At 49.6% G+C, this 57,671-nt stretch carries 53 protein-coding genes (2 of these 53 cut by a window edge); 8 read left to right on the top strand and 45 right to left on the bottom strand.

The genetic code is table 11. From position 1 onward, the window contains the following. Window positions 1-1,758: the 5' portion of a DUF6128 domain-containing protein gene (locus tag I2H39_RS26765; RefSeq protein ID WP_195627955.1), read on the bottom strand. It extends 429 nt beyond the left edge of the window; the window shows 1,758 of its 2,187 coding nt (coding positions 1-1,758); its start codon is at window positions 1,756-1,758; its stop codon lies off the left edge, out of view. Between the two features lie 209 nt (window positions 1,759-1,967). Between I2H39_RS26765 and nagB the strand changes: the two genes are divergently transcribed. Then, window positions 1,968-2,693: a glucosamine-6-phosphate deaminase gene (gene nagB, locus I2H39_RS26760; RefSeq protein ID WP_138310346.1), complete on the top strand. Its 726-nt coding sequence runs from the start codon at window positions 1,968-1,970 to the stop codon at window positions 2,691-2,693. 178 nt (window positions 2,694-2,871) lie between these two features. Here nagB and I2H39_RS26755 read toward each other — a convergent pair whose 3' ends face one another. Together I2H39_RS26755 and I2H39_RS26750 are read right to left on the bottom strand one after the other, a co-directional pair. Continuing rightward, a complete protein-coding gene (locus tag I2H39_RS26755) occupies window positions 2,872-4,173 on the bottom strand; it encodes an MFS transporter (RefSeq protein ID WP_195627954.1) in 1,302 nt (433 codons plus the stop codon). Window positions 4,174-4,221: 48 nt separating this feature from the next. Then, window positions 4,222-5,409 (bottom strand): M20 family metallopeptidase, encoded by a 1,188-nt coding sequence (locus I2H39_RS26750; protein WP_195627953.1) that lies wholly within the window; start codon window positions 5,407-5,409, stop codon window positions 4,222-4,224. Window positions 5,410-5,562: 153 nt separating this feature from the next. Here I2H39_RS26750 and I2H39_RS26745 point away from each other — a divergent pair, with 153 nt between their 5' ends. Further along, complete coding sequence (locus I2H39_RS26745; protein ID WP_138310349.1) at window positions 5,563-6,888, top strand: hypothetical protein; 1,326 nt, start codon at window positions 5,563-5,565, stop codon at window positions 6,886-6,888. A 111-nt stretch (window positions 6,889-6,999) separates the two neighbouring features. On the opposite strand, the gene I2H39_RS26740 is transcribed toward I2H39_RS26745, so the two are convergent. From I2H39_RS26740 to I2H39_RS26645, 20 genes are all read right to left on the bottom strand, one after another. Next, entirely contained in the window at window positions 7,000-7,572 is a 573-nt protein-coding gene (locus I2H39_RS26740) for a hypothetical protein (RefSeq protein ID WP_138310350.1), read from the bottom strand. 28 nt (window positions 7,573-7,600) lie between these two features. Further along, complete coding sequence (locus tag I2H39_RS26735; RefSeq protein WP_007036347.1) at window positions 7,601-8,062, bottom strand: MarR family transcriptional regulator; 462 nt, start codon at window positions 8,060-8,062, stop codon at window positions 7,601-7,603. A gap of 111 nt (window positions 8,063-8,173) precedes the next feature. Further along, window positions 8,174-9,523 carry a UDP-N-acetylmuramoyl-L-alanine--D-glutamate ligase gene (gene murD / locus I2H39_RS26730; protein WP_195627952.1) on the bottom strand — a complete coding sequence of 450 codons (1,350 nt, stop codon included), beginning with the start codon at window positions 9,521-9,523 and terminating at the stop codon, window positions 8,174-8,176. Between the two features lie 11 nt (window positions 9,524-9,534). Further along, a complete protein-coding gene (locus I2H39_RS26725; protein WP_195627951.1) occupies window positions 9,535-10,971 on the bottom strand; it encodes a hypothetical protein in 1,437 nt (478 codons plus the stop codon). Between the two features lie 215 nt (window positions 10,972-11,186). After that, the gene (locus I2H39_RS26720; RefSeq protein WP_138310354.1) at window positions 11,187-11,714 is read right to left on the bottom strand and encodes a nucleoside recognition domain-containing protein; all 528 of its coding nucleotides are present in this window, start codon (window positions 11,712-11,714) and stop codon (window positions 11,187-11,189) included. A gap of 196 nt (window positions 11,715-11,910) precedes the next feature. Continuing rightward, window positions 11,911-18,213 carry a doubled motif LPXTG anchor domain-containing protein gene (locus tag I2H39_RS26715; protein WP_195627950.1) on the bottom strand — a complete coding sequence of 2,101 codons (6,303 nt, stop codon included), beginning with the start codon at window positions 18,211-18,213 and terminating at the stop codon, window positions 11,911-11,913. Between the two features lie 106 nt (window positions 18,214-18,319). Beyond that, window positions 18,320-18,826 (bottom strand): hypothetical protein, encoded by a 507-nt coding sequence (locus I2H39_RS26710; protein ID WP_138310356.1) that lies wholly within the window; start codon window positions 18,824-18,826, stop codon window positions 18,320-18,322. A 280-nt stretch (window positions 18,827-19,106) separates the two neighbouring features. Then, entirely contained in the window at window positions 19,107-19,979 is an 873-nt protein-coding gene (locus I2H39_RS26705; RefSeq protein WP_138310357.1) for a tyrosine-type recombinase/integrase, read from the bottom strand. 205 nt (window positions 19,980-20,184) lie between these two features. Beyond that, the gene (locus I2H39_RS26700; RefSeq protein ID WP_138310358.1) at window positions 20,185-21,276 is read right to left on the bottom strand and encodes a hypothetical protein; all 1,092 of its coding nucleotides are present in this window, start codon (window positions 21,274-21,276) and stop codon (window positions 20,185-20,187) included. A gap of 143 nt (window positions 21,277-21,419) precedes the next feature. Continuing rightward, window positions 21,420-22,382, bottom strand: coding sequence for a D-2-hydroxyacid dehydrogenase (locus I2H39_RS26695; protein ID WP_195627949.1), 963 nt, complete (start codon window positions 22,380-22,382; stop codon window positions 21,420-21,422). 43 nt (window positions 22,383-22,425) lie between these two features. Beyond that, window positions 22,426-23,328 (bottom strand): TIM barrel protein, encoded by a 903-nt coding sequence (locus I2H39_RS26690; protein WP_195627948.1) that lies wholly within the window; start codon window positions 23,326-23,328, stop codon window positions 22,426-22,428. Window positions 23,329-23,344: 16 nt separating this feature from the next. Next, the gene (locus I2H39_RS26685; RefSeq protein WP_138310361.1) at window positions 23,345-24,313 is read right to left on the bottom strand and encodes a transketolase C-terminal domain-containing protein; all 969 of its coding nucleotides are present in this window, start codon (window positions 24,311-24,313) and stop codon (window positions 23,345-23,347) included. Next, a complete protein-coding gene (locus I2H39_RS26680) occupies window positions 24,306-25,139 on the bottom strand; it encodes a transketolase (protein ID WP_138310362.1) in 834 nt (277 codons plus the stop codon). Before I2H39_RS26680 ends, I2H39_RS26685 begins: the two co-directional genes overlap by 8 nt. 37 nt (window positions 25,140-25,176) lie before the next feature. Further along, window positions 25,177-26,184, bottom strand: coding sequence for a nucleoside hydrolase (locus I2H39_RS26675; RefSeq protein ID WP_195627947.1), 1,008 nt, complete (start codon window positions 26,182-26,184; stop codon window positions 25,177-25,179). 42 nt (window positions 26,185-26,226) lie between these two features. Then, a complete protein-coding gene (locus I2H39_RS26670; RefSeq protein ID WP_138310364.1) occupies window positions 26,227-27,501 on the bottom strand; it encodes a TRAP transporter large permease in 1,275 nt (424 codons plus the stop codon). Window positions 27,502-27,504: 3 nt separating this feature from the next. Continuing rightward, on the bottom strand, window positions 27,505-28,020 hold the full coding sequence (locus tag I2H39_RS26665) for a TRAP transporter small permease (protein ID WP_138310365.1): 516 nt from the start codon (window positions 28,018-28,020) through the stop codon (window positions 27,505-27,507). A gap of 53 nt (window positions 28,021-28,073) precedes the next feature. Then, complete coding sequence (locus I2H39_RS26660) at window positions 28,074-29,153, bottom strand: TRAP transporter substrate-binding protein (protein WP_138310366.1); 1,080 nt, start codon at window positions 29,151-29,153, stop codon at window positions 28,074-28,076. A gap of 30 nt (window positions 29,154-29,183) precedes the next feature. Then, complete coding sequence (locus I2H39_RS26655) at window positions 29,184-30,008, bottom strand: sugar phosphate isomerase/epimerase family protein (protein WP_138310367.1); 825 nt, start codon at window positions 30,006-30,008, stop codon at window positions 29,184-29,186. A 9-nt stretch (window positions 30,009-30,017) separates the two neighbouring features. After that, window positions 30,018-30,521 (bottom strand): ribose 5-phosphate isomerase B, encoded by a 504-nt coding sequence (rpiB, locus tag I2H39_RS26650; protein ID WP_138310368.1) that lies wholly within the window; start codon window positions 30,519-30,521, stop codon window positions 30,018-30,020. Window positions 30,522-30,629: 108 nt separating this feature from the next. Then, window positions 30,630-31,637 (bottom strand): LacI family DNA-binding transcriptional regulator, encoded by a 1,008-nt coding sequence (locus tag I2H39_RS26645; RefSeq protein ID WP_138310369.1) that lies wholly within the window; start codon window positions 31,635-31,637, stop codon window positions 30,630-30,632. 330 nt (window positions 31,638-31,967) lie between these two features. Here I2H39_RS26645 and I2H39_RS26640 point away from each other — a divergent pair, with 330 nt between their 5' ends. From I2H39_RS26640 to I2H39_RS26630, 3 genes are all read left to right on the top strand, one after another. Further along, window positions 31,968-32,651: a GntR family transcriptional regulator gene (locus I2H39_RS26640; RefSeq protein WP_138310370.1), complete on the top strand. Its 684-nt coding sequence runs from the start codon at window positions 31,968-31,970 to the stop codon at window positions 32,649-32,651. A 116-nt stretch (window positions 32,652-32,767) separates the two neighbouring features. Next, complete coding sequence (locus tag I2H39_RS26635) at window positions 32,768-33,574, top strand: BtpA/SgcQ family protein (protein WP_138310371.1); 807 nt, start codon at window positions 32,768-32,770, stop codon at window positions 33,572-33,574. After that, entirely contained in the window at window positions 33,574-34,020 is a 447-nt protein-coding gene (locus tag I2H39_RS26630; RefSeq protein WP_178332043.1) for a DUF1097 domain-containing protein, read from the top strand. The genes I2H39_RS26635 and I2H39_RS26630 overlap by 1 nt, the downstream gene beginning before the upstream one ends. 96 nt (window positions 34,021-34,116) lie before the next feature. Here I2H39_RS26630 and I2H39_RS26625 read toward each other — a convergent pair whose 3' ends face one another. The 6 genes from I2H39_RS26625 to I2H39_RS26600 form a co-directional block, all read right to left on the bottom strand. After that, window positions 34,117-35,130, bottom strand: a complete 1,014-nt coding sequence (locus I2H39_RS26625) for a LacI family DNA-binding transcriptional regulator (RefSeq protein ID WP_138310372.1) — start codon at window positions 35,128-35,130, stop codon at window positions 34,117-34,119. Window positions 35,131-35,267: 137 nt separating this feature from the next. Next, entirely contained in the window at window positions 35,268-36,200 is a 933-nt protein-coding gene (gene cysK / locus I2H39_RS26620) for a cysteine synthase A (RefSeq protein ID WP_138310373.1), read from the bottom strand. A 160-nt stretch (window positions 36,201-36,360) separates the two neighbouring features. After that, on the bottom strand, window positions 36,361-37,368 hold the full coding sequence (locus I2H39_RS26615; RefSeq protein ID WP_330640688.1) for a GH25 family lysozyme: 1,008 nt from the start codon (window positions 37,366-37,368) through the stop codon (window positions 36,361-36,363). Between the two features lie 125 nt (window positions 37,369-37,493). After that, window positions 37,494-37,970 carry an SAM-dependent methyltransferase gene (locus I2H39_RS26610; RefSeq protein WP_138310374.1) on the bottom strand — a complete coding sequence of 159 codons (477 nt, stop codon included), beginning with the start codon at window positions 37,968-37,970 and terminating at the stop codon, window positions 37,494-37,496. Between the two features lie 26 nt (window positions 37,971-37,996). Next, the gene (locus I2H39_RS26605) at window positions 37,997-38,848 is read right to left on the bottom strand and encodes a MerR family transcriptional regulator (RefSeq protein ID WP_138310375.1); all 852 of its coding nucleotides are present in this window, start codon (window positions 38,846-38,848) and stop codon (window positions 37,997-37,999) included. Window positions 38,849-38,947: 99 nt separating this feature from the next. After that, a complete protein-coding gene (locus tag I2H39_RS26600) occupies window positions 38,948-39,577 on the bottom strand; it encodes a nucleoside recognition protein (RefSeq protein WP_195627946.1) in 630 nt (209 codons plus the stop codon). 370 nt (window positions 39,578-39,947) lie between these two features. Between I2H39_RS26600 and I2H39_RS26595 the strand changes: the two genes are divergently transcribed. Then, window positions 39,948-41,372, top strand: a complete 1,425-nt coding sequence (locus I2H39_RS26595; RefSeq protein WP_171042689.1) for a cell wall-binding protein — start codon at window positions 39,948-39,950, stop codon at window positions 41,370-41,372. Window positions 41,373-41,538: 166 nt separating this feature from the next. After that, entirely contained in the window at window positions 41,539-42,222 is a 684-nt protein-coding gene (locus I2H39_RS26590; RefSeq protein WP_138310377.1) for a YitT family protein, read from the top strand. Between the two features lie 25 nt (window positions 42,223-42,247). Here I2H39_RS26590 and I2H39_RS26585 read toward each other — a convergent pair whose 3' ends face one another. The 12 genes from I2H39_RS26585 to I2H39_RS26530 all read right to left on the bottom strand — a co-directional run bounded on the left by I2H39_RS26585 (window position 42,248) and on the right by I2H39_RS26530 (window position 53,868). Beyond that, a complete protein-coding gene (locus I2H39_RS26585) occupies window positions 42,248-43,117 on the bottom strand; it encodes a MerR family transcriptional regulator (protein WP_240305244.1) in 870 nt (289 codons plus the stop codon). A gap of 227 nt (window positions 43,118-43,344) precedes the next feature. Beyond that, entirely contained in the window at window positions 43,345-44,478 is a 1,134-nt protein-coding gene (locus I2H39_RS26580; RefSeq protein WP_138310379.1) for a nitronate monooxygenase family protein, read from the bottom strand. Further along, a complete protein-coding gene (locus tag I2H39_RS26575) occupies window positions 44,478-46,202 on the bottom strand; it encodes an acetyl-CoA carboxylase carboxyltransferase subunit alpha (protein WP_138310380.1) in 1,725 nt (574 codons plus the stop codon). The genes I2H39_RS26580 and I2H39_RS26575 overlap by 1 nt, the downstream gene beginning before the upstream one ends. 37 nt (window positions 46,203-46,239) lie before the next feature. Then, on the bottom strand, window positions 46,240-47,592 hold the full coding sequence (locus I2H39_RS26570) for an acetyl-CoA carboxylase biotin carboxylase subunit (RefSeq protein WP_138310381.1): 1,353 nt from the start codon (window positions 47,590-47,592) through the stop codon (window positions 46,240-46,242). A gap of 20 nt (window positions 47,593-47,612) precedes the next feature. Next, window positions 47,613-48,038, bottom strand: a complete 426-nt coding sequence (gene fabZ, locus I2H39_RS26565) for a 3-hydroxyacyl-ACP dehydratase FabZ (RefSeq protein WP_002594172.1) — start codon at window positions 48,036-48,038, stop codon at window positions 47,613-47,615. Window positions 48,039-48,065: 27 nt separating this feature from the next. Further along, window positions 48,066-48,569 (bottom strand): acetyl-CoA carboxylase biotin carboxyl carrier protein, encoded by a 504-nt coding sequence (gene accB, locus I2H39_RS26560; protein ID WP_138310382.1) that lies wholly within the window; start codon window positions 48,567-48,569, stop codon window positions 48,066-48,068. A 16-nt stretch (window positions 48,570-48,585) separates the two neighbouring features. After that, the gene (fabF, locus tag I2H39_RS26555; RefSeq protein ID WP_138310383.1) at window positions 48,586-49,824 is read right to left on the bottom strand and encodes a beta-ketoacyl-ACP synthase II; all 1,239 of its coding nucleotides are present in this window, start codon (window positions 49,822-49,824) and stop codon (window positions 48,586-48,588) included. 52 nt (window positions 49,825-49,876) lie between these two features. Beyond that, the gene (gene fabG, locus I2H39_RS26550; protein ID WP_195627944.1) at window positions 49,877-50,617 is read right to left on the bottom strand and encodes a 3-oxoacyl-[acyl-carrier-protein] reductase; all 741 of its coding nucleotides are present in this window, start codon (window positions 50,615-50,617) and stop codon (window positions 49,877-49,879) included. 17 nt (window positions 50,618-50,634) lie between these two features. Beyond that, window positions 50,635-51,558, bottom strand: coding sequence for an ACP S-malonyltransferase (gene fabD / locus I2H39_RS26545; RefSeq protein WP_195627943.1), 924 nt, complete (start codon window positions 51,556-51,558; stop codon window positions 50,635-50,637). A gap of 38 nt (window positions 51,559-51,596) precedes the next feature. Further along, complete coding sequence (gene fabK / locus I2H39_RS26540) at window positions 51,597-52,523, bottom strand: enoyl-[acyl-carrier-protein] reductase FabK (RefSeq protein ID WP_138310386.1); 927 nt, start codon at window positions 52,521-52,523, stop codon at window positions 51,597-51,599. 98 nt (window positions 52,524-52,621) lie between these two features. Beyond that, window positions 52,622-52,855, bottom strand: coding sequence for an acyl carrier protein (acpP, locus tag I2H39_RS26535; RefSeq protein WP_002584550.1), 234 nt, complete (start codon window positions 52,853-52,855; stop codon window positions 52,622-52,624). Between the two features lie 50 nt (window positions 52,856-52,905). Further along, the gene (locus I2H39_RS26530) at window positions 52,906-53,868 is read right to left on the bottom strand and encodes a beta-ketoacyl-ACP synthase III (RefSeq protein WP_138310387.1); all 963 of its coding nucleotides are present in this window, start codon (window positions 53,866-53,868) and stop codon (window positions 52,906-52,908) included. Between the two features lie 272 nt (window positions 53,869-54,140). On the opposite strand from I2H39_RS26530, the gene I2H39_RS26525 reads away from it, so the two are divergent. Next, window positions 54,141-54,404, top strand: coding sequence for an AbrB/MazE/SpoVT family DNA-binding domain-containing protein (locus tag I2H39_RS26525; RefSeq protein ID WP_002565794.1), 264 nt, complete (start codon window positions 54,141-54,143; stop codon window positions 54,402-54,404). Between the two features lie 123 nt (window positions 54,405-54,527). Here I2H39_RS26525 and rsmI read toward each other — a convergent pair whose 3' ends face one another. From rsmI to holB, 4 genes are all read right to left on the bottom strand, one after another. After that, on the bottom strand, window positions 54,528-55,373 hold the full coding sequence (rsmI, locus tag I2H39_RS26520; RefSeq protein ID WP_138310388.1) for a 16S rRNA (cytidine(1402)-2'-O)-methyltransferase: 846 nt from the start codon (window positions 55,371-55,373) through the stop codon (window positions 54,528-54,530). A 75-nt stretch (window positions 55,374-55,448) separates the two neighbouring features. Continuing rightward, window positions 55,449-56,177: a tRNA1(Val) (adenine(37)-N6)-methyltransferase gene (locus I2H39_RS26515; protein WP_171042693.1), complete on the bottom strand. Its 729-nt coding sequence runs from the start codon at window positions 56,175-56,177 to the stop codon at window positions 55,449-55,451. A 43-nt stretch (window positions 56,178-56,220) separates the two neighbouring features. Continuing rightward, window positions 56,221-57,150, bottom strand: coding sequence for a stage 0 sporulation family protein (locus I2H39_RS26510; RefSeq protein WP_138310389.1), 930 nt, complete (start codon window positions 57,148-57,150; stop codon window positions 56,221-56,223). Between the two features lie 33 nt (window positions 57,151-57,183). Further along, window positions 57,184-57,671: the 3' portion of a DNA polymerase III subunit delta' gene (holB, locus tag I2H39_RS26505; RefSeq protein WP_195627942.1), read on the bottom strand. Its footprint extends 502 nt past the window's final position; the window shows 488 of its 990 coding nt (coding positions 503-990); the start codon falls outside the window, past its right edge; the stop codon is at window positions 57,184-57,186.

Below are 57,671 nucleotides of genomic sequence, written 5' to 3'. Positions count from 1 at the left end.
TCCCAGTATCAGAGTTTCCTCTCCCGTATCAACCACAGGCACCTTTTCTTCCGCCGGTCCCATTGCAGTACTGCTGTCAGCTGCCTCCGGTCCGGCCTCCCCTATAAATGGCTGACTTCCCTGAGATGGCTGCTGGCTGACCGGACGCCGGTTTGGCATTGGGCGTTGGTTTGGTGCGGGCTGCTGGCCTCCTACTGGCGGCTGGCCTCCCATCGGCTGCTGGCCTCCCATTGGCTGCTGCCCCCCCATTGGCTGCTGGCCTCCTACTGGCGGCTGCCCTCCTACTGGCGGCTGGCCTCCCATCGGCTGCCGTTTCATGGAATACTGCTCTGGCATCCGCTCCCGGTCCGATTGTCCCCCGGAGACACCTGTATTCATTGTTCCTGTTGGCATGTGTCTGCGCGGCATCCCAGGTCTGGTCATGATATTTGGCCGGGGAACCGTTCTGTTCACCGGTGTATTATCAGGCTGCAGCGGTATGCCTGTATCAGGAACCATATCATCCGGCCTGGGCGCCCCCATATTCAGCGAATCTTGGGGTGTCTGGAGCCCGCGGGGCATGAATCCGTTCTCCTGAGAAAGCTGTTTCCTGATGGATGTCACATTCTTTTCATTCCAGCTGCGCTGGGTATTCTGCTGCCGCTCTGCAGAATTCCAGTTGTTATTCCAGGTCCCGCGTCCCTGTTCCTGCTCTCTCTCCCTGTTTGCAGGCGTTGCACCATCAGCCTGGTTTAAGTCTTCCACAGGTGCGGTTCCGGCCGCGTCTTTATTCCCTGGCGCTGCCGCCCTCTCTGACTGGCACTCTAAGGGGGAATCCGATGTATCTTCTGATTCCTGTGTTTCCTCCAATCCATCCGGCGCTTTGTCCTCCAGTGATTCCGGCTCCATCTCCATACTGTCTTGTGTATCAGGCAGCCGCACCGGTTCCAGCTCCAACTCCTCCCCGGCCTCCGGATACGCTGAAACATCCATCTGATTTACAACTTCCGCTGTCTCCCCATTGGTTTCCGGTACGCTGTCAGCCTGCTCCTCCTGAGTCTCCGCAGTTTCAGCTGTTTCTGCCCCCGCTGTCCCCAATATCATTTCTTCCTGAGATATTTCTGCCTCCTGTACCGACTCCACAGATTCCCGGCCTTCCTGCATGTTTGCGGAATCATCCTTTATCCCGCTGTCAGGCGCTGGTTTTAAAGAGGATTCCTGAATCCCGTTCTGTTTACCGGCAACGCGCATCTCCCGCGCCCCTGCCGGTGAACTGCTGAGGACAGGGCTGTTCCCGCCTTCTTCTGCCTTTTCCCCTGCCCGCAGCTCCTGATTCAGTTCTTCCACTTTTCTATGTATCTGCGCCTCTGCGTCTCCCACTTTACTGGAGGTCACATCCGCCAGCTCTACCTCGGCCGCATGGGCCACCGCATCCTCCCAGATGGTTGTGTAGGCCCGCCATGAATCACCCTGTTCATGTATGGTCAGGCCATAGCACTGGTCCATGCAGCAGCCGGAATCAGCTGCATTTTCTACATTCACCACAGCGCGGAATTCGCCCCCGCCGCTGCGTATAAAAATACTTCCCAGGAAAATCTCCTTTCCCGGAGCCAGCAGATACACCCCCAGGTCGCTGCTTCCAACGTAAACCTTTTTTACATTTACGCTGAGCTTGCATTGTCCATTCCGGGATTCCAGCTTGGCAAACCCAATATTCTTTCCTTTTACCTCGCCTTCATAGGCGTAGATATAAGATATCAATCTCCGATAATTGGTCATACTTTCACTCCTCGCACCCATAATCTGCAGCTGCCCTGAACACGGCCTATCTGCTTTTATAAATATTTTATGCATTTACCCCTTGAAAGTATGTTAGGAAAATGTTATCCTATATTTAAAGATTAATAAAAATTTTTTCCAAAACAGTGGCCCACTGGAAATCCGGGGCAGCGCAACTACTAATAATGTATGGAAAGGTGGCAATTATTATGAAAATCTACAAAGCAAAAGATTACGATGAATTAAGCCGCAGGGCAGCCAGCATCATCGCTTCCCAGGTACTGATGAAGCCTGACTGTGTTCTTGGCCTGGCAACCGGTTCAACCCCTATCGGCACCTACAAGCAGCTGATTGAGTGGTACAACAAAGGCGATTTGGATTTCTCCAGTGTAAAGAGCGTGAACCTGGATGAATACAGAGGGCTTACCAGGGAGAATGACCAGAGCTACTACTACTTCATGTACAACAACCTGTTCAAACACATCAACATCAGCATGGACAAAACCAATGTTCCCGACGGCACCCAGCCTGACAGCGAAAAGGAATGCTCCCGCTATGAGGACGTGATTAAGAATTTAGGCGGCATTGACCTGCAGCTTCTGGGCCTGGGACACAACGGCCATATCGGATTCAACGAGCCGGACGAAGAGTTTGCCAAGACCACGCACTGCGTGGACCTGACCCAGAGCACCATCGAAGCCAATAAGCGTTTCTTTGCTTCCATTGATGATGTTCCGAAGCAGGCTTATACCATGGGTATCGGAACCATTATGAAGGCTAAGAAAATCCTGCTGGTTGTCAGCGGCGCTGATAAGGCTCAGATTCTCCACGATGTACTCCGCGGCCCTGTAACCCCTCATGTTCCTGCATCCGTACTGCAGCTTCACAACGATGTGATTGTGGTTGCAGACGAGGCTGCCATGGCTAAATTATAGCATCCGGTACGCTTACTACCGGCATACTTAATGCCAGCATACTTACTGCCGGCATACCTAATAATCATATTTAACATCAAGCATATTAATTCCAAAAAACCATGCCTCTCTCCCCGACCGGAAAGAGGCATGGTTTTTTAACTTCACATTCTAGCTTCACATTCTGTATCAGCGCTATTTAAGCCGGCTGTTCCTTGCCCTGCTGTTCCTGCGCCAGTTTTTTCCGGGATAGCTTCATGCATCCCAGGGTGGCTACCAGGGTAAAGGCCATGGATATCACGCAGGCAGGCCAGATGATGCTGTAGTTTTTCGTAATATCATAGAGAAGGGATACCAGAAGCGTACCCACCACGCCGCCGAACCGGTTCACTGAAACTACCATTCCATAGATTGGACCGTAATCCCTGTTTCCGAATATCTTACTGGTAAGAAGGGTTGGCATTATGGAGGTGATGCCGGATGCAAGCCCGTAAGCCACAATCATCATATAAAATGCCACCTGGTTCTTTGCAAATATAAATCCCACAAATGCCAGGATTCCCACGCCGCACACATAAACCGTGGCAGCCTTCTCTCCAAACCGGTCAGTCACATGTCCTAAAATCAGCTTTCCGAAGATTCCCACTGCCATGTAACCGGACACAACCTTTGCAGCCACAGCTGAGCCGTATCCGATATCGGTCAGGTAAACCGGCAGCTGCAGGGCTGCTCCTGTTGCAAAGGTCATACAGAAGATGGCCAGCAGAAATACATAGAGGATAGGGGAACGTCTGGCCTCGGCCGCTGTCATGCCTGTAACCTGCGCCTCCTCCTTCTGGGCGCCCTGCGTCCTGTTACTGGTGTTTGCTCCATTTGCAGCTGCATTTTCAGCTCCGTAAGGCCGCAGGCCCACATCCTTAGGCGTGGACCGGACCACCAGGTAGGTGACAGGCACTACGATGACCAGCATGATTAATCCCATGGCGCGGTCTGAAAAGCGCCAGCCATATGTACTAATAAGCCGTTCCACCACAGGGCTGAAGATAACTCCGCCGATGCTGGTTCCGATTGCAGCCACACTGATGGCAAATCCCCGCTTCTCCTTAAACCAGATGGTAAGCAGAATGGATATGGGCAGAAGTGTGCTTCCGGTAAAGAATACACCCTTGATAAAAGCCAGTACCAGGATTCCCCATATATTGGGCATCAGTGAACGGCCTATGGTACAGAGAGCCGTAACGGCCACACAGCCGGGAAGCAGTTTTCTGGCCCCGTGCTTCTTATACAATTTCCCCCAGTAAGGCGCTGTCAGCACAGCTCCCACCGTAATGCATACACTCTGCAGGGACAGCAGTGACCTTGGAACCTGCAGGTCATTGTACATCGGTACAATGTACAGGGAACTAATCTGCATAACCAGCGCCTGTACAATTACATTGATTAAAATACATACGCCCAGAATATACCACGCATAATGGACCTTTTTCTTCTCATTACCCATAATCTCTTCTCCTTTACCATGAAAACCTGACATATATTTCCCAATTGTTTACGCATGTTCGCGCAGCCACTGCTCTGCCACCTGGGCATATGCAGCTGCCCCCAGGGGCAGGCATGCCTCATTGAATCTTACCTTCGGATGATGCTGGCCATATTCCACATCCTTGCCAACTGCCGCTCCCAGGACAATGAAGGAGGACGGTACCTTATCTGCAATGAATGCAAAATCTTCAGAGCCGGGGAAGGATTTACGCAGCAGTTTCAGCTGCTTTTCCTGGAAAATGCCGCCCAGGGCATTGTATGCAGACAGTGCAACCTCCTGGTCCGCCACCAGAGGTATGGCGTAGTTCTCATCCAGAATCACTTCTGCCTGTGCCCTGAATGCCCTGGCCACTGACTCTGACATCTCTTTCATTCTCTCTATGACTGTTTCCCGTATTTCCTTGGAATAAGTACGGATGGTTCCCTTCATCTCCACCTCATTGGGAATCACATTGAAGGTAGAGCCTCCATGGATGGAGCCAATGGTCAGGACGCCTACCTCCCCTGCCTTGATTTCCCTGGCCTGCAGTTCCTGGAGCGCGATGTGGATATGGGCGGCTGCATTGATGGGGTCCACTCCCTTATTCGGGGTAGAGCCATGGGTTCCGTGACCCTTTACCCGTATGGTAAACAAGTCAGAAGACGCACAGGCCGGTCCCTGGAATATCATAAATGCTCCTGCTGGTACCACGGAATTCACATGGATGCAGAGTGCCGCGTCCACCTTGGGATTCTCCAGGATACCTGCTTCCAGCATGTTCCGGGCTCCCTGCATATCTTCCTCCCCGGGCTGAAACAAAAGCTTTACGGTCCCCTCCAGGGCATCCTCGTTCTCCTTCAGCATCCTGGCTGCTCCCAGCAGCATGGAAGTATGCAGGTCGTGGCCGCAGCAATGGGCTATGCCGGGATTCCCGGATGCGAATTCCAGACCGCTTTCTTCCTGCATGCGAAGGGCATCCATGTCCGCCCGCAGCAGAAACACCTTGCCGCCGTCTTCTCCGGCTCCCTTTCCCACAGTTGCAGTGACCCCATTCTGACCAATGTTCCTGGGGGAGTATCCCATTTCCTCCAGTTTCATTTTAACATATGCCGCGGTCTTTTCCACGTCCATACCGGCCTCCGGATTATGATGGATATGCCTTCTGTTTTCCGTGATTTCAGGTATCAGTTCCTTTGCCCTCTCCAAATAATTCACTGTATCACCCTCCTGTACATTTTTTATACTATTTAATATTTATTATATATTTTATTTATTAAATGTCAATATTTTTATTTAATAAATAGTAAAAAATTTCTTGAATTATTTCCTCTTCATTGTTATAATTTGTTTAAAGGGGGATTTTATCTTATGAATTACAGACTTGCACTTATATCCACAGAAGAACATTGCAGTTATATCCGGGGAATCCTGGATGGAATGGCGTCTGACTGCGATGTTGAATATATATATTACCATTCATTCAGGGAACTTCCTGACCTGTACCGGCGGATTGAACCTGACTACGACGCTTTCTGCATAACAGGGGCCTTTGCCAGGGAAACCATTATTAAGTCCCGGACAGACCAGCAGAAGCCGGTATTTACCATTTCCGAGAAATCCACGGAAATCTACCGGGAACTGCTGACCCTGATTAATGAGAACCGGGATACGGACCTGAGCCGCGTCATGTTTGACTACTCCTTCTGCATTCCCAATATGTACTTTAAATCAGCCAACCGTTATCTGGAAAAGGAAATCCAGCATGAAAAGATGCATGTCTCCATATTAAAGAACATGACCCTGGACGAGCTGCTGGATACAGACAACAAAATCATCGCCAATGCAACAGCTGCCTGGAAGCAGGGACAGTTCGACCTGGTGCTGTGCCGTTTCAGCACCGCCTATCCCAGACTTAAGGAGGCGGGGATTCCCTGTAAGTTCATCTATCCTGCCGCTGATAATGTGACGGACACCATCCTGAGAATCGTGGACAGTCTGGATATGGAACAGCTTAATAACAACCTGCCCGGTATTATCTATCTTTCATCCCCTGACATTAACAGCAACTCCGCCGATGAAATAACGCCTGAAAGCGTGAACCTTCAAAAGTGTCTCCTGGATTTTAACCGGGAACATACCACCGGTTTTCTGTTAAAGAAAACACTGCAGGGATTTGAGATTTATACCACGCAGCAGGTGCTTGAACGGATTACCGAACATTTTACAGTCTGCCAGCTGCGCAGGTATATTGACAGCTGCCTTGGCATGAATGTCCATATCGGTTATGGAATCGGCGTCAATGTAATGCTGGCCCGTTCCCATGCCATTGATGCCTGCAGCATGTCGGCAAAAAGCGGTAAAAGCCATGTGGTCACAAAGGACGGCAGTTATATCGGCCCCCTGGGAGCACAGGAGACGCGGGAGGAAGGGGACCCTGTTTCCCAGAAAGTCCTGCAGATTGCCAAATCCACCGGCCTTTCCATATCCACGCTGCAAAGAATCAGCTCTGCCCTGGAGCTGATTGGCTCCAGGGAAATCACCACCCAGGAGCTGGCCAGCACCCTGCAGGTCACGGTGGCCAACACAAACCGCTTCCTCAACGCCCTGCAGCAGAACGGCTTTGCGCAGATTATAGGTGAAAAAAAGTCCCTGATGAAGGGACGTCCCAGCCGGATTTACCGCCTGGAGCTGTAGGAAAATTAAAATCCGGCAATGCGCGCCGGACCGAAACAAACCGGAAAACAGACAAAGGCGGCTGCCCTGCAGTGGAATCTCCACTTACAGGGCAGCCGCCTTCCTGCTTATTTATTCAACAGACTCATAGTCTGCATTATAGGTGAGATAATCATCATCCCCCTGCTTAATGTCATCGCCTTCATAGTTAGCGCCGTTCACCTTAAGCTTAAGCTTGGACAGCTCAAAGTTTTCCGTGAAGGTATTGCCAATCTCAGTGAGGAACATCTTGTCGGAGCATCCTTCTGCGCTGTCGGCCTGATTTAAATCCAGGGTTCCGACTGCATTTTCCTCCTTGCCCTCAATGTCAAAGCTGAGAACGTTTGTGCCGTCAGTCAGCACGCCGTATTCAATCAGCTTGTCTACCAGAAGCTGCGCATCCAATCCCTCTGTATCAAGGGAATCCATATCCTGCACCAGGCTTCCGCCGCCGCCGTGATATACGGAAATAACAGCTACCGGCATCACGTTGGGGTCCGGAACTTTATCGCTGGCCCCGCCTGTGCTTGGCGGCACCATATCCTCCTGGGATTTAGCTGCAGCTGCAGCAGTGGTTTCTTTTTTCTGTTTTTCAGTGGTAGGTGTACAGGCTGCCAGGGATACTGCCATCAGGACGGTCATAACACCAATCAACCATTTTTTCATAATTGTAAAGCCTCCTTAAATAATCCTCTTAAAAGCTTCTGAACCAGGTATTGAGCTTTGTCAGCGCCTTTACCAGGGCTTCCAGCTCCTCCTCGGTCAGTTCTTTTACCACGCTGTCTATCATCTGTTCATGGAACTTCTTATGATGATAATAAGCCTTAACTCCTTTTTCTGAAAGGGATATGAATACGACCCTGCGGTCCTCACTGCTGCGGTTGCGGACTACATAGCCCTTTTTCACCAGGCTGTTCACGGATATGGTTAATGTTCCCACCGTGACCGACAGTTCCCGGGCAATGGATGACATGTTCTTTGGCCTGTCTATACCGATAGCGTCTATGACATGCATATCGTTATTGGTAATATCACTAAATTCCGAGGTGATAATTGCCTTCTGCTCTATATCATTGACATCGCGGAACAGGCTAACCAAAACTTCATTCAGCGTCTCGTAAGCTCCCACGTTTCTCCCTTTCACTTTCTGCTTCAAAAGCTTCTTACTGATTGTACAGTATTTTAAGTGTTCGCACAACCCCCTAAATCCTTATAAAATTCTTAAAAGGTTGTGATTTTTTTGTTTCATTTACAGTTTTATCCAAATCTACTTCTTAAATACAAGACGCGAAAATGTCTCTCCCCGTTCCTCGAAATTCCGGAAGATACCATAGCTGGCTGCTGCCGGTGACAGCACGCAGCTTGTGCCCGGCCTTGTTATCTGACGGGCCCGCTTGACCCCGTCCTCCAGATGCTCTGCCAGTATGAGTCTGGCCCTGTTCCTGAATTCAGGATAATATTTATGTATCTCCTGGTATATCCTCTTGCCCGTGGCCTCCATCAGGATAATATGGGGCACACTGCATTCCGACAGATACTCAATCAGCTCCCTGTAGTCGATTCCCCTGTCCATGCCTCCTATGAGCACTGTGTCCGTATCCTTCAGGGTCCTCAGAGCCTGGATGGTGGTGTCGCAAATCGTGGAAATGGAGTCATCATAATATTTCACGCCCTCCCGCTCCCCGATATACTGGAGCCGGTGGGGAAGGGGCTCATATGTCCTGAGGCCCCGGGCAAATACCTGGTCGTCCATTCCCAGTATACTGCATACCCCGTAAGCCACGCCTATATCAAAATAATTGTGCTGTCCCAGCAGCCGGATTTCATCTGTGGGAATCCGGAACGCCCTTCCCTGATAATGGACCCAGGTACCGTCCTGCTTCTGAGTCACATCCAGCTCCCCGCCGCTGCCGTCCATGCCAGCCCTTACCAGCCTGGAGGGACAGGCCCCTTCCTCCGGCAGGCATTGTACGTTGCAGATTAAGATATCATCCGGGCGCTGGTTCTTAAAAATATGGCGCTTGGCCTCCACATACTTTTCCATGGTGCCGTAATGGTCCAGATGTTCCTCATGGATGTTCACCAGAATCCCTATATGGGGGGAAACAGTCATATACTCCAGCTGGTGGCAGGACAGTTCAAACACAATCCGTGTGTCCGGCTTCACTTCCTCCATATGGTCCAGGGCAGGTATGCCTATATTGCCCACCAGCAGGGCATCCATTCCCGCCTGTTTTAGCAGGTGATACAGAAGGGTTGTGACCGTACTCTTGCCCTTGGTTCCCGTGATACCAATAATTTGGTCCCGGAAGCACCGGAAAAACACTTCTGTCTGCGACAATATACTGCACCTGTATTCCTTTTCAGGCCGTTCCAGGACAATACCCGGACTTTTAAACACCACATCGTAATCATCCAGGCATTTCTGGTAATCCGGCCCGGTGTGCCACAGTGTACCATCCTCAGGCACGGAAGCAGGCGCCTTTACATCCGCAATATCCAGGGCTTTATAGGTTCCCAGCTGTCTGAGGACATTCCAGGTGGACTGTCCCTCCCTGCCATAGCCCAGAAGCAGGACACGCTTTCCCTTAATCCAGGGCTCTATTTTCTCAATCACGTTTGTTCTCCTTATAAGCCATCCACGCAGTATTTCCTCACCAGCAGCGCCAGGTCATCCGGAACCAGGTGATTGGCGTCATAGTAAGATGCGTACTGGTCCCCCCTGGCCCGGCAGGTCCGGTACTGGTCCGTTGTTTTATAATAGGAAAGAAGACGCGGCAGGGGTTCTCCGGCTTCCTCCAGCCTCCTGATTGTAAGTACGGCTGCTGTGTTTATCTCATCACGGCTGCCCACGCACTCAAAGGGCTTTTCTTCCTTTATGCCAACCAGCTGGTCCAGGGTATCCTTTAGGTCCCAATCCTCCAGCATATTCCGCCCAAAGATATCCATAACCTCCTGCGCCGGAAGAAAAGGCGACAGAATCAGGTACACAAACAGGCACTTGGGACAACGGCCGCACCAGGAATCTGTCTTGCTGCCAGCATTGCAGCTGCGGAAAATACCGTGGTACTGCTTCTGCCCGGCAAAATACCGGGCTATCTGGAATTCACTCAAAGGGCGCAGCATACTGAAGTAATATGCGCTCCCCTTCAGATATGTGGTCTGATAATAATGGAAATCCTCCTCAAACTTAAAGCTCTTGGAATACTGGTGGTTTACCGTGGTGCCCTGGACCGTGCTCTCATTGGCACTGGATTCATTGGACAGCGCCACCATGGAAAGACCGTGCATTCTGGCTGCTATGATGCTGGAGAATGCCACCAGCGCGGAAAACGGCGTATGGCCGTTCAGGTATCCCTGCCGGTTAAGCTCCAGCATGTTGGCATCCAGGGTCCTCCTTACGTTTATGACATGGTCCGCATCCAGTCCGGCCACCTCCGTGGTGTGGATGGTCGCTCCTCTGGGATTGATGATATAGGCGTACACGGTCTTTCCCGCCAGCCACATAAGTTCCAGTGTCACCGCAGAATCCTTTCCCCCGCCAATGGGGACCAGGACGCCGCCTGATACCTGGGAAGCACTGTGTACGGCGCTGACGCCGGGCGCCTCCCCCTCTTTATCCGTTTCCGGGCCGCCCTCTGCGGACAGTCCTGTACGCCGGACGCCGCACCGGATATCCATAAAATGATTGGGGTCAGCTTCCTCTATGCCGTTCACATAGAAAAATTCACCCAATCCATTGAAATACAGGTCTTTCCACCAGTCTGTCTGGTCCTGGTTCAGGTATCCGGCCTCCACTATCACCTCGGGAGGGCAGGCGATTTTCCAGTAGCTCACCAGCTCCACCATTCCCAGGGAAAATATCATATCCTGCATGAGCCTGTCTTCCGACCATCTGCAGCTGTCCCCATCTGCCTTTGGGAACACCCACACCGGCGCAAATTCAGACAGCCCCATGGTTTCAAACCGGTATGTAATCCGCAGCTCACTGCCATTTTCCTCTGTTTCATATCCTCTGTAAGCAAATCGGGGATACTGCTCCCGCAGGCTCAGATACTGTTTCATTCCTTATTCCTCTTCTCTTCACAGCATAAACCCGCTGTATGCCAGGGTATGTCCGGACCGTCCAGCCGGAGTGTCCACTCCCGCTGCCCGCAGGCATACCCAAAAACCCTGCTGTAAACATATACAGGGCGCACATACAACGGATTCCCTTTTTCTATGGCTATTATAGTCAATAACCCTTGATATTGCAATGTTTTTTTGCACTCCGGACTGTTTCATCTCACTGCCCCGGCCAGTACCACGCTGGCCGCCACTCCTGCCGCTGTGGCAATGAGTCCTCCGGCCAGTGTATATCTGGTCCTGGTTATGCCTACACTGCCAAAATACACGCTCAGACAATACAGAACTGTCTCGGTGCTGCTCATAAGTACAGATGCAATGAGTCCCAGTGAGGAGTCTGTGCCATACTCCTTAAATATATCCAGCACCAGACCGGTTGCCGCTGAGTTGGATACCAGGCGCACCAGGACCACTGGTACGATTTGAGGCGGTATGTGCAGCAGGGCCGCAGGCATTGTAAGCAGTTCTCCCAGAAAGTCCAGAAAACCGGAGGCCCGCAGTACACCCACTGACACCATAAGCCCCACCAGGGTGGGCAGGATACCGGCCACTGTCTTCATGCCGTCCTTGGCACCATCTATAAAATCATCCAGCACAGGACGGCCGCACAAAAGGCCGAATCCCACAATATAAAAAATCATCAGAGGGACCATTGCCTCTGACAGGAAAATCAGAAATTTCATGTGTCTGTTCCGAGTCTGTTTGTTTATTACATCTTATTCCATACAGGATTGTTTCATGACGGGAAAAGGATGGCTGCAGCTCCCCTCCCCCATTTGCAAAAACTGCCGTCCTAAAAGGAACGGCAGTTCTGATGGTCTGTTTACGTGTGCACACCCTCACGTTCGTGCAGCCGCGGCATATCCATACCGCACTCCGCTATGATTCCCGCTTTCTCCCATGAAGGGCAATATATAATCCGGTCACCAGGGAGGAAAGTATTGCAATAAGGTAGTAACTGCGGGGGCCTTCTCCTGTCTTTGGCAGGGGCGCCAGAGGCACATCCTCATCCAGAATTGTTACTTTTTCCGGGTTATCCGGCCACTGTGCCATGGGTACCTGCTCCGGCTCAATATTGATAGTCTCTCCAGGGCCTCCGGAAGGATTATATCGGCTGGAGCCTCCGCCGGAACCGCCGGAACCGCCGCCGGAGCCGCCGCCCGATGGCTCTGTCTCACCTCCGGAAGGTTCTGTTTCACCGCCGGAGGGTGTTTCATCCGGCACATGATTGTCGAACACCACCTCTGTCTGCTGCCCGGCTGCAATCATCACCACTTCCGTATTGCCGTCCCTGCCGTTGACACGGACCTGGTAGCTGAAATTCTCCCCATCAATAGGGGTGCCCTGTGCATCCGCCACTTCCGTCACCGTATATTCTCCTGTAGGAAGCAAAATCACCAGGCTGTTATCCCTGCTGTCCGGAACATAGTGAAGCAGGATTACCTGCCGGATTCCGTCCAAGGATTCGCCTTCTTTATTATAATAGCGGTTTCCGTCCCATATGGTAAAGTAAAATCCCTCCTCACCCTGCAGGGCCACTTCCTCTCCTGTCACCTGTTTTGTTATCTTCAGGGCTCCCTGACTTCTGACATTTTCAAATATAAAGGGAATTCCTGTATTTTCTACAACCAGTATCTCATCCGGATATTCCCTGGCATCCTCTTCATCCGGTATAATGAAATACCTTCCTTCCGCCTTTTCATAGCCCTGAGGTACCACGGTTTCTTCCAAATAGTAAAGCTGACCCTTTTCAAGCCTTTCTATCAGGGCGCTGCAGGACCTGCCCTGCTCATCTTTTACCGGTTTATAGGTACCAGCCGGTTCCATATTACTATCGCCCACTTCACCGGCCTTATACAGCGTAAATTCAGCGCCGTCCAGAGGGCGTCCTGACTGGTCCACCTTATAAATCCTGACCGAAAAATCCCCTCCTCCGGTTGCCCATGGCTTTACGATTTTTACTGCTTCCTCCACTGTATCCTCAACAGATTCCTGGCTGCTGTAGTAGAGCTTTGCTGTGTTTTTGGTGCTGATGGTTGAACCCACAGCCCCATTGAGCATGACCTTGTAGACAATTCTGATTGGCGTCTCGTCCGGCAGGTTGGATATCTCAAAACTCCTATCCCCCACACTGATAACCGCTTCCCGGATTGCCTCCGACGTATTGGCATTGCTCACCTGGAAGCTGTCCGGAAGATAAATCATCTTGTCATTTCCCAGGGTATCCTTCACCGCCAGGGTGCCGGCGCTTATATCTGCTCCCGGCTTATTCACCAGGATGGTATATACGGCAGAAGGAGCAGTGGAACCGCTGTATTCCATTCCCTTTTCCAAAAAACCCTTGTCAATGCCAGTGCTGGCCGAAACCTGATAAAGAGGCGTTCCGTCAATGAACATCTGGGCTTTATTTACAAACTCCTTTACGGACGGGTCGGTTATTTTGGTGGTGACATCCAGATTGACATGGTTTCCCAATTTATAACCGCTAAAGTTTTTTTCAACCTGGTTGAGATGAATGGTCACTATCTGGCTGCCGTCAGACATTCTGACTGTATAATCTCCTGCCTCCTGGCTGAGTATATATTTCATATTTTTAAACTTAATGCTTTCCAGGACCATTCCCTTTGGAATTGTCTCCTCAATGTTTACTTCTTCGAATTTACCCAAATCATGGGGGGCGTTTCCTGAGCCGTAGCCTTTATTAATATTCAGGGTCCATACAACCTCACCCTTATTGGCATCTGTCTTGGACACGCTTTTTGACAGATAGTCGTCAACATAGTATGGCTGTGAGGCCCATCTGGTCCAGGTGGAATCTTGAATTGTCAGCTCAGCCGTATTCTTAAAACGAAGATTGTCTGCCCCATTCCTGCTGAAGCCGGCAAATGCCTCCTTTGCCACATAGCTGTTATATGCAATGGTGACAGGTCCCTTTACCGCTTCATTAAATTTCACGGTAAATCCGCGGTTTCCTAAATTCCTGTCAAAGGCCAGGTCATAAATTCCCTGGTCCGGTCCTATGGCATTTCCATTTCCATCTGTCAGTGCAAAGCCGTCCTTAAACTGTTTCAAACTGCCGAATGTGTGCTTATCCAGATACGTTCCCATCTCCCCGGCATTCCATCTGATGACTGTCAGCACATCCCTGTATACGGCATCCCCGGGTATTACTGCTGTGTCTGAATCTGTCACGCCGTTTGAATACGGCGTAAGGATTGATTCCCAGCGGATGGTGCCAAACTCATCGCCCCATCCAATGACACCCGCCCTGTTCTGGGTTACCGGTTCCTGGCTGTTTTCCTTCATGTCACTGCTTAAGTTCTTCTTTGAAAGAGTATAGGTATTATAGAGAAAACCTACCTGGGTACCTCCTCCCACACCCGGGAAACCGCTTCCCTCAGGGGCAATCATCTGAATTTCATTGTTCAGATTGCTGCCCTTGGGCTCATTGACCGTTGTATAATACTTGAAGTCATAGAAGTAATTACCTGGAGCCGGTATCTTCCACTCCCATGTTTTAGCCTTTTGGGATTCCTCCTCCTTATCCGTATCAATGGTCCAGGTATCCATTACCTGACCGCCGTCACCCCTTTTATCATATGCAGTTATTGTTACCTGGCCTAAATACTCCTGACCTTCCTGGTCCTTGTGGTTGAGGTCCAGCGTGTCTTTCACCGTCCAACCGGTAAGATTGATTAAATCAGGGTTCACATAAACGTGGTATTCGATGAAAACCGGTATTACTTCCCCTTCTCCGTCTATCTTCTCGTTATAATGTGTTATGCCGCTTTTTGTGACAATGGATGCAGAGTGGCTGAAGGATGAGTCTGCGCTTGCGGAGGCGCCTTGGCTGCTTGTGACAGTCACCTTGTTATTGAAACTGAGATTCAGGGATGCGCTTACCTTTTTGCCTTCATCCTCGGTCTTGCCGGATTTCCCCCATGCCCCGGGTTCAATGTTCATCCAGTAGCTGAGCACTGCCTTTTCACCGGGTTTCATACTGGCGGGAGCGCCGCTGCGGTCCAGCAGCTTAATAAGCTTCGATGTTCCGTTTCCTCCATCCGGCTCTGCGAACTCAGCCCCGGCTATGCTGCTGCCTTCGGATACAGAATCCACCGCAATACCGGCCTCAGAATCAAATGATATTACATCCTTTTTATTGTCATTGAATTTATCCAAAATCCGGATATCTGTCAAATCCCCAGTGTTATCCTTTCCTGCCTCAATTGCCACATGGAAGCGCACTGCTTCGGGAATCCCCATTTCAGAGTAACGTACATCCCCGTCTTTTTCTGTATCGGTATCAGCCCATTTGTCATTGTTATGTGTCTTCTTCACATTTACAGAATGCTTTTCCACAACAGGCACCGTTTCAAATACCAGCGTCTTATCGATGTCCCCGCAATGAATGACTATCTCCGTTTTATCTTTGTTCTCACCGCTAAAATCTATGCTTCCGCTTACTCCGGCGGTTCCTTTAAATCTCTGCCCTACCTGCGATTTGGTAATGCTTATATTGATTGCGCCGTCTTTCTTTATACCGGCCCTTCCGATTGCACTGCCCGATGTGTCCAGCACATCAAAACTTACCGCATCATACAGTATATTGGCAGGAAACCGGTAGGTAAAGCTGTCCCCGGCCTTTACCAGATAATCCGCAAGACTGGTATCCCCGCTGTTTTCCATGGCATAGGAAATTTCAAACCATGTTTTGATATCCCTGGGAAGGGGTTTCCCATCCTTAAGAGTAATCCGTGTGATTCCATCGTCCCCGGTTGTTTCTGTTACTTCCAGTTCCTGATTGTTCTTGTCACACACAGTAAGCTTCGGATATCCGGCGTCCATCAGTCCCTGGTCCTGAATATCGAACACCCGGCCGGCAGCCTCATCCCCGCTCAGAAATGCCGGAGAAAAGGTTGTGAAGTGGCTGGTGGCACAGCTTAATGTATTAATCACCTGTCCATCCGGAATCTCCTGATGGCTGTCTTCCATGACCTCCACCGTGTCATCCTGTTCCTTAACCCATAAGACCTGGGCCGCCTCTGCTTCCCGGCTCAGTGTTTCCATAAGGCTGCCCGAGAAACTTACCTCCACCTGACCGTTCCGGTTCCATTCCCCGCTGTCAAGCTTTTCATTGCCAAGCCAAAGGTTGATATCGTATGCAGGCGCTGCAATGACTACCTGTCCCTGCTCCGCGCCCTTCTCTTTAATGACATCCTCCACCTGGTCCGTTACTATTTCAGCCGTGGCCGATGTTCCCCAGGGAAGTACCCCCTGTTCAGCGGATATGGTGATGTCCATTCCGTCGCTCATGTGGAATGTCCTTGAAAATTCAGGGGATATTCCCTGCTCATTCAGGGTGATTTCTATTTTCTGGTCCTCTTCAATGTCCTCCAGGACATACCACGCAATGCCACCTTCTATCTGTTCAGCTTCTAAAGCATTACCATTGGCAAATGCCGATTCCACCATGTATCCGTCTTCTGTTTTCACACCAAAGGTTATGCTCTCACCCTCTGCTGCGCTGCGGGGTCCTTTTTGGATATATCCTTCAGATTTAGGTGTAATCTCATATGTTATCTGATAACCTTCCACATCCTCCAGCACCTTTAGTTTACCCAAAGTGGTGATATATGCCTTAGCCGTGCTGCATCCGCCCATTCCCACCAAATCGCCATACCCGATAGAAGGAGTTGTGTGTTCCTGGTTTTCCGGCTCAGAGGGAGTTGCTTTTGATTCCTCCGGCTCGGAAGGGGTTGCCGGCAGTGCGTCCGGGACGGTTGTATTGGGCGTGGTCGTGTCCGATGCGGTTGTCTCCGGCGCGGTTGTTCCCGATGCGGTTGTCTCCGGCGTGGCTGTATCCGATACCGTTGTCTCCGGCGTGGTTGTTCCTGTTACGGTTGTGTCCGGTGTGGCTGTTCCCGATGCGGTTGTCTCCGGCGCGGTTGTTCCCGATGCGGTTGTCTCCGGTGCGGTTGTTCCCGATGCCGTTACCTCCGGCGCGGTTGTTGCCGATGCGGTTGTCTCCGGCGCAGTTGTGTCCGGCACAGTTGCCTCCGGTACGTTTGTTTCCGGCCCAGATGTTTTCGACTCAGATATATCTGTTCCGTCCGTCTCTGGCTTAGATGATTCTGTTTTATCCGCTGTTGTCCGTTTATCTTCGAACATTCTCTCCTGAACAGTGCTGTTCAGGGTTGCGGTATTCTGAACCCCGTCATCCTGTTTCACAGCTACCCTTGGTACTTCATGGGAGGAACGTCCGGCCACAGGCTCTGCAGTCTCTGTATCTGCGTCCTGGGCGTCCTGGGCTTCCTCTGCGGTATCCTCGTCATCCTTTTTTCCTGCCCCGGCAGCATCATCCGCTTCGGTTACCCTGCCCGATTCTTCGCTATCTGCGGATTCCTCTACCCTGTCCGCTTCTGCGCTATCTTCAGTTTCCTCTGCCCCGCCCGCTTCTGCGGCACCTGCAGTTTCCTCTGCCCTGCCTGCTTCCGCGGCATCTCCTGTCTTCCCTTCCCCGTCTTCTGAGGCATCTGTTTCTTCTATCCAGCCTCCATCCGCTGCATCTGTTTCTGCCATCCCGCCTGTTGCGGTATCTTCTGCTTCCTCTGCCTTCCCTGCCTGTTCCGTCTTCCGTCCGCTGTCAGATGGATTTGCAGGTGCGCCAAAATCAATCCGGTTATCCCCAAATGCATCCTCGTAGCCCTTAACATTCACACGCCTGGTTCTCTTTTCACCGCCCTCTGACAAATCAATGACCGTTGAAAATCCCATTGTGCTATCCCCGTTATTGACATAGAGAATTACAATCTCCTCCTGACCGGTAAGCGTATATGCATCATCCACATCCTCCGGCAGACGGATGAACGTGCGGATTTCCGCTTCCATACCCGGACCGTCAAACTCCGGATAAAATTCATACAAGGGCTCCTGGTTCTCAAAAAATATCTGATAATATTTTTCCAGCTTGCCATCCGTAAAATTTAAATCAGCTTCCGTTACCGGCGATGCCCCGTTTCCTATCATCTCTTCTATGGCATCCACAAAGTCTGACCCCTTAATGATAAAGTCCACACGTTCACCGGCGGCAGCATAAGCAATATTTGAACTGTTTCCCACATTCGCAAAAGCCAGTGCTGCTGACAGGCAAAATGCAGTCAATCTCTTCCCAATATTTTTCATATTGACCTCCCTTATAATTTACACATGAGAATATACACCTTTTGGGTTACATTTGAGTTACATTTGTTATTTTTTCGTAAATTCCCATTTTTTCTTGCCGAAGGCCCTATATCTGTATCATTCTCACCATGCGCATCAGCTCCAGCGCACTCCTGAAGCTGACCACCTCCCCCTTTGTAACTCTCCCCCGCACACTTCCCTGCATGCTGGAATTCTGTCTGTATTTTATATAAACCACCAGCACTTCCCTGGCCTTCAGCGCATGCTGAAACGGAATATGGTCTATGCTGTAAACCAGGTTATCTTTGCTGGCCTGGGGATGATGGGCACTGGCTTCCCTGTACTGTTTTTCCATCTCCCTGTTTAAAAACCTGTAATCCGTGGTGGGATGAGGGGCTCCCACCCAGTTGCACATCTCATCCAGCTTCAATATCATGTCTCCGGCCCCGTTGTACGGCACCGGTTCCCTGAGATAACAATTGCAGATTTCTCCATATGGTTCCCCTTCTTTTGTGCCCTGGATACATACCATCATCGTGCTTGCCCTGTCTGATACAATTAATTCCTCAATACGCCTTATGGCCTCTTCATCCTGTACCAATCTGCCGTTCATTTTTATCTCCTCTTTCATTCATGGTTTTTGATTTCCTGCTTACAACAGAATCCCTCTTTTGTTGTAAAACATTATTTTTACTGTCCCCCCTCACCTATCAGAAAAAACCTTTACGGTAAATCAGTACAAATTAAAATACACAAAAACCAGGCCGGTTAGATAGGATTTTAACCAGCCTGGTTTTTGTGCAGCAGAGCCCAAATAAACCAACAGCTTTTTACATTCATATGGCATACACGGAAAATATGTAGTATAATACTTTCAAACAGATGCCTGCTGTTTACAACAAAAGAGGGATTCTGTTGTATCTGTCTATCAGCAGATTCATTTTCTCCAGCTGTCTGAGGTGTTTCTCCCCGCTTTCCATTGTATAGATTCTTGTAGTATTGACACTGCTGTGCCCCAGTATATCTGCCAGCCTTACCAAATCCTTTTCCTGACTGTAATATACCCTTGCAAACAGATGCCTGAGATTATGGGGAAATACCTTGTCCGGGTTAACTCCTGCCTTTTGGCTGATTTGTTTCATTTCCCGCCATATATTGCTCCGGTCCATGGGCTTTCCGCTCCGCGTGACAAATATCATTCCGGATACAATATTCATTTTTCTTGCATATGCCTTAAGAAGCCTGCACAACCCATCGGTCAGGAATACGGTCCGTACCTTTCCCTTGCAGTCCACCTCTGCAATCTGCCTGTCCACTGCATTTACCGTAATGTAATTCAGCTCCGATATACGTATTCCGGTGGAACACACGGTCTGGAGCAGCAGGCACAGCCTCTCGTTTCCTTCGCTGCCGGCAACCTTCACCAGACGTATATACTCCTCCCTGGAAAGCTCCCTCTGCCCGGAACAGAATACCCTCTGTTTTACCTTTATGAACCGTACCGCACAGTCCTCCCAGCCAAGCCATCTCAGGAATCCATTGAGGGCAGCAAGGGCGCTGTTTGCAGTAACGGGAGAAAACCGTTCCCTCAGTCCTTCCTTCCACAAGATTACCATATCCTTGCTAACCGGTCTTCCATTCATATATGACCTGAACAGATTCAGATAATAATAATATTTTTTTATGGTGCCGCTGCTCATCTCGTTCTGATGCATCTGGCGGCAATAATCCTTCATCATACTGTCTGAAATTACTCTCTTAGCCATGTCCGTTCCTCCTTGAGCTGTCTTTGGTCTGTCCCTCATCGGGTAGGTTTCCCATTCCATTGCGGTTTATTCTGCCTTAATGATTAGGTTTTACAGGTAAAATAAACAGGCACCCGAAACCCAAACAGTTCCGGATGCCCATTCATAAGCTTACCATTTCATAATTACACCCTGTAAAGCTGCGCCTAACAGCGTCCTCCAGCTTCTACAGGCCAAGACCTTTGCTCACATTCACCACAAAATCCTGCACATTGGTCACAATGCTCTTGGCAGACAGGCTTCCCCTGTCCCCCAACTTGTTCACAGCAAATTCAGATACATCCACACTGTAAAAATACACCTGGCGGATGGTGCCGTCCGGCATAACGCGGAAAGACGGCGTCATGTTGCCTGTTGCAATGGAGTGAAGCGTGGTGGCCATGCAGATAACTGTGGTAGCCTTTTTCACACAGTCCCTCATGGCATCCTGCCCTTCATATACATTGGCATATACCTCAGGCAGCGGACCGTCATCACGAATGGAGCCCACCAGCACAAACGGCACATTTTTCTTCACACAGCTGTATATAATGCCGTTATCAATTCCCTCTTTTTCAACAAAGTCCGGAATAGAGCCGTGGTATTTTACCCGGTTGATGGTATCGATGTGGTTGTAATGACCGTTTGGCTGACTGTACTGGGTATAGATATTCTGCCCCAATGCAGTGTTTAAGTAAGCGCCCTCCAGGTCATGGGTGGCCAGTGCATTTCCCGCTAATAGAGCATCCACATATCCGTTCATCACCAGTTTTGAAAAGGCTTCCCTGGAATCGGAGTCAAAGGCGCAGGCAGGCCCCATAACCCACACCACATACCCGTGCTCCTTCTCATGGCGAAGCAGTTCATAGATGTTGTCGTAATCCTTGGAAAATGCAGTTTCCCTGGAACGTCTCTGGCGGAAGGCAAATGCCTCGTCATGGCCTCCCTCTCCCTCGTCAAAGCCATTGGGATATACGAAGATTCCGTCCTCACAGTTCTCAGTCCGCCCTGTAAAGACCAGGTCCCCCTGTTTTAAGTTCCTGAACTCCCTGACATAAACCGCTCCATTCTCATACACTGCCACGCAGTCCATACGGCTCTCTTCTGCCAGCAGCCACTGTCCCTTAACCTTAAAATACTCCGGAAAAATAGTGGTGGCATGGTAATTCTCCGGTGCAACCTTATCCTTTGGCGCCGGAGCCAGCACAGCGTCCGGCGCATCCGTAAATTGGCTCTGGCTGAAATCAGGCGCCTTATATTTTACCAGTTCAAATGACATTGAGTTATCCCCCTATACAATTATAATACTATATGATTTCATTCTTAAGTTTAAGCATATCACGATTCGCGGCGCCACGCAATGACGCCAGGCCATGTTTTCAACGGCCTGGCGTTATAATGTTGTATATCGAGTATTACTGCCTAAGGATTCACCACATTCTGCGGTGCTCCGCTGAGAAATGCATGGAGATTTTCCACCGCCAAATCCATCAGTCTCTGCCTGGATTCCTTGGGAGCCCATGCTATATGCGGGGTTATAATGCAGTTGACCGCATCCAAAAGAGGATTATCCATAGAAATAGGCTCCGCAGACACCACATCCACTGCTGCTCCAGCTACCTTTCCACTGTTCAGCGCATCCCTCAAATCCGACTCCACTATGAGCGGCCCTCTGGAATTATTAATAATCATTACTCCATCCTTCATTTTACCAATGGTATCCTTATTGATAATACCCTCTGTTTCCGGAAACAGAGGACAATGAAGGGCTATCACATCAGATGAGGCAAACACCTGATCCAAGGAGGCATATGTACACGTTTCGCTTACCAGCTGCGGATTCTGATATGTATCATATGCCAGTACCTTCATTCCCAAAGCCTGGGCTATGCGGGCCGTTCCCTGGCCGATGCGTCCAAATCCGATGATACCAATGGTCTTGCCGGCCAGTTCAATTAAAGGATGGTTCCAAAAACACCAGTCCTGATTCTTTGTCCAATCACCCCTTTTTACACAGTCCGAATGCTCGCCTATGTGATGGCACAGTTCAAGAAGCAGGGCTATGGCATATTGGGAAACAGCGTCCGTTCCGTAGGTGGGAATATTGGTCACAATGATTCCGGCTTCCTTTGCAGCCTTTACATCTACCACATTGTATCCTGTGGCCAAAAGACCAATGTACTTAAGCCTTGGGCAGGCATCAATGACCTCTCTGGAAACAGGCGTTTTATTGGTCAGTATAATCTCAGCATCTCCAATGCGGGCAGCAATCTGACTGTGGTCCGTGGTACGGTCATACACAGTTAAGTCCCCCATAGCCTCAAACCCCTCCCAGCTTAAATCCCCGGGATTCTCTGTATATCCATCTAATATTACAATCTTCATATATATTTTCATCCTTTCCTTTTACCCAGCGTGCAATACAGCGTTAATCCTCCACCAATGCCCATGCCCGGTTAATCACACGCTTGGTGTTCGCCAGAATGATATCCCCGTCTTCATTACCCCATGGTTTTACTTCCAGAGACAGAACATAGGGCATCAAAGACTGGAAGAAACCTTCCTCCTTTAAGACAGTAAAGAAATCTCTCAACTGTTCCACATCATTCGCACTGTTGGGAAATCCAAACCTGGGGTGCTGGTCGCCGTAGGCCTCACAGCCTTTTCTGACCACCGCATTCCCAATATGGAAATGAGTAATATAGGGACGCAGGGTCTGCACCACAAATCTGGACGTTTCATAAGTGGTTGGAAAATGTGATAAATCCACCATGAGTCCAAAGTTATTATGGGACATCCTCATATCTGCTGCAAACCTGGCCGCATAGGGTGCCGGTCCCATAAGGGCTGATTTATCCATGTCAAAATCAAATACCTCCAGTTCCACCATCATTCCCTTCTTTGCTGCATGGCTGCAGACAGACCTGGTGGTTTTTAAGAGCTGTTCATAGGCAAGATTCCGGGTTGCCTCCTCCCATCTGCCTGCCAGGAACGCAATTCCGCCAGCCCCCAGATATTCGGCCTCATCCACGGCCTTTATAAGTACCTGCTCCGCCTGTTTTCTTCCATCTTCATCTATATTATTGGGGTTAAGTCCGGGCCCCAGCAGGCATGGCTGTGCGCCAAAACATACCTTAAGATGGGATTGTTCCAGAAGATGCTTTACCTTTTTCCTGGTCTCTTCATCTGGAATGCTGGTTATCTCAACTGCCGAGAAATATTCATCTGCTGCAATTGTCTTTATGGAATCCAACAGATTATAGGATACCGGCGGATGGCTCATCCACTGGATGGTTCCCACCTGAAAATATTTCTGAATTGAATCTTTCATGAGCTTCTCCTTCAACTTATCTATTAAAATACCCGTTCTGTTTTATCACTTGCTTCTGCCGGATTACCTCCCTGGCTCTTGCAGCTATATTCCGGGCTCCATACCCATATTTTTCCATTAGCTGGTCAAGGTCACCGGACTCTGCAAATGTCTCGGCTCCCAGGATTGACACGGGTACAGGGCAGGACGCAGATACCGCCTCTGCTACCGCACTTCCCAAACCTCCCCGGATTGAATGTTCTTCCACGGTTAGTATGGCCCCTGTCTTTCCGGCACATTCTTCTATAAGCTCTGCATCAATGGGCTCAACCGTATGCATGTCAACAACTGTGGCGCAGATTCCCTGCTGTTCCAAAAGGTCCGCGGCCTCCAGTACACGGTGAAGTACGGTTCCGGTAGAGATAATAGTAACGTCGCACCCTTTCCTGTGAACGATTCCCTTTCCAATCTCAAATTCCATATTATCCTCATATACCACCGGGTGAGGAGCCCTGGACAGACGAAGATATGCCGGCCCCTTGTAGTCTGCCAGTGCCATGACTGCCTTTTTTGTTTCCACTGCATCTGATACGGATATAACTGTCATACCTGGAATGGACCTCATGGCGGCTAAATCCGTAATGGCCTGATGGCTTGCCCCGTCATAGGAATCCGACAGTCCGCAGTATGTTCCGCACAGACGCACATTCAGGCCGTCATAGGCAATCAGGGACTGGATAGGGTCTAATGCCCTGGATGTCATAAAAACAGCAAATGTATTAACATAGGGAATGAATCCCTCCAGCGACAGCCCTGCCGCCATATTAACCATGTTGAGCTCGCTGATACCCACATTGAAATAACGGTCCGGATACTCTTTTCCAAAGAGGACGGACTTTGTGGACCCCCCCACATCTGCTTCCAGCGCAACCACCTTCCGGTTTAGCCCGCCCAGTGCTTTTAATGCCTGTCCATAGGCATCCCGGATAGCTATCTTATCACTCATGTGCCCTGCCTCCTAACTCCAGTTTTGCCTGCCTGTATTCCTCATCATTGATGGGCTTTCCATGCCAGATATTCTTTCCTTCCATGAAGGAGACTGCCTTTCCTTTTACAGTACGGCAGATAATGATTGAAGGCCTGTCCTTTACTGACTTTGCCTCTGATACCGCATCTGTAATGGCCGCCACATCGTGGCCGCTGCAGCTGATTACATTCCATCCAAATGCATTCCATTTGGCGGCTATGTCTCCCATGGGCATGATTTCTTCCAGTGTACCGTCCAGCTGCACACCATTATAATCCAAAATAGCTATGCAGTTGGCAGTCTTAAATTTCGAGCCAGCCATGGCCGCCTCCCACACAGCTCCCTCCTGTGTCTCACCATCACCCATAACCACATATATATATGCGCTGCTTCCTTTCAGCCGTTCCCCCAGCGCCATGCCGATACCGGCACCCAGGCCCAGGCCCAACGGGCCTGTGGATAGTTCAATCCCCGGTGTCTTATGTACGCAGGGGTGGCCCTGGAGATGGGAACCCAGCTGACGCAGGGTCCTCAGGTCCTCTCTCGGAAAATACCCCATATCTGCCAGAATCAGATACAGCATAGGTGCCGCATGCCCTTTACTTAGTATGAGCCGGTCCCTGCCCTCCATATTTGGATTCCCGGAATCCGTGTTCATGATTTCATAGTACAGAGCGGCCAGAATCTCCGTGCAGGACAGAGAACCACCGGGATGGCCTGTCTGAATGCTGTGCAGCAGGTCAATGAGGCCGCCGCGCAGTTGAAGACATTTATTATCTAATTCCAACTTTCTTTCTTCCGTCATATGCTATCTCCTCTATCAATAATCCTCACCAATGGATTTAATCCGTAAAAGCAGCTGTCATATCTTTAACCCATTGCGCTACAAGAGCCTCCCCATCTACATCATATGCAAAGAAATTGTTGGGCTCACGTCCCCATAATCCCATATAATCAATAATGGTCTCTCCATCGCAAAGTCCCTGGGTTTCAATGTCAATTGTAGTGTGCATGGTACGGAACCACTGCGGATTAATTAAATAACCTGTTGTGGTTAAATCATTAAGGCCAATCTCTCCCTTTTTTCTATTGGCCTGATTTTCTGCCTTTATTTCTCCCACTTTATTTCCATTTTTATCATAAATAGGTTTTGCCGCCTTATTGATACGGAAACTCAGCAGCCTGGTAAGAAAATCCGTTACTCCGGTTCCGGCTTTGGAAATAGTCTCCAAATCCTCCACCCTCTGGGTGACCATATCACATACATCCAGGCCCAACTGCACCACGGGTATTTTAGAGTTGTACACCACCTTAGCCGCCTCCGGGTCCACCATAACATTATAGCTGGCCCTAGGAGCCTGATTGCCGGATACCTTAAAGGTTCCCCCCATAAAAATCACTTCTTTCACATGATTTTCAAAGTCAGGGTCCAGTAAAACAGCTAACGCGATATTGGTCATGGGGCCTAAAACAAGAATTGTAATTGGCTCAACTGCTTCCTTTGCAATGCGTACTAATTCAACCGGAGCATATCCCTTTCCCACCTTTGTACAGGGCATGGGGAACCCCAAATCTCCAAACCCATCTTTACCATGCATCCAGGATGCTTCAATGGAAGGGCGCACCAAGGGGCGGTATGCTCCTTTATACACAGGAATATCCTGCCGTCCGCATACTTCAAGTGTGCGCAGTGCATTGATTGCGCACCAGTCTACTCCCACATTGCCGTTGGTAACAGTAATCGCCTTAACATCAAACTTTCCGCTTGCAAGGACCCATAAAATGGAGGCCGCATCATCATCTCCCGGGTCCATATCAATAATAACCGGTATTTTATCTGTATTTTCCATACATCTCTCCTTAGTTTTAATAATCCGGTAAATCAATGGCAGTTAACTCCCCAACATTAATTCCGGTAAAAATGTTACGATTGCAGGACAATATGTTATAAGGAACAGCGTTAGCACCAACAGTGCAAACATCGGCATGGCTTTCCTGGCAATCCGCATAACAGGAATCTTCGTCACTGTATTTGCCATGAACAATGATAAGCCTAAAGGCGGGGTCAGAAGTCCCAGTGTCGTGTTAAGCGCCATAATGACACCCAGATGGACCGGGTCCACTCCTACCGCCGTAAGTGTTGGAAGTATCATGGGGGCAGTAATTAAAATTGATGAAATACCTTCCATAAAACAACCGATTATCAACAGCGCAATATTAACCAGCAACAGAAGCAGATATTTGTTGTCCGTAAGGCCAATTAATATCTCGGAAATCATTTTGGGTACATTTTCAAACGTAATCATATATGAAAAGCAGGATGCCATTGCAAAAATTGCAGAACAACTTCCCAATGTTTTTCCGGTATTTACAAGAATAGCCGGCATATCCTTCCACTTCAGTTCCTTATAGACAAACATTCCTAACAAAAATGAGACGACACAGGCCACGCCTGCTGCTTCTGTGGGAGTGAAATATCCGGTATAAATCCCGCCTAATACTACAATGGGAATCGACAGGGCTCCGAACCCTTCCGGGAGGGCTTTTATAATTTCCTTGATGGAATAGGCCTCGCTGGTGGGGAAATTATATTTTTTAGCATACCAGCATACCTGTAGCATAAGTACAATTCCCATAAGTATACCCGGAACCAGTCCTGCCATAAGCAGCGCTCCTACGCTTGTGCCAGATACCACCCCGTACATAATCAGAGGCAGGCTCGGAGGAATAATGGGACCTATGGAAGCAGATGCACAGGTCAGGGCAGTGGCATACTCCTTGTCATATCCCTGTTCCGTCATCATCTCTATTTCCATTGGCCCTAATGCAGCCACATCTGCAACAGCAGAGCCTGTTACCCCGGCAAACATCATGGAGGCTACAATATTTATATGTGCCATACCTCCTTTGAATCTTCCCACACACACCTTTGCAAAGTGGATAATTCTACCCAGGCTTCCCCCCTTATCCATAATATTTCCTGCAAGTATGAACAGAGGGATTGCCACCTGTACAAATGTATTCATTCCTGAAAATTGGCGCTGCAGAATGGTCCAGGCAGGAAGGTCATGAGTAGCAAAATAAAACAGACAGGTTCCTCCTAAAACATAGTAAATAGGAATTCCCACTATCATTAAAACTGCAAATATTATAAATACGATTCCCATAAGCTATTTCCTTTCTGCCGCCTTTAATTCGCTAATCTTATTGACTATATTGACAATACCAAAATAAATTGCGAATGCATATCCTATCATAGGTCCTAAGTAAACATAAAACAGCGGAATCCGCAGTTGGGCTGATAAAGTACCCGCATTATACGCATAGGCAATATAGTCTTTTCCTGACCACAATACAACTCCCATAAAAAGACAGCCGAAAATAATCCAGAAAATACTCATACAGCCTTTGACCTTTTCAGAAAAACCGTGGATGAACGCATCTACGTTGGACAGCATTCCATGTCTGCTGGCCACAGCAAACCCAAAAAATGTAGCCCATATACAGCAATACGTACTGACCTCGTCCAGCCATACCACCGGTATATTAATATTACGTCCCAGTACACCTATAAAAACGGACAGTCCCAATATTCCCACAAATATTCCTATAAATATATTCAGGATTTTTTCAAATACCGCTGCTATCTGGTTTAAGCTTTTTATAATGCCCTTCTGTTCCTTCATTTGTTCCTCCTATCCGCCAGCCGGATGCAGTGCATCCGGCTCTTGCCCAGGTGCTACTTTAATTCCATTATCTTTTTTGCAATATCCTGTACCCATGGCTCCATCTGACTTAAATACTTTTCCCGCACAGGGGCAATGGTTTGATGAATGGCATCTACATCAATATCAATCATTTCCACGCCCTGTGTCTTTAAATATTCAATATCATCTTTATTAATCTGATTTGCCACTGTATTTAACTCTGTCAGACAATCTGCCATGCATTCATCCAAAACAGCCTTATACTCATCCGGTAATTTCTCATACAAAGGCTTTGAAATCACTAAATACATAGGAGAGGCGAAAATCTTGGGTTCGGCCATATATTTTACGTGGTCATAAAAATTCATGGTACGCACACTTGTGGGAACATGGTCCAACCCGTCCACTACTCCCAGCTGCAGACCGCTGTACAACTCAGACCAGGCGGTTGTGGTGGAGTTACATCCCAATGCCTGGAAGGTATCAACCAGAACCGGAGAACCCATGACGCGGATTTTCTGACCCTGAAAATCTGCTACGGTCCTGATTGGTTCCTTGGTGAACAGCATGCGGAAATAATCCTGGTAATAGCCAACTGCTATAATATTGTTATCTAATGCCTGCTTCTTAAGCGGCTCCATGATTTCATCATCGTTCATAGCCTCTTTCAGAGCTTCGTCACTGGCAAATATCCCCGGCAGGTTAATCACTTCAAAAGACGGCACAAAGTTAGCTAGAAGGGTAACAGCGGCAAGGTTTCCGGCAATGGTTCCCATCTGCATTCCTTCAATTACTTCCTGTTCAGAGCCAAGTGTACCTGAATGATAGATTTCAATTTTAAACTTTCCATTGGTCTTGTCAGCCACCTCTTTGGCCATATTTTCAGCGGCAATATTCATAAAATTATCCGGCGACTGGGTATGGGATATTTTCCATGTGATTTCAGGGAGGTCCTCCGAAGCCTGACTTCCTGCTTCTGATTGCTGCTCCTGATTTGTGGTCTGTTCTTTTCCGGCAGACGTGCTATTGGAACTTCCCCCGCATCCGGCCATTAACGATGAACCTAACACTACCGACATAATGATACTGACTGCTCTTTTCATCCTCTTCATTTTTCCTTCTCCTTATATAGTTCTCAGCTTTTATCTTTTATTGTACTCTTCGATAAATGGTTTCAAATATTGTACGGATGCCTGGGCCATCTTATCGGGATTTTCTCCCGGAAGTATCTCCACCGATACCCACCCATCATAATCTGCCATCTTCAGAGCGTCAAAAACTCCTTCAAAATTTATGTGTCCCATTCCCGGCGCATACCGGTTGGAATCTGCAAGATGAACATAACGAATCCATTTGCTGTTCCTCATAAGGCTTTTTCCGATATCATCATCCTCAATGTTCATATGGAACACATCCGGCTGTAATCCGCAATTTTTTTTGCCTACCTGTTCCAGGATAGCCGCACCTTCATCAACACTGTTAATAAAGTTTATCTCATATCTGTTAACCGGTTCCAAAATCATTTCCACATTATACTGCCCTGCAATGTCGCATATCTCCCGCATTGTCTCTATGAACCGTTTTTCTGTCATCTGCCGTGATGTGTCTTTTGAAATGAACCCCCTGGCACGTCCGATATTTACCTTTCCCCCAAATTCAGAAGCCAGCTTAATCAAATCAGCAAATACCCCTATTGTCTCTCTGCGTACCCCGGGATTGGGGTGAGTGAAATACATTCCTCTCTCTGCAAATACCTGTCCTGTAGAAATGCAGCTTATCTCCATCCCATACATTTCCAGCCATCGCCTTAATTTGTCCCCGTTAATCTCAGATGCATCCTTAAGTGCCAGTTCCACGCCGTCATAGCCACATTCAGAAGCTTTTCTTATGGATTCCTCAAACCCCCTCCATACAACAAATGCGCTTTCCTTTGCCTCACTTCCCGCCACTGTAACCGCTATTTTCATACCAGCCTCCTATCTGTTTAAATCATGGAATATATCTTCCTGTAATGGAATGATTGGCTGACACAGATGTTCCTCAGCTTCCCCAATCAGTTCCAGGGAAATAGAATGCCGGCCGGCCTCGTACTCAGTATCCAGCCATGCATCCAGAATATCCAATGCTTCCAGCTCACCTATCACCTTCCCCCCAAGGCACAAAACATTTGAATCATTATGGGCTCTTGTCATCTTCGCCATATAGGTATCGGTGCACAACGATGCCCTAACCCCTTTAAACCGGTTGGCTAATATACTCATACCGATTCCGGTCGAACATATAAGTATTCCTCTGTCCGTTTCCCCCCTTGACACTGCGCCGGCAATTTTTGCTGCATAGTACGGATACCTTACTATTTCTTCAGTGCCGCTTCCTATATCTACATACGCAATCTCCCTTTTTTTCAGATGCTCCATGATTGATTGTTTTAATTTATATCCGCCATGGTCATTTCCAATATAAACCGGTTTCTGCAGCATTATAAATACCACCTTTCAACATATAAAATTTTTTCTTCCCCTTCCCTATAGCAGCATCCGCACACACCGGGCGGGGGTGAATCGTTTCATTTTGTACCTAAAAGATAATCATCTTACCATTCCAACACTTTCCCTGATAATAAGATGATTTTCTAATGTAATCCGTTTCGTTGTATCCATGCCTTCACTTCCGTTTATGCATGCATGCAGCATTTTCAAACATTCTGTCCCCATATTATATTTCGGTTGATGGACTGTGGTTAAGGCCGGATTTGACAGGTTGCTCATTTCAATATCATCATATCCAATAATTGAAACATCCTGGGGAATGCGATACCCCATGGTCTGCACTCCCTTCATTGCACCGATTGCCATCATATCATTGGCTGCAAAAATTGCAGTGGGAGGGTCAGGCAGGCTCATCAGCTGTTTCGCCAACCGGCATCCGCTTATCCAGCTGTAATTTCCGCTAACAACATATTCAGGCCTGTAGCGAAGCTTCCGTGATTCCAGGTAACGTTTATATGCATCCAGCCTGCACTGGCTGGAATAGGATTCCATCATGCCTGTAATCATGGCAATCTGCTTGTGCCCGTTCTGTCCCAGAAAATTCATTGCACAGATGACACCTTGCACATCATCTGCATTTACAACATGAAACTCATTTCTGATGTCAATACTGGCATCACCTAATACCAGCGATGTCCTCTCCTTCACATCAAGCAGTTCGCCATACTCCAGACGCGGCTTTAATAAGATAATCCCATCAACGCCTTTGGAAAGCAATGCTTTTATATATGCCCTTTCCTTTTCCGTATCCCTGTCATCGTTACATAGAAATACGGTCAGTCCTTCCCGTCTTGCTGCATCTTCAACACCCCTTGCCAATTCCGGATAATATGGATTGGTTATGCTGGGGATAATCAAGCCAATATTCTTAGTTGTCTTGGTCCTAAGGGCACTGGCGGTCATATTGTAATGAAAACCTACTTCCTTCATTGCATCATAGACCTTGCGTTTGTTGCCCGGCCTTACATTATTCTTGCCATTCAAAACATTGGATACGGTTCCCAGGGAGACTCCTGCAACCCTCGCAACATCTTTTATTGTTGCCATCTTCCTTTACCCCCGCATACTGTAATTTATATTTCCAAAATAAAACGTTTCATTTTATGGTCAAATTATATCAGCGTACACTGCATATGTCAATAATATTTGTGCAATATGTCGATGTGCATAGGTTTGTGAAGATTTTTTTTACTAATATGCACAACTTTTATCGTTTTTTAATGCAAATAAATGAAACGGTTCATTTTTCTCCCGGCGTACATCCTTTATTTCACCCCCTTGACTATATACATTTTAAGACACGCTCTAGTATTAAATGCTTTTATATGTTAGAATGACGAAAGAATATGCTTTACACGGAAAGGAACAGCAGCTGTTATGTCAGAAATCAAAGAACAAATTATTGAGTCAAAACCGTTGCGCGAGCAGGTTGCGGATATTGTCAGAGGTATGATTTTAAGGGGCGATTTAAAAGCAGGAGAGCAAATCAGTGAACGTACCATTGGCCAGATGCTTAATGTCAGCACCACCCCTGTAAAGGAAGCATTTCGTTCCCTGCAGGCTGAGGGCCTTATCTATACGCGCCCGCGCCGCGGCTCATTCGTATCCGAGATATCGATTGATAATATGCTGGAAATTGCTTTTATGAGAAGTTCATTGGAAGGCGTGGCCGCATATTATGCTGCTAAAAATGCCACTGACAGCCATTTAGCTGAAATGGGCAGGATATTGGATATGGTATATCCGTTGCTATCACTTAAAGATGAGAAGTCACTGGAAGAGATTCAGCAGTACAATATTTCTTTTCACTCAGTCATCCGCCAGACATGTAATAATAACTATCTTGTCCATCAGATAGAAACCCTGCGCACCATTGATTATAGTTTCCGCAAAGCAGCCCATATGAAATATATTGAAGAGCCAATCCCCGCCCACCAGGAGCATAAGGCTATACTTGAAGCAATTTCTTCTCACAATTCCTCGTTAAGCGAGAAGCTGATGGTTTCCCATATCCGCCGGGTAGCTCTGTTCGTTGCTGACTGTGCAAAAAAAATTCAATAATTAAAAAAATAATAAAACCTATTGACAAATCCATTTTATCGTGATAGTTTAATATTACACCATCTGATATACCAGATATCAGATATCACAAAACTATATAATATGGAGGTCAACACATGAAACGCAGCGATTTAGTAAACGTATTTGGTACAGAACATCCGGTATTAGGAATGATTCATCTTCCTCCGCTCCCAGGCTCTCCTTGTTACAGCGGTAATATGGATGATGTGATTGCCCATGCACTGCGGGATGCAGAAACTTTGTCCGGCAATGGGGTCACATCCATGATTATTGAGAATCTGGGAGACTATCCCTATTACCCGGAAACGACAGAGCCGGAAACAGTTGCGGCAATGACCAGGGTTGCACTGGAAATCCGCAAGCGTTATGATATGCCGCTGGGCATCAATATCCTGAGAAATTCATGGAAAGCAGCCATGGCTGTTGCCGCTGCTGCCGACTGCCAGTATATCCGGTTAAATGTCCTTACAGATGCCACTGTAACTGACCAGGGCCCAATCGTAGGAAAGGCTCATCTTTTAGCAAGATACCGTAAAAGTATTGATGCTGAAAATGTTATGATTTTCGCTGATATTTACTGCAAACATGGAGCACCCATGACTCCAAGAAGCCTGGATACCGTAGCAAAGGAAATGATTGGACGCGGCATGGCAGACGCTTTGATTGTAGATGGCGCAGACTCTTCCCAGCCCGCTCCAATGGAAAAAATCCAGGCAGTCCGCAACGCAGTTCCTGACACGCCAATATTCCTGGGCAGCGGAATGACAGTCAATACCACTGACTATCTGAAAGTTGCGGACGGCTGTGTGTTTGGATACGGAACAAAACCCAGCGGAGATATGAACGATCCTGTTGACGGACCAACCGTGAAGCAATTCATGGAGCAGGTAAAGCAGCTGTAATGACCTTGGTCCGGCGTTCATTCATACTATCCCTACTCTTTGGTATATGGGCATGGTTTGCTGAAACCACAGGGCTTGTCACTTGGGCAGGCGCAGCTGGCTGTACTACATATTTTGCCTGCTGCGGCTGCGGACAGGATGCACAGAAAGGTATCTGGTCTAATTTAAGCGGTATTTTCTGGGCGTCCTTGTCCCTGTGGCTGACTGACCAAAATGTGAATCCGTACCTGCTCATGACTATCTTTACCTTTATCATGTGCATACAGAGCATTCATCCCCGGCTGTCCTTTACCTCAGGTACCTTTATCGGATGCTTCTGTACATTTGCTGCTGACGGACCGTCCACAGCATTGATTCTTTCCCTGCTTATAGGCAACGGAATCGGACTTGCCAGTATATATTTGTCCGACCTGCATGCCGCGCATCAATACCGTTTGAACAACTGAATAGCTGAACAACCAGATAGAGGGTATGCCCAGAACCTTAATACCGGTTCCGGGCATACCCCCTCTTCATTTTAAAAATGATTCTGTTTATATGGTTCAGCGTTCATCTGCGTATGCCACACTTTCCCGCTCCACGACCCGGGTTTCTAACATAATGTGACGTTTGTCTTCCGGAATAGTTTCCCCGGCCAGAATCCGGCCAAGAAGCCTGAATGCAGTAACGCCAACCTCATATTTAGGTTGAAGGACCGTGGTCAGGGATGGGGTGCATAATTTACCCATTTCAATATCATCAATCCCCATAACGGATATGTCAGCAGGGACTCTGTATCCCATGGACTGAACTGCCTTCATTGCCCCTATGGCCATCATATCGTTGGCCGCCAATATAGCGGTCGGAACCGTATCCAGCCTGACAAACTCTTTAGCAATTGCGTATCCGCTCTTCCAGCTGTAATCCCCATAAGCTACATACTCAGAACGATAAGATATGTTTCGGGATTCCAGACTTTTTTCATATGCCTTCATTTTGCCAAACCCGGAAGGCGATTCCATAAGCCCGCTAATAAAAGCAATATTTCTATGTTTGTATTGAAAAAGTAAGTTCATGGCTTGGACCACCGCCATATATCCGTCTGTACTGACCGTCATGAGTTCCTGGTCACAGCGGTAATCCCAATCTTCTACAACAAGGGCAATATGGCTGTTCAGCCTGCGCAAGTCCTCCTGGCCGGATTTGGGTTTTAGCAGTATGATTCCATCTACTCCTTTACTCAGAAGAGCACCGATATAATTCCTTTCCTTTTCCTCGTCGCGGTCACTGTTGCAAAGAAATACGGTAAATCCTGCTTTTCTTGCTTCGTCCTCCACGCCCCTTGCCAGCTCAGGATAAAAGGGATTGACAATTGTAGGTATAATCAGCCCTATATTTTTTGTTGTCTTAGTCCGGAGTGCGCTGGCAGTCATATTATACTGGAATCCTAACTGGTCAACTGCCTTATATACCTTCTCTCTATTTTGCGGACGAACACTTTCCTTTCCATTAAGCACATTAGAAACCGTTCCGATGGAGACTTGGGCTACTCGTGCAACATCCTTTATTGTTACCATTTGGTTCCTCCCTGCAGTGAATGTAACGATTCATCATTTTCTCCCTCATGGTAACATCCTTTTTACATTCCGTCAACTTTGTTTTATACCAGATACTGGCAGAAGACAGGCTGACCCCGTTGAGACTCCTTCAACTCCTACTCCACAAACAACGCCGTGGAATAATACCTGTCCCCGCTGTCAGGCAGCAGCACAACTATGGTCTTTCCTTCATTTTCCGGCCGCTTTGCCACTTCTATGGCAGCATACAGGGCAGCTCCCGATGAAATTCCTGTCAGTAGACCCTCTGTCCGGGCCAGCATCTTTGCTGCGGCAAAGGGAGCCTCATTGTCCACGGTTATGATTTCATCATATATATGGGTGTCCAGCACCTTGGGAATAAATCCTGCCCCAATTCCCTGAATCTTATGGGGGCCGGCACTTCCTCCTGAAAGAACCGGTGATGTGGACGGCTCCACGGCTATGACCTTAATACCAGGATTCTTTTCCTTCAAATATGTACCGGTGCCCGTAAGAGTGCCTCCTGTTCCCACGGATGCCACGAATATATCTACCTGCCCGTCCGTATCCTCCCAGATTTCCGGCCCCGTGCTCTCCATATGGGCTTTGGGGTTCACCGGGTTGTCAAACTGCCCTGGTATGAAGCTGTCCGGTATCTCCCTTGCCAGCTCCTCCGCTTTTTCAATGGCCCCGCTCATTCCCTTCTCACCAGGTGTAAGGACGATTTCAGCTCCATATGCCTTCAGTATATTGCGGCGCTCCACGCTCATGGTATCCGGCATGGTCAGTATCATCCTGTAGCCCTTGACCGCCGATACCGCGGCCAGACCGATGCCTGTGTTGCCTGATGTGGGCTCAATGATGACGGAGCCTGGCTTCAGTCTGCCGGTGCGTTCCGCATCTTCAATCATGGCCTTTCCGACTCTGTCCTTAACGCTCCCGGCCGGATTAAAGTATTCCAGCTTCACAAGAAGACGCGCCTTCAGCTGCTCCTTCTTCTCGATGTTGGTCACCTCCACCAATGGGGTGCTGCCTACAAGTTCAATGGCTCCCTTGTAAATCTTAGACATAGCTTCCACCGTTCCCACACAGGCGTGCAGGGCCTTTCTTTTTTATTCATAGTTAATCAGTAGGTTTTCTAGGATTATATGACCGAAGCTGCTATTTGTCAAGTATTTTATGTTGTGTTACTTCCACCAGGAATTATAAACCGGCCTGGACTGAAGCTTTTCAGCTTATGGGCTCCGCCATAACGCCGTTTGAATCAAAGGTATAGGACACCCCGTCAATATCCATGGTTGTATCATGAATCATGGCTCCATTGGGGTCAAGATAATACCAGGCTCCATCCACCTGCACCCAACCTGTCTGCTTCACATATCCCTTCATATAATACCATCTGCCGTCCACATGCTTCCAACTATCGGCAGGAATCAGAGCGCTGTAATCCGTAAATGCCAGCTCGATGGTTACATTGCCGTTGATGCCGTCCACTGTACCTGTATCGGTACACTGCCATATGGTCCGGTTGGGATAACTGTTGACAGTCCCGTACCTGGCATACCATATATCGTAGGGAATCTGGCTGGTATCCATGTTCCTGGTCAGCCATTCATTGTTTCCGTATACCACGGGATGATATCCCGCATCGGATATAGTCCTGCAGAATGCATTTACATTGTCCGTAATCTGCTGCCTGGTGAGCCCGTTATCAAGAAGATGCTGGGATTCCACATCATAGGCAATGGGATAGGATATGGGAAAATCCTTAATTACCTTCAGCACGAAATTGGCCTCGTCAATGGCAGTCTCCACGTCCAGGGCCTGGGTATAGAAAAATACTCCGGTCTGAATGCCGTTGGCAAACGCCTCTGTAACGTTCCTGTCAAAATAGGGGTCTTTATCCTTGTAATACCCCACCCGTATCATGGCAAATGACACGCCGTCCGCCGCTGCCCTGGACCAGTCTATGCCGTTCTCATTGGCCCGGTTCTGGTACTTGGTCACGGTGATTCCCTTTGCCAGCGCCCCTGCAATGGGCGCCCCTGATGCATCTGTATACTGCCCGTTCTCCAGTGTCCAGGGCTGTGCTCCATAGGCTGCTGCCGGAGCGTACAGGGACATGGCCCCTATGATGGCTGCCGCCGTGCCTGCCGCCATACGTTTTCCTGTTTTTCCTAATTTCCCCTTACTGATTCTGCTCCTGCTGCTGCGTTCCGGCGTTCCCAATATCCTCATCTCATCCACCTCATACTCTCAGATTTCATATGAATCCATGATTCCATATTAACCCATATATCTTCTTTATTTTAGCACAAAGGAATTGTCATCTTGTTGAGGTTTTCTTAATCTTTCCTTTCAACTTAAAAATCAAATTCATTTTCCCAGTCAAACTCCCCTGACTCCTCCAGGCACTGGGGCCAGTGGCTGCACCAATCCGGCACCCCGGGATGTTCCACCCGGTCCAGGCTGGGGGTATATGGCTTTAAATCCAGTACAGGACTTCCCTGCCGGGCATCTGCATACGCAATGCGGACAATGCCGGCGTCATGGTCCAGGCAGAGAATCTGTGCAACGGTCAGGGCAATGGGATTGGGCCTCTGGGGAGAGCGGGTCGCAAATGTGCCCATTATATCCGGTGAATGCTTATAGGGGTGTTCCACCTCCAGTATACTCCGGCTCTCCTCATCGTCGCAGCCGTCAAACCACCAGAGGATGTCTGTATGGCTAAAGCCCTCCAGGTTCTTAAGAGCCGGGATGAATTCCGGAAGTACTTTTATAAACATGCCCTCCCCATCCATTTCCATGGTGCCAATCTGCTTTACTGTAAATTGATTCATGCTGAAACCTCCTTTATTTGATGGCTTCAGTCTAAACCCTCACACGGTGTCAGAGTCAATACTCTTTGCACCGGCGTCTGTACTTCCGTAAGAAAATTCCGGGAATCGGATTCATTGTAGGCACCTATATGGCAAATCTGGCGGCTTGGGCCGGCCATCTCATACTGGCCATGCTCCTCCAGCCAGCAGGCAAAGGCGTGATAGGATGTCCCAATATTCTTATACGGGCCGTAAACCATAATACAGGCCATCTCCTCCACCGGTTCAGTTTCCCTGTAGCAGAATCCCCCCTTATCCTGTCCCCTTTTTTCCGCCATGACTCCCACCTCAATGTCCACCCCGTCTCCCGCCTGTTCCTCATTGTGATAAATAGCCAGGTTGTTAACGCCAGGGGCCAGCTCTGCCTGTTCCTCCTCCACAAATGCATAAAGCCGTTCCCACAGATTCCCTTCGCAGAAATGGTCTGCCACGGTTTCCCTCAGGGATAAAATCAGATGGCTGGGAACAGACTTCATGGTCACGTTATAATGTGTCTCAATGGTGTTCTCCATAAAATCCCTCATGGCAGTCTCTATCTTGCGGATGCGCTGCTGTTCCAGCCGGATTGTATCTGAAAGCTGCCTCTTTTTATCCTCCAGATACCCTATCACATCCCCGCTCTCCCAGCATTCCAGCACTTCCCTGATTTCCGTCACATTAAAATCCATGTCCCTGAGCAGGCATATTTTCTGCAGGGCCGGTATCTGGTCCGTGGTATACATCCGGTATCCTGTAAACCTATCAATAGCAGCAGGCTTTAAAAGTCCCGCCTCATCATAGTAACGCAGCATCCTTACCGACACCCTGGTAAGCTTTGAAAACCCGCCAATCCGGAACATAAAGCCGCCTCCCTTTATCTGATGTATTCAATATACACTTTAGTATAACGGTTCTTTAAGCATACTTCAATACTCGGTATGCTCCATTATGATGTATCTCTACCGGTCCATGACCCTGCAGAATATCACCGCAACCACAGTGCTGATAAAGGTGGCCGCCAGGGCAGGACCCACAATGGCAGTGGGATTCACGCTCCCGTACTGGCTCCGGTATGCAATCATATTCATGGGTATGAGCTGCAATGAGGATATATTGATAATGAGAAACGTACACATCTCATTGCTGGCAGTTCCCTCCTGCCTGGCTGCACTGCCCTTTCCCGCTGCACCGCCCTCAGCCGCACCTGACTGCCTGCGTCCCTCCTCCACCTTTTTCAGTTCCTCCATTGCCTTTAGACCGGCTGGTGTCGCAGCCCATCCAAGGCCAAGTATATTTGCAATCATGTTGACGCTTATCTGTTTCCTGGCCTCGCCGTCCGGGTCCAGCCTTGGAAAGAGAAAGGTGAGTACAGGTCCCATTCTTTTTGCCAGCTGGTCCACCAGCCCGGAACGGTGCCCTATTTCCAGTACCCCGGTCCACAGGGTCATGACACCCAGCATGGTGATGCAGAGCGTCACCGCCTCTTTTGATGCCTGGATTGCCCCGTCGGTCACAGCCGTCATCTGGCCGTGAAGCGCCCCCCAAAGTATTCCTGTCAATGTCATTCCCGCCCATAGATAATTCAGCATGTTTTCCCGCCTGTTTCATGGCATTCTTATTCCATTTTATTCCCGGCCCTGTAGAATATACCCATTCTGACCCTTGTCTGAAAATCCAATCCCGCCGGCTTTTCTGCCCAATCCTTCCCAAATATTCATAATTGCCCCTTCTCTGTAAGAATTATTACACTGGCTTGCGTAAAATTTACAGTTCATTACGTTTACATAACTTCTATTGACCCTGGAGCAGCTCCATAGTATATTCTCACCATGTCAGTGATGACAACGTGCGGCGCCGGCCAGTACACCGGCGAAACGGCAGCCGCATCCCCGAAAGAATATTGAGATAAAAAATATGAAAATGAATGGACTGATTGACAGACTGAAAGGAGACATGATTATGAAGAGACAGACAAAATGGTTCCTGATTCCATGTGCAGCCATGGCCCTGACCCTGGGCAGTGCGCTGGTATCATTTGCAGCTACCGGATGGGCCGAGGAAAATGGCGAATGGGTCTATTATAACAACGACGGGAGCAAGGCTGCCGATGTATTTAAGAAATCCGGCAACAACTGGTTTTATCTGGATTCCGACGGAATCATGGCAAAGAGCCGGCTGATTGAGGATGATGACAATTACTTTTATGTCAACTCAGCCGGGGCAATGGTCACCAACCAGTGGCGCTCCATTGAAAATGAGGACGCGGGCTCTGATGAGCCGGATGAGTGGTGGTACTATTTCCAATCCAACGGCAAGGCCGTTAAAAAATCCGGCAGCAGTGACAATGTAAAGTTCGTCACCCTTCCCACCTCCACCGGACAGGCCAAGTTTACCTTTGACGACGAAGGGCACATGCTTTACGGATGGATTGACGAGAGCGGGGAAATGCTTACCGATGATGACGCCTGGAAAAGCGGCATGTACTATTGCAGCGATAACGGGGACGGACGCATGGCCACCGGATGGAAATACATCACGGCTGTCAATGACGAGGATGATGACAGGGACGGCGACGGCTACTGGTTCTATTTCTCCACCAACGGCAAAAAAACAGCGGACACTGATTCCAAAAAAATCAACGGCCGCAAATACCGCTTTGATGAAAACGGCGCAGCCCACTTTGAGTGGTATAACAATCCCGGTACCGCATCTTCCTCTACGGTGAACAAATACTATAACACAGAGGAGGAGTGCTGGATGTCCACCGGCTGGTTCAAAACAGTTCCCAGCGAGGACGTGGACCCGGAGGCCCACGATGACGGAGAAGCCCACTGGTTCTATGCAGAATCAAACGGTGACCTTGTAACAGCCCAAATCAAAAAAATCAACGGACAGTATTATGGTTTTGATGTAAACGGCAAAATGCTTCGGGGCCTTTACCGCATTGAATTTGAGGAGAACGGAAAGACCATTAAGTCTGCGGAGGAAATTGAGGACGCGGATGAGATTCCGGACGAGGATGAAGAGGGCGTATTCGTATACTACTTTAGTGATTCCCCTAAGGAAGGCGCCATGAAGACCGGCACCATGACCATGGAAATCGACGGCGATACGTATTATTACAGCTTTGAGAAATCCGGCAGCAGAAAGGGAGCCGGAACAGACGGCATTGACAATGACTCCATCTATGTAAAGGGCAGAAGGCTGGAGGCCGAGGAGGGCACCAAATACCAGCCCGTGACCTATAAGGATGAAACTTACCTCATCAGCACATCCGGTAAACTGGTCAAGAACAAGAAGAACGTAAAGGATTCCGACGATGTATACTACAAGACAGACAGCAAGGGCAGAATCGTGGATTCCGGTACGGAAAAGCTGGACTAGGGGGTTTTTGGATAAAGTCCCCTCTTGACAGCCCCCGGGGTACATAAGGTATACTGGTACTGCAACGTAACAGGGCGGCCCGGAATCCATCGGATTCCCGGACCGCCCCTAACCGGTTTTATAACCCATTTCGTTTTACAACCATATACAGAAAGGACGTTTTATTATGAAGCAGCTGAAGAAGCTGGCCTGCCGCACTGTACAGGAATTATCCGTAACCTTTCCTCCAAGGACTGTGTTATCCATTATTCTCGGTACAGCCATTACCACCTTTGGTATCTACAATATCCACCAGCAGGCGGATATAACGGAGGGAGGTATCCTGGGATTGATTCTGCTTTTCAATTTCTGGCTGGGCATGTCATCTTCCATACTGTCACCTGTACTGGATGCCTTAAGCTATGCCCTTGGGTTCCGTTTCCTGGGCAAGGAATTTCTCAAGACTTCCATCTTTGCAACTATATGTATGGCCGGATTTTTCCGGCTCTGGGAACTGTTTCCGCCGGTGCTTCCAAGCCTGGCCGGCTATCCTCTCCTGGCTGCCCTGGCAGGCGGATGCTTTATCGGTACGGGCTGCGGCCTGGTGGTCCGCCAGGGAGCTTCCTGCGCCGGGGACGATGCCCTGGCCCTGGTTATATCCAAGGTCACGGGCTGCCGTATATCCAGGGCATACCTGCTGACGGACGTGTCCGTGCTGGTGCTGTCCCTGTCCTATATACCGGCAGGACGTATCGTATATTCACTTATAACAGTAACCGTATCATCCTTCCTGATTGACTTCATACAGAACTTCGGTGTTCAAAAGGAGGATGAGGACAGCGATAAAGAGACACTGGCTGACAACGGATAGGGATGGGCCGGAAAGCCCTGCCCTGTTATACCGGTGAAGCAATCCTCTTAAAGGGCATATAAATTTCCAGACAGTACGTAGTCCTGTCCTTTGCAAAAAAGGACGTCATATCATTGGCATATACGCGTTCCGCGGGCTCCAGTCCATGCTTATGTGCCCACTGGACCATCCTGTGAATCATATCAAAATCCGGAAGGGTATACTCTGACTCAATGATGGTATAAATACATTCCACCTCATCCGTCATGGTATACAGACTCCGGTCAAACTCTTCACCCAGCCCCTTCTCCAGTCCCTCATAGAGCAGGAGCTGGGTTCCCTTTTCCTCCAAGTCCTGTCCCGTGTAAGTGAGGACATTATAAAAATAAGCCATATCCAGCCCCGGAATGGTGGAGGACAGCTTGAACCACCTTCTCAGTCCCTCCTGCAGGCCGGAACAGTTGGCCATCACATATGCTCTGGGGAAATTCCTGATGGAATACCTTCCTATGCATTCCTCTATACGGTTTATATCCTTTTCCACCAGCTTAAGCCTCATAATTGCCTGGCTGTGCCGCCTGAGAGCCTCCTCCTCCTCGGCCATGCGCTGACGGACATGCTGTCTCATGGCGGATGTGGAGTTCTGCCCGCTCATAAGGCCCCCTATCTCCTCCAGGCTGGTATTCATCTTTCTGTGATAAAGTATGTACATCAATCTGTAGATATCATCCTCTGAATAATATCTGTATCCATTTTCCTTTTTATCCGCACGGATAATTCCCTTTTTCTCATAAAAACGCAGGGCATCCCTGCTCATGCCCACCATCTGGGCAACGTCACCAATGAGATACCCCCCTTGTTTCTCTGCCAACGCTTTTTCCATCTTCGCACCCTCTGTTTCATTCAGTTTTTTCATAGATATATTTTAAGACCTTCCCTTTTGAGGGTCAATGGCCAGGTGGAAAATGAAAGAGAACCGTAATAAAAATGACAGATGAAAGTGCTGTGGAATGTCTCTGGATATCCGATGGTGGATAATGTGGATAACTTGTGGATATCTTTGTTAATTATCTGGGGATAAGGATTGCTTCTTTGCTGCCTCCATTGGGAATTTATTGCAAAATAAGGAAAAAAGAGCCGGCACTAAGCCAGCTCTCCTGTTAATTCCTTCATGACGTTATCCACAGTATCGATTGTTTCAGCGCGGTAAGCATTACTTCCGCAGAATAACAGGCCATGGTCTGTATCCCCTTGCGCCGCATTGACCAATGCCATGGTAATGCAGTAGGGAATGGTCCTGATGTCGCAGTGCTCCAGGCACTGGAAGCAGGACTTGATGGCCGGCCTGCTGCCTTCCTTTATCTGGCTCAGGAATGGATTTAAGATTGCCCTGCCCGGCATTCCCACGGGACTCTTGGTGATGACAATGTCTTCCTTTCCTGCCTTTATATAAGCCTGCTTATATGCATCCGAGGCATCGCACTCCTGCGTTGTCACAAACCGGGTTGCAACCTGGACCCCGTCAGCTCCCAGCTCAAGCTGGTGCATCACATCCTCATGGGTATAGATGCCGCCTGCCGTGACCACAGGAATATGCCTGCCGTACTTGGCTCCATATTCCTCAACCACCTTCATGACCGCCTTTACCTCCCGGTCATAGGCATCCTGGTCATAGGTGGCCGGCACATCTGCGGTATCCGCTCCATAGGCGGATATCTGGTCCAGCGAGAATCCCAGATGGCCTCCGGCCAGCGGTCCCTCCACCACAACCAGGTCAGGGGCAATGTGACATTTCCTGTCCCACATCTTGCAGATAACCATGGCTGATTTGGCGGATGATACAATAGGCGCCAGCTTAATCCTGCGGGCCGGCTTTTCCACCATCTCAGCATAGGCCGCTTCCACGTATTCAGGCAGGGACACCGGAAGCCCGGCTCCTGATATGATGATATCAGCGCCTGCCTTCACAGCCTCCTTTACCCACATATCATAGTGCTTGGTAGCTACCATGATGTTGAAACCAATCGCTCCCTGGGGGGCGATTTCCCTGGCCAGCTTCATCTCCCGGCGGATGGACCTTAGGTTTGCTTCCACGAAATTGGTGGTGAAATCCGGCTCCCTGAAACCAATCTGGGCAGCTGATATGATGCCCATGCCGCCGGCCTTTGCCACGGCTCCGGCCAGCCTGTGCAGGCTGATGCCCACGCCCATTCCTCCCTGGATGATTGGTTTTTCAACTACTAAATCCCCGATTACCAATGGTTTTAACTCACTCATTACATTCTCCTAAATCTCTGGTACCTGTGCTCCCTAAGCTCCTCATCGCTCATGGCGAGATACGTTTTAAAGAACTCTGCCATGGCGCTGTCCATATATTCAGCGAGACGGTAGAGATTGTCCGTGCATGCTGGTTCTTCCTCAGGCACGATACGTTCAATCAGCTGAAGCTGTAAAAGGTCCCTGGCCGTCACCTTCATGACCTTGGCGGCATCGGGCGCTTTTTTGCTGTCCTTATACAGGATGGAGGCAAAGCCCTCCGGCGAAAGGATGGAGTAGATGGCATTTTCCAGCATCCACACCTCGTCGGCCACAGCCATGGCCAGCGCTCCTCCGCTTCCGCCCTCTCCGATTACAATGGAGAGTACCGGCACTTTCAGGTCGGAAATCTCGAACAGGTTCCTGGCAATGGCCTCGCCCTGTCCCCTCTCCTCTGCCTCCAGCCCGCAGAAAGCTCCCGGCGTATCCACAAAGCAGATAACCGGACGCCCAAAGGTCTCTGCCTGCTTCATCAGACGCAGCGCCTTGCGGTAGCCGTCAGGGGACGGCATTCCGAAGTTGCGGGTGATATTGTCTTTGGTGTTCTTGCCCTTCTGCTGTCCGATGACCGTCACAGGCATGCCGTGGAACATGGCAACACCGCCCACAATGGCTCCGTCATCCTTAAAATACCGGTCCCCGTGAAATTCGATGAATTCATCAAACAGGGCGTTGATATAATCCGTGGCAACGGGACGGTCGGACTTTCTGGAGAGAAGAACCGTATCCCAGGCGGTTTTTCCACCTTCAGCCCCAGAATGGGCTGGTTTATCCACAAAGGTTCTGGATGTATCCACGGGATTCTTTAATTCTATATTCATTTTGTGGCTGCGGTGCATGTACAGAATCTGTCCAATGACCCGCTTCTGGTCCTTCCGTTCCACAATCTTATCCACAAAACCATGTTCCAGAAGGAATTCAGAACGCTGGAACCCTTCCGGCAGCTTCTGCCCAATGGTCTGCTCAATGACCCTGGGACCTGCAAATCCAATCAGGGCGTGAGGCTCTGCCAGGATGATGTCGCCCAGCATGGCAAAGCTGGCCGTGACGCCTCCTGTAGTGGGGTCTGTGAGCACGCTGATAAACAGCTGCCCTGCCTCATGATGACGCTTTAGGGCAGCGGAGGTCTTAGCCATCTGCATCAGGGATACAATGCCCTCCTGCATCCTGGCCCCGCCTGAGCAGGCAAAGAGAATGACCGGCAGTTTTTCCCTGGTGGCGCGTTCCACTGCATCGGTAATTTTCTCACCCACCACATGGCCCATGCTGCTCATGATGAAACGGGCATCGCAGACACCCACTACAGCCGGATTCCCCTCAATCCTGGCCTTACCCGTGACAATGGCCTCATTGAGGCGGCTCTTTTCCCTGGCAGCCAGAACCTTTTTCTCATAGCCCGGGAAGTTCAGGGGGTTGGAAAAAGGCATCTCTTTGTTCCACTCCTCAAAGGTTCCCTCATCCACAAGCATCTCGATACGGCGGTATGCATGAACACGGAAATAGCCGTTGCACTTGGGACATACGTAGTAATTGTTCTTTACGTCTTCCACATAGATTGGCTGCCCGCACTTGTTACATTTGCGCCATAATCCTTCCGGAATGACCGGTTCCTGGTCGGACCCGGCCTGCGGCTTATATTTCGTATCTATTTTTGTATACGTTTTTTTGAACATGTTCCGCAACATAGCAATTTCCTTTCATTCATAAACCCACAGAGCAAAATCACCGCACATAATCCGGGAAATGCTTCTCAATAAAGCTGGTATCTGTATCGCCCTGCTGGAATGCATCATTTTCCAGGATTTCGTACTGGAAATTGATATTTGTCTCGATTCCCTCGATGATTACCTCGCCCAGGGCGCTGCGCATCTTGGAGATAGCCGCCTCCCGGTCCTTATCATACACAATCAGCTTCATCAGCATGGAGTCGTAGTTTGCAGGCACCTTGTAATCATTGTAGATATGGGTATCCACACGTACCCCGTTGCCTCCGGGAATGTGCACATTGGTAATGCGTCCGGGACAGGGCATGAAATTCCTGGCCGGATTTTCGGCATTGATTCGGCACTCAATGGCATGGCCCTCAATCCTTACATCCTCCTGGCTGACGCTTAAAGGCTCCCCTGCCGCCACGCGGATTTGTTCCTTAATCAGGTCCATTCCCGTCACCATCTCAGTTACAGGGTGCTCCACCTGAATTCTGGTATTCATCTCCATGAAATAGAAATTTTTATCCTTATCCAGGAGGAATTCAATGGTTCCCGCGTTCTCATAGCCCACTGCCCTGGCTGCCTTTACAGCGGTGTCGCCCATGGCTTTGCGCAGATTGGGGGAAATCACATCACAGGGCGCTTCCTCCAGCACCTTCTGGTGACGTCTCTGGATGGAGCAGTCGCGCTCTCCCAGATGGACCACGTTGCCGTGCTTGTCGGCCATAATCTGGAATTCCACATGTCTTGGCTTTTCAATGTATTTCTCGATGTACATGGTGTCGTCGGAAAAGCCCTTCACAGACTCCATCTGGGCCGCATGAAAGAGCTCCGTAAAGTCCTCTGCGCTCCTGGAAATCCTCATGCCCTTGCCGCCGCCGCCGGATGATGCCTTAATCATCACCGGGAAGCCGATTTCTTTTGCCATGGCCAGACCGTCCGCAGCCGTATGGACCGGCTCCTTGCTGCCAGGCACCACTGGTACCCCTGCTTCCATCATGGTCTTTCGGGCTTCGGATTTATTGCCCATCTTATTGATGATTTCAGCGCTGGGCCCGATGAATGCAATATTGCACTCTGCGCACAGCTTGGCAAACCTGGCGTTCTCAGACAGGAAGCCGAATCCCGGATGGATGGCGTCCGCCTTCATGGCCACCGTGGCAGCCAGTATCCTCTCAATATTCAGATAACTATCCGTGGAGGCTGCTGGTCCGATACAGATGGCCTCGTCAGCCAGCATAGTGTGAAGGCAGTCCCTGTCAGCCTCGGAATATACGGCCACGGTCTGGATTCCCATCTCACGGCAGGCCCGGATGACGCGGACCGCAATCTCACCTCTATTGGCAATCAAAATCTTGTTAAACATCGGCATTCTCCCTCGATTCCCTAACCTACCATAAATGTCAGCTCTGCGCTCACCGCCAGCTTCCCGTCAACCGTTGCAGTGGCTTTGCCCACGCCTACCGGTCCCTTCTGCTTGATGATTTCACACTCCAGCTTAACCTTGTCGCCCGGCACTACCTTGCGCTTGAACTTTGCCTTTTCAATTCCGCCAAAGTAAGCCACCTTTCCCTTGAACCCTTCCTGGGACAGTATGGCAACCGCCCCTGTCTGGGCCAGGGCTTCAATCAGAAGCACCCCTGGCATGACCGGCTCCTGGGGAAAATGTCCCTTGAAAAAGGACTCATCATAGGTCACGCATTTGTATCCCACTGCGCGCACGCCCGGTTCCAGCTCCTCTATACAGTCCACCAGCAGGAAAGGATGCCTGTGCGGTATGATTTCCTGGATTTCTTTTACTCCCATCAACATATCCTTAAATCCCTCCGTCTTTTGATGTTACTTGATTCGGAACAACGGCTGGCCGTATTCCACTACTTCCTCGTTGTTCACAAGGACAGCCTCCACTATGCCGTCGTATTCGCTTTCAATCTCGTTCATCAGCTTCATGGCCTCGATGATTCCCAGTACCTGGCCCTTTTTCACGGTATCTCCCGCCTGTACAAAGGGTGCTGCATCCGGTGAGGAGGCATTGTAAAAGGTTCCCACTAAGGGGGAGGCAACTACCTTGTCTGAACCGATATCAGCGCGGTCAGCCGTGTCCTGGGCTGCCTGAGGCATTACCATACCCTGGGGCATCATGGACGGGCCTGCCAGGCCGTTCTGCACAGCCGCCATCTGCACAGCTGCCGCATCGGCGGACGGGGCGCTTACCGTCACAATCTGAGGCATCTCTTTTTCACGCTTCAGGGAAAGCTTAAGCTCCCCTTCCTTTAACTCCAGGCTGGTAAGCCCATTGTCGGAAACTGCCTGCATCAATTTTATGATTTCATCTACGTTCATAGCTCATGGCCTCCTATTATTCGCTGAACTTCTTCACAATCAGGCTGGCATTGTGTCCGCCAAATCCCAGGGAATTGCTGATGGCCACATCCACGTTCATGGATACGCCGTCGCCCATGGTGTAATCCAGGTCGCAGCCCTCTCCCGGTGTCTTCAGTCCTACCGTGGCATGGATAAATCCGTCCTGGATGGACTTCACACAGGTGATGAACTCCACGCCGCCCGCTGCTCCCAGGAGATGGCCAATCATGGACTTGGTGGAGTTAATCTTCACCTTTCCTGCATGGTCCCCTAAAGCCAGCTTGATGGCCTTTGTCTCAAATAAATCGTTGTGATGGGTGCTGGTGCCGTGGGCGTTGACATAATCAATATCCTCTGCCTCAATGCCTGCGTCCTTCATGGCATTCTCCATGGCGCGGGCAGCCCCGCTTCCGTCCTCTGCCGGGGAGGTAATATGGAATGCGTCGCAGGTAGCGCCGTATCCCACCACCTCAGCCAGGATATTGGCTCCTCTGGCCTTTGCGTGTTCCAGGGACTCCAGCACTACCACGCCGGCTCCCTCGCCCATAACAAAGCCATTTCTGTCCTCATCAAAGGGAATGGATGCCCTGGAAGCGTCATCTGTGGTATTCAGGGCTGTAAGGGATGTAAATCCTGCGATGCCGATTGGTGTAATGCTGGCCTCTGCTCCGCCGGCCACCATCACATCCGCCTCGCCGTACTGGATGGAACGGAATGCTTCACCGATGGAATGGGTTCCGGTTGCGCATGCAGTTACCACGTTGAAGCATTTTCCCTTAAGTCCGAACTGGATGGCAACATTGCCTGCCGCCATGTTGCTTATCATGAGGGGCACCAGAAGGGGATTCACGCGGCTGGGTCCCTTCTCATTCAGCTTCTTCACATCCTTTTCCATGGCCTGGAGGGATCCGATGCCGGAACCCACGCACACGCCTACGCGGTAGGGGTCCTCTTTCTCCATATCAATACCGGACTGCTCCAGGGCTTCCTTGGAGGCAGCCACTGCAAACTGTGAAAATGCTTCCATACGGCGGGCTGCCTTGGCATCCATGTACTGCTTTGGGTCAAATCCCTTTACCTCAGCAGCCAGCTTGCACTTATAGTCGGTTGTATCAAAATACGTAATGGGTCCGATTCCAACTGTCTTATCCTTAAGTCCCTGCCAGAAGCTCTCCACATCATTTCCAATGGGAGTAATGGCACCCATACCGGTTACTACTACTCTTGTTTTCATACTAATCTCACTCCTGTTCTTTTACAGCCTGGATACATGGTTCCAGGTCATCCTACATGGCCATTCCGCCGTCCACACTCAGTACCTGGCCTGTGATATATCCTGCCTTATCGGAAGCCAGGAAGGCAACTGTCTGCGCAATGTCTTCTGTGCTTCCGAAATGTTTCATTGGAATCTGCTCCGCAGCAGCTGCCTTTACGCTGTCGCTGAGAACATCGGTCATCTCCGTGGTAATGAAACCAGGAGCCACTGCATTCACCGTGATGCCCCTGCTGGCCAGCTCCCTGGCAGCTGATTTGGTGATGCCGATGACGCCGGCCTTGGCCGCGCAGTAATTGGCCTGGCCTGCATTGCCCAGAACCCCTGATACGGAGGAGATGTTGATGATTCTTCCTGCCTTCTGTTTTAACATCTGGCGGGAAATATGTTTGATGCAGTTAAATACGCCCTTCAGATTGGTATTGATGACAGCGTCGAAATCTTCCTCTGACATCTTCATGAGCAGGTTGTCCCTGGTGATTCCTGCATTGTTCACCAGGATATCCAGGCGGCCATATCTGGAAACCACGTCCGCCATCATCCTGCCGCAGCTCTCAAAATCAGAAACATTGCACTGAACTGCCTCTGCCCTGCCTCCTGCTGCTTCGATTTCCTTCACAACTTCCTCTGCCTTTGCCGCAGAGCCATTATAATTCACGATTACGGCTGCGCCTTCCCGGCCCAGGGTAAGGGCAATCTGGCGGCCGATTCCGCGGCTTGCGCCTGTTACCAGTGCAATCTTTCCTTCCAGCATATAGTCTCTCCTCCTGATTATGATTTAAGTGCTTCCACTACTTTACCCATATCTTCCAACGTTTCCACATTAAAGGTCTTTACGTCCCGGCTTATTTTTCTTATGAAACCGGCCAGGGTCTTACCCGGACCAATCTCGATGAAGGTGTCCACGCCGTCCGCAATCATGGCCTCCACGCTCTGCTGCCATCTGACAGAGGATGAAACCTGCCTTGTGAGCAGCTCCTTTACCTCTCCCGCATTCTTTACATACTGTGCCGTCACATTGGCCACATAGGGAATCTGCGGCTCATGAATCTCCACCTGGGAAAGGACCTGGCCCAGCTTTTCCCCTGCGGCTGCCAGCATACCGGAATGGAAGGGTCCGCTTACATTTAACATCACCGTTCTCTTTGCTCCGGCTGCCTTCAGCTTCTCACACGCTTCCTCCACGGCTGCCTTCTCACCGGAAATTACAATCTGTCCCGGACAGTTATAATTGGCAATCCACACGCCTTCCATGGCTCCTGTCACTTCCTCAATGGCTGCAGCGTCCAGGGCCAGAATGGCTGCCATGGCGCCCTGTCCCACAGGTACGGCCTCCTGCATAAATATTCCCCTCTGGCGGACTGTGCGGATGGCATCCTCGTCACTCATGACTCCGGCCGCTGCCAGGGCGCAGTATTCGCCAAGGCTGAGTCCCGCCGCCACATCCGGCCTGATTCCATTTTCCTCCAGCACGCGCATCATAGCGATGCTGGCGGTTACCATGGCGGCCTGGGTGTATTCCGTGATATCCAGCCTGTCATTTTCCTCAAAGCACAGCTCCGGCATGGAAAAGCCCATTAACTCCGTTGCCTTGTCAAAGATTCTTTTTCCGGTCTCAGTCTGCTCGTAGAAATCCTTACCCATTCCGCAGGCCTGGGCTCCCTGTCCCGGGAAAATAAATGCAATCTTGCTCATACCTGTAATCTCCTTATCCTGAATCCTGTCCCAATCCTCTAGTTCCAGCCCATCAGCTTTCCTGCCTGGGCCATGATTTCCTCAATCATCTCCTTGCAGGTCTGCTCCTTGGATATCATGCCTGCAATCTGTCCGGCCATAACGGTTCCGCCGTTCACATCGCCCTCCATGACTGCCTTGCGCAGGGTTCCCAGAGTCAGGTACTCCAGCTCCTCAAAGGACCGGCCTTCCTGCTCCAGTTTGATATACTCTCTGGTCATCTGGTTCCTGAGTCCCCTCACTGGATGGCCGTGGCTGCGTCCTGTAACCGTGGAATCAATGTCCTTGGCCTTGATAACGCGCTGCTTATAATTTTCATGTACAATGGATTCTTTGGCTACCACGAACCTGGTTCCCATCTGGACTGCCTCAGCGCCCAGCATGAAGGCTGCCGCCATCCCTCTTCCGTCTCCGATACCGCCTGCCGCGATAACCGGGATGGATACAGCGTCCGCTACCTGGGGCACCAGTGTCATGGTGGTCTGCTCTCCTATATGGCCGCCGGACTCCATTCCCTCAGCAACCACTGCATCCGCGCCGTATTTCTCCATGCGGCGGGCCAGGGCCACGCTGGCAACCACGGGAATCACCTTGATGCCCGCTGCCTTCCACATATCCATATATTTTTCGGGATTTCCGGCACCGGTGGTAACCACCTTAATGCCTTCCTCCACAACCACCTTTGCCACATCCTCCGCATGAGGGCTCAGCAGCATGACATTGACGCCAAAAGGCTTATCTGTCAGCTCCCTGGCCTTGCGGATTTCGTCCCGCACCACTTCTCCCGGTGCGTTGGCTCCGCCAATCAGTCCGAAACCGCCTGCCTCGGATACGGCTGCCGCCAGGTTGTGTTCTGCTACCCAGGCCATGCCGCCCTGAATAATAGGATATTCAATTCCTAACATTTCTGTAATTCTTGTTTTCATTGTTCTACCTCCAGTTCTACATTTCCTGGGCTCTCCCCTATTAAAGTAACAGCGTGCTTCAATTCATCCACACGCCGTTGTCAAACCCTATCTGCTATTTAAGCCTCTACGCCCTTGCCTTTTAAGTAGTTCATAACCTCGCCCACCGTTGTCAGCTGCTCTAAGTCCTCAGCAGGAATCTCTACGGAGTACTCATCCTCCAGGGCCATAACCAGTTCAAACAGGTCTAAGGAATCAGCGCCTAAATCTTCTTTGAAGGAAGAAGCCTCTGTAACGGTATCTGCCTCTACGCTTAACTGCTCTGCAATAATTTCTTTCATCTTCTCTAACATGATTGTTGTTCTCCTTTTACATTTTCTTGATTTATATTTTAATTTTATTTTTACCACTCTATAAGGGCTGCACCCCAGGTAAGGCCCGCGCCGAATCCTGACAGCACCACTTTGTCTCCGGCTGCCAGCATACCCTTCCGGTTCATCTCATCCAGCAGAACAGGAACCGATGCCCCTGATGTATTGCCGTAGTGTTCCATGTTAACCGGGAAACGGTCCACATTTACCTTCAGCCGCTTTGCTATGGATTCAATGATTCGGTAATTGGCCTGATGAATGGCGAAATACTTCACATCCTCCACGCCCACGCCGGTATCCTCCAGCACTTCAATTATGCACTGCGGTACCTTTTTCACCGCAAACTTAAATACCTCCTGGCCGTCCATGGTCATATATCCAAGCTCCGGCTTCTTCCCCATAAGGAAATTCCCGTTGGTCCTGGAACCGCAGGTCAGTACCCCGCCTTTTGTTCCGTCCGAGTGCATGTTCATTCCCAGGATTCCGGTCACATCCGCCTTTACCACCACTGCCCCTGCGCCGTCTCCAAACAATACGCAGGTTCCCCGGTCCGTCCAGTCAATCAGCTTGCTTAACACATCCGCGCCAATCACAAGGGCCGTCTTATAGATGCCGCTGCTTAAGAATGCATGGGCTGTGTTCAGTGCGTATACAAAACCGGTACAGGCCGCGCTTATATCAAAGCAGGCCGCATTTACCGCACCTATCCTGCCCTGTACCTCGCATGCCCCATTGGGGAAACAGAAATCCGGTGAAGAGGTAGCCAGCAGTATAAGGTCGATTTCCTCAGGCTTTACACCTGCATTCTCCAGGGCGTTGACTGAAGCTTCAGCCGCCATATAGGAGGTGCTTTCGCTGGTGGCAATCCTTCTGGCCCCTATCCCTGTGCGGCTGCGAATCCACTCATCATTGGTCTCCACAATCTTTGCAAGGTCGTCATTGGTCACAATCTGCTCCGGTACATATGAACCGGTTCCTATGATTCTTGTTGTCATTCTACTTACCCGTCCCGAATCCATCAGCAATCAGCGGACTCATGCCTTCCTTCTTTTGCTTGCTCAGAGGAAATACTTTGAACATCAAAGTAATACTACAGGAAAGATAAGTATTTGTCAAGAAATATTTTTTGTCGCTTTTTGTTAACTTTACTGTTCTCTGACATTTCTTACCAATTCTGACATTTACATATATTGACTTTGCTCCCTGAATTTGGTAAGTTAAACTTGTACAAATGGGGCGAATACAATTTAACAAGGGGGTATTAACCATGAAAACCACAGGTGTTATCCGTAAATTGGATGAACTCGGCAGAATCACCCTTCCCATCGAATTAAGAAGAAGCCTTGATTTGGATGTGAAAGATGGTCTTGAAATCACGGTCCAGGATGACTGCATTATCCTGAAAAAGGCAGAATGTGCCGACATATTCACCGGAAGCACTGACGACCTGCTGGAATACGAAGGCAAGAAAGTATCCCGTCAGTCCGTTGTTGCTCTGGCTAAATTGGCCGGCCTTAATGTCACCGAGTAATCAAAACATGTACATAGAGAGAACCTGCGGCTCCTTCTCAATATCAGAAGGCATCTAAGCCGCAGGTTCTTTCTATATTATTACTGCTTTCTATACTATTACCTTCTATATTACTGCATCTAATCACAGAAGCTGCTGGTACACATCCCGCTTTGTGATTCCCCGGTCCTTTGCCACCGCCTTCATGGCTTCCTTCCTATCCATACCCTGGTCTGTATAATAGGACATATGTTCCTGGATTTCCATCTCTTCCCAGCGGCTTATCTGCTCCTTGCGGAGCTGTTCCAGAGGCTTTCCTTCTATTACTATGACACACTCCCCTTTGGGCTCCTCCACCTGGTAGTGTTCCAGGGCCTCCCGGAACGTGGTCCTGTAAGCTGTCTCATATTTTTTTGTAAGCTCCCTGCATATGGTTATGTTCCTGTCCCCGAGAACCTCATATAAATCTTCAAGGGTCCTCACCAGATGATGGGGCGCCTCATACACGATGATGGTTCTGGTCTCCTGCCTCAGCTCCTCCAGGATTCTGGCCCGTTCCTTCTTATCCCCCTTCTCAGAGGGCAGAAATGCCTCAAAGCAGAATCTCCTGGTGGAAAGCCCGGACATGGTAAGGGCCGTGATGCAGGCTGCCGGGCCCGGAAGGGAAGTGACCCGGATTCCCGCCTCATAACACTGCCTTACCAGCTCCTCTCCGGGGTCCGATATACCTGGGGTCCCTGCATCCGTAATCAGGGCTATGTTCAGCCCTTCCTCCAGCTGACCCACCAGATATCTGGCCTTGTCCACCTTGTTATACTCATGGTAGCTGGTCATGGGAGTCTTTATATCAAAATGATTCAGAAGCTTGATGCTGTGGCGTGTGTCCTCCGCAGCAATCAAATCCGCTTCCTTTAATGTCTTAAGTACCCTGAAGGTAATGTCCTCCAGATTGCCGATTGGCGTGGCGCAGAGATATAATGTTCCTGCCATGAGCCTCTCCCTTCTGTCCGCTGAGCCCCGTTTGTCCGTCCATTGGACTCCTGCCCTCGCACATCATATAATCCGTCAATATCCGTAGGTGGTCCGTATCTCCTGGGAATACTCCCCATTCTGGTCAAAAACAATAACCGGGGCTTCCATCTTAAGGAGAGGTCCCCCTCCCCTCACGGCCTCTATGAGCACCATGTTGGCCTCCCTGTCCCCATAGGGGTGGACCATCTTCATGCGCTTTGGCTCCAGTCCATGATGTTTCATGGTGGTAATGATTTCAATCAGGCGCCTGGGCCTGTGGACCATGTAGAAACGTCCTCCGGGCCTCAAAACCCGGGTTCCCTCCCTCACCACATCCTCCAGCGTGCATTTTACCTCATGGCGGGCAATGGCCTTGGCATCCTCCGGATTCTTAAGTCCATGGGATTCATTCATATAAGGGGGATTGGTGGTTACCACATCAAAAGAAGCCAGTGCAAATAAACTGCTGGCCTCCGCTATATCGCCGGTGACGATGTCCACCTTGTCCTCCAGATGATTATATGTCACGCTCCGCCTGGCCATATCCGCCGACTCTTCCTGTATCTCCAGGCCGGTAAAATGCCTTCCCTCTGTTTTGGCGGTCAGAAGAATGGGGATAATGCCTGTACCTGTCCCCAGGTCCAGCACCCTCTCCCCCTTTTTCACCACGGCAAAGCCGGACAGAAGGACAGCGTCCATGCCGAAGCAGAACGCGCCCTTCCTCTGGATGATTCCATAATGATTGCGCTGCAAATCGTCTATCCGCTCGTCGTCCCGCACCATAATGGTCCCTTCCTGACGCCAGGTATGTTTCACGGTAACTGTATCAGTTGTCATCCAGCTTCGACTTTCCTTCCTTCTTTTCAAGGGCCTCCAGCTGTTTCAGCTCTGCATCCGGCGTGTCGCCTCCGTGCTTTTCCCCGCCTTTGCCCTTTTTCTTCCTGGGCTTGAATTTAAGCTGGTCTACCTTGTATTCCCTGATTTCCTTTTCATCGCGCTCCACGGTCACAATGACCTTTACCTGCTGGCGCAGCACGTTGACACTGTGCACCTCGCCCTTTAGCCCGTCATTGGTGGTCACGTAATCCCCCGGATTGGGCAGCTTGCTGTTTAATACCTCATATGTTTCCTCTTCATTCTTAAGGCAGCACATAAGGCGTCCGCACACCCCCGATATCTTGGTGGGGTTTAAGGACAGGTTCTGTTCCTTGGCCATCTTGATGGACACAGGGATGAATTCGGACAGATAGGAGTGGCAGCACAGCGCTCTTCCGCAGATGCCGATACCTCCCATGATTTTTGTCTCGTCCCTGACCCCCACCTGGCGCAGTTCAATCCTGGTCTTAAACACACTGGCCAAGTCCTTCACCAGCTCCCTGAAATCGATTCTTCCGTCGGCCGTAAAGTAAAACAGGACCTTATTGTTGTCAAATGTATATTCGGCGTCAATAAGCTTCATCTCCAGGTGATGCTTTCTGATTTTTTCCTGGCAGATTTTGAAGGCATCCCTCTCCTTCTGCTTATTTCTGGCTTCTGCAGCCTCATCTTCATCCGTTGCCATGCGGATGACTGATTTTAAGGGCGGAACCACCTTGGATTCATCCACTTCCCGGTTTCCCAGAACCACATACCCGTATTCAATGCCCCTGGCCGTCTCCACGATAACGTGGTCGCCTGTCTTAATCTGGCGGCCTGCAGGGTCGAAATAATATATCTTTCCTGCGGTGCGAAAGCGCACCCCGATTACTGTAATCATTTTATGTTCTCCTTCTCTTGCAGCCCCGGCACGTTAATTCTCCTTCATGGTGAGAAGCATCAGCTCCATGACCAGTTCGGTGTTCACGTTGGCGTCCAGCCTGATTCTGGCCTTGTCAATGGCCTCCAGAATCCGTTCCAGACCGTCATACCCGCTTGTGGTGCTGACACTCTTGACAGTAGAGAATTCGTCCTTGAATATCAGCAGGTTAATATCCTTTGTGGTCTTATACATCAGGATATCCCGGTACCACATTTGCATAAAGTCCAGGCATTCCCGGATATCCAGATTCTCCTCCTTAACCTTGCGGATGTAGTCTAAGAGTTCAGATATATCCGTATCCTTGATGTGTTTCAGAAGGCGGAGCATCTCTTTATACATAACCCCAAACTCCTCTGACTGGGCCAGATGAATGGCTTTCCCCAGGTTTCCCCTGGCAAAGGCCGCATAGATATCGGCCTGGCTCTCATCCTCCCCCAGCGACTGGACCAGATATTCCTTTACCACTGTATCCTTTAAGG

Source organism: Clostridium sp. 1001283B150225_161107_B6 (genome assembly GCF_015556325.1).
Lineage (GTDB): Bacteria > Bacillota > Clostridia > Lachnospirales > Lachnospiraceae > Enterocloster.
The sequence above is the reverse complement of the archived record's forward strand: the minus strand, read 5'-3'. Positions and strand labels throughout refer to the sequence as shown.

Bases quoted from the DNA above. Each gene is read 5' to 3' on its own strand.
- fabF (WP_138310383.1), bottom strand. From the start codon at position 49,824: ATGAAAACAAGAGTAGTAGTAACCGGTATGGGTGCCATTACTCCCATT.
- I2H39_RS26635 (WP_138310371.1), top strand. From the start codon at position 32,768: ATGAAACGCAGCGATTTAGTAAACGTATTTGGTACAGAACATCCGGTA.
- I2H39_RS26585 (WP_240305244.1), bottom strand. From the start codon at position 43,117: ATGAAAAAACTGAATGAAACAGAGGGTGCGAAGATGGAAAAAGCGTTG.
- I2H39_RS26680 (WP_138310362.1), bottom strand. From the start codon at position 25,139: ATGACGGAAGAAAGAAAGTTGGAATTAGATAATAAATGTCTTCAACTG.
- I2H39_RS26605 (WP_138310375.1), bottom strand. From the start codon at position 38,848: ATGTTCCGGATTGGCGGGTTTTCAAAGCTTACCAGGGTGTCGGTAAGG.
- I2H39_RS26755 (WP_195627954.1), bottom strand. From the start codon at position 4,173: ATGGGTAATGAGAAGAAAAAGGTCCATTATGCGTGGTATATTCTGGGC.
- accB (WP_138310382.1), bottom strand. From the start codon at position 48,569: ATGAACGTAGATGAAATCATAAAATTGATGCAGGCAGTTTCCGACAAT.
- rsmI (WP_138310388.1), bottom strand. From the start codon at position 55,373: ATGGCAGGAACATTATATCTCTGCGCCACGCCAATCGGCAATCTGGAG.
- I2H39_RS26600 (WP_195627946.1), bottom strand. From the start codon at position 39,577: ATGCTGAATTATCTATGGGCGGGAATGACATTGACAGGAATACTTTGG.
- I2H39_RS26510 (WP_138310389.1), bottom strand. From the start codon at position 57,150: ATGATTACAGTAATCGGGGTGCGCTTTCGCACCGCAGGAAAGATATAT.
- I2H39_RS26690 (WP_195627948.1), bottom strand. From the start codon at position 23,328: ATGAAAGATTCAATTCAGAAATATTTTCAGGTGGGAACCATCCAGTGG.
- I2H39_RS26525 (WP_002565794.1), top strand. From the start codon at position 54,141: ATGAAAACCACAGGTGTTATCCGTAAATTGGATGAACTCGGCAGAATC.
- fabZ (WP_002594172.1), bottom strand. From the start codon at position 48,038: ATGTTGATGGGAGTAAAAGAAATCCAGGAAATCATACCGCACAGGCAT.
- rpiB (WP_138310368.1), bottom strand. From the start codon at position 30,521: ATGCTGCAGAAACCGGTTTATATTGGAAATGACCATGGCGGATATAAA.
- I2H39_RS26725 (WP_195627951.1), bottom strand. From the start codon at position 10,971: ATGAAACAGTATCTGAGCCTGCGGGAGCAGTATCCCCGATTTGCTTAC.
- I2H39_RS26570 (WP_138310381.1), bottom strand. From the start codon at position 47,592: ATGTTTAACAAGATTTTGATTGCCAATAGAGGTGAGATTGCGGTCCGC.
- I2H39_RS26595 (WP_171042689.1), top strand. From the start codon at position 39,948: ATGAAGAGACAGACAAAATGGTTCCTGATTCCATGTGCAGCCATGGCC.
- I2H39_RS26640 (WP_138310370.1), top strand. From the start codon at position 31,968: ATGTCAGAAATCAAAGAACAAATTATTGAGTCAAAACCGTTGCGCGAG.
- I2H39_RS26675 (WP_195627947.1), bottom strand. From the start codon at position 26,184: ATGGAAAATACAGATAAAATACCGGTTATTATTGATATGGACCCGGGA.
- I2H39_RS26695 (WP_195627949.1), bottom strand. From the start codon at position 22,382: ATGAAGATTGTAATATTAGATGGATATACAGAGAATCCCGGGGATTTA.
- I2H39_RS26530 (WP_138310387.1), bottom strand. From the start codon at position 53,868: ATGACAACAAGAATCATAGGAACCGGTTCATATGTACCGGAGCAGATT.
- acpP (WP_002584550.1), bottom strand. From the start codon at position 52,855: ATGTTAGAGAAGATGAAAGAAATTATTGCAGAGCAGTTAAGCGTAGAG.
- nagB (WP_138310346.1), top strand. From the start codon at position 1,968: ATGAAAATCTACAAAGCAAAAGATTACGATGAATTAAGCCGCAGGGCA.
- fabD (WP_195627943.1), bottom strand. From the start codon at position 51,558: ATGAGCAAGATTGCATTTATTTTCCCGGGACAGGGAGCCCAGGCCTGC.
- fabK (WP_138310386.1), bottom strand. From the start codon at position 52,523: ATGAAAACAAGAATTACAGAAATGTTAGGAATTGAATATCCTATTATT.
- I2H39_RS26515 (WP_171042693.1), bottom strand. From the start codon at position 56,177: ATGGTGCGGGACGACGAGCGGATAGACGATTTGCAGCGCAATCATTAT.
- I2H39_RS26745 (WP_138310349.1), top strand. From the start codon at position 5,563: ATGAATTACAGACTTGCACTTATATCCACAGAAGAACATTGCAGTTAT.
- I2H39_RS26710 (WP_138310356.1), bottom strand. From the start codon at position 18,826: ATGAACGGCAGATTGGTACAGGATGAAGAGGCCATAAGGCGTATTGAG.
- I2H39_RS26685 (WP_138310361.1), bottom strand. From the start codon at position 24,313: ATGAGTGATAAGATAGCTATCCGGGATGCCTATGGACAGGCATTAAAA.
- I2H39_RS26630 (WP_178332043.1), top strand. From the start codon at position 33,574: ATGACCTTGGTCCGGCGTTCATTCATACTATCCCTACTCTTTGGTATA.
- I2H39_RS26645 (WP_138310369.1), bottom strand. From the start codon at position 31,637: ATGGCAACAATAAAAGATGTTGCGAGGGTTGCAGGAGTCTCCCTGGGA.
- cysK (WP_138310373.1), bottom strand. From the start codon at position 36,200: ATGTCTAAGATTTACAAGGGAGCCATTGAACTTGTAGGCAGCACCCCA.
- I2H39_RS26655 (WP_138310367.1), bottom strand. From the start codon at position 30,008: ATGAAAATAGCGGTTACAGTGGCGGGAAGTGAGGCAAAGGAAAGCGCA.
- I2H39_RS26615 (WP_330640688.1), bottom strand. From the start codon at position 37,368: ATGAGGATATTGGGAACGCCGGAACGCAGCAGCAGGAGCAGAATCAGT.
- I2H39_RS26700 (WP_138310358.1), bottom strand. From the start codon at position 21,276: ATGTCATTTGAACTGGTAAAATATAAGGCGCCTGATTTCAGCCAGAGC.
- I2H39_RS26575 (WP_138310380.1), bottom strand. From the start codon at position 46,202: ATGTTGCGGAACATGTTCAAAAAAACGTATACAAAAATAGATACGAAA.
- I2H39_RS26715 (WP_195627950.1), bottom strand. From the start codon at position 18,213: ATGAAAAATATTGGGAAGAGATTGACTGCATTTTGCCTGTCAGCAGCA.
- I2H39_RS26610 (WP_138310374.1), bottom strand. From the start codon at position 37,970: ATGAATCAATTTACAGTAAAGCAGATTGGCACCATGGAAATGGATGGG.
- I2H39_RS26720 (WP_138310354.1), bottom strand. From the start codon at position 11,714: ATGAAATTTCTGATTTTCCTGTCAGAGGCAATGGTCCCTCTGATGATT.
- I2H39_RS26705 (WP_138310357.1), bottom strand. From the start codon at position 19,979: ATGGCTAAGAGAGTAATTTCAGACAGTATGATGAAGGATTATTGCCGC.
- I2H39_RS26660 (WP_138310366.1), bottom strand. From the start codon at position 29,153: ATGAAGAGGATGAAAAGAGCAGTCAGTATCATTATGTCGGTAGTGTTA.
- I2H39_RS26580 (WP_138310379.1), bottom strand. From the start codon at position 44,478: ATGAGTGAGTTAAAACCATTGGTAATCGGGGATTTAGTAGTTGAAAAA.
- fabG (WP_195627944.1), bottom strand. From the start codon at position 50,617: ATGCTGGAAGGAAAGATTGCACTGGTAACAGGCGCAAGCCGCGGAATC.
- I2H39_RS26665 (WP_138310365.1), bottom strand. From the start codon at position 28,020: ATGAAGGAACAGAAGGGCATTATAAAAAGCTTAAACCAGATAGCAGCG.
- I2H39_RS26670 (WP_138310364.1), bottom strand. From the start codon at position 27,501: ATGGGAATCGTATTTATAATATTTGCAGTTTTAATGATAGTGGGAATT.
- I2H39_RS26740 (WP_138310350.1), bottom strand. From the start codon at position 7,572: ATGAAAAAATGGTTGATTGGTGTTATGACCGTCCTGATGGCAGTATCC.
- I2H39_RS26590 (WP_138310377.1), top strand. From the start codon at position 41,539: ATGAAGCAGCTGAAGAAGCTGGCCTGCCGCACTGTACAGGAATTATCC.
- I2H39_RS26625 (WP_138310372.1), bottom strand. From the start codon at position 35,130: ATGGTAACAATAAAGGATGTTGCACGAGTAGCCCAAGTCTCCATCGGA.